Consider the following 56,815-nt stretch of genomic DNA (forward strand, 5'->3'; position numbering starts at 1 on the left):
CCGGAGTTCGCCCCACCTGCGGGAACATCGCCGTCAGGGTGTGCGCTCGGCGTCGCCGGTCTCCTCCGCCGGGCTCTCTGCCGACTCTCCCACGGGGCGGTCCGGGTCGGCCTCGATGTGCCGCTCGACCTGCGCCGACGTGAGACCGACACCGCCCAGGTCGATGTCGTCGCGCGCCTGGAGGCGCCCGGTTTCGGCGTCGAAGTACAGAACCGACGCCTGGTACGGGATCGGACGGTCGGATCCGTGATCAAGGCCACGCAGTCCCGCGCCGCCGGTGGACCCCTGCACCAGGAACCTGGTGCCCTGGTCGGTCAGCTCGGTGGAGCGCAGGTGCTCGCCACCCGTCAGGACCAGGGGCACCACCCCGTCGAACGCCTCCGCCTGCGTGCGCGTGTGCATCAGGACCACGTCCACGTCCTCCCGGGAGCGGACCACCTCCTCGGCCTCCTCCTCGCCCTGGGCGGCCACCTCGGAGGCGCTCGGGTTGAGGCGGGTCGCGTCGGGGGTGTATCTGGGGTCCCCCGATCCGTAGAAGGTCAGGCCGCCCACCTCTCGGACGTCGCCGTCCAGCACCACGGCGTTCTCCTGCGCCGCCACCGCGCGCTGCGTGCCCATGGAGTCGTGCCGGCCGCGCACCCACACGTAGGGGACGTCCAGCTCGCCGATCTCGTCGGCGAACACGTCCTCGGCCGCGCTGCCGCGGTCGGTGAGGTCTCCCGAGTCCACCACCATGTCGGCCCCGTACTGGTCCTTGAGCGTGCGGATGATGCTCCACGACGCCGGGTTCAGCTGGATGTCGGACACGTGCAGCACACGGATCACCGACTCGTCCTCCTCGTAGACGGGGAGGGTGGAGGTGGCCTCGTAGATCATCGCGACGTTGCCGACCAGGCCCGCCAGCTGCTCCTGGTACTGGCTGAACCGGCCCACCACCTCCTCGGCGCTGCCCACCACCTGCGGTGCGCCCGCGATCAGGCCCGTGTACCGGGGCTCGGCGATGGCGCTGGGGTTGAAGGTGTTGGCGGCGACGGCGCCGGAGGCCGCGAGCACGCCCAGCGAGACGAGCGCGCTGGCCAGGGCCCGCCACACGTTCCGGAAGAGCAGCAGCCCCGTCACGGCCGCCCCGAGGGCCGCGACGAGCGCCGCGCGCACCAGCAGGTCGATCACCCCGGCCCTCAGGTCGGAACCGATACCCGCGGCCATGCGGTTGATGGCGTCGGGATCGGTGAAGACCTTCTCGGCGGCGGACAGCCGGATGTCGGTGATGGTCGCCTCGAGCTTGAGGGGGGCGTTGTGGGTGTCGAACGCCAACTGCCCCAGCGGGGCGACGTTGACGACCGTCTCACCGTGCCACTGGGGGCTCAGCCCCAGGGTGACGTCCGCGGGGCCGATGGGGGTGACCACCTGCCCGCCCAGCGCCAGGCCCAGCCAGCCTCCGACCAGGCCCGCCACGACGACGCATCCCCACCTCCACGCGCGTCCCGCGCGCAGCCGGTCGAAGGTGCCGCGGAGCCGACGGAGGGCCCCACGAAAGTCGTACCCGCGGATCGCTTCCCAAGACAACACACCCCCATCATGCCGCCGCGGGAGGCCGTTCCCAATGTTTCCTCCCCTCCAGAGTGTTATGTCTCTTCCGGCCGGCCTCGGTCAGGCAGCACAATGGCGGGTGTGGTGGAACTGACGCGCAGGGACTTCGAGGAACTGGTCGCCGACGCACTGGACCAGATCCCGCCCGAGCTGGCGGGGCTCATGGACAACGTGGTGATCACCGTCGAGGAGGAGTCCCCGGAGGGGCTGCTCGGCCTGTACGAGGGCATCCCGCTGACCGAGCGCGGGGACGCCTACTTCGGGGTTCTGCCCGACCAGATCTTCATCTACCGGCGCAACATCTGCGCCTTCTGCGAGACCCCCGAACAGGTGGTCGAGGAGGTCCTGGTCACCGTGGTGCACGAGATCGCGCACCACTTCGGGATCGACGACACCAGGCTGACCGAACTCGGCTGGGGCTGACCCGCCGTGCCCGCCCCGCCCTCCTCCCCTCCGCGGCCCCGCGCGGGGCGGCCTCCCGCGAGGAGCACTCCGACGAAGGGGGACTTTGCACGACCCTCCGTGAAAACAGGAGGACTATTCGCACATACCTGGCATTCCTGACCCCCGCCCGGACTCCCGTGCGGATATCCCCACCTGGGAGAGCGATCCGTTCATGACCTGCGGAGAGTACGGCCGAATCCGCCCTGGCATTCCTTACTCACAGCAACGAATCAGACACGAATTTCCGGAAAAGGCTTGCGATGAGCCCCACCTTCCGGAACTGTTGGTTATTGGGACACGACACAGCGTGATTACAACCCTGTAACAGTAAGGGAGTGCCGGGTGGCCAATCCGCGCCTCGACAACACACCTGACAACGGAGACCACGAGTCTTCGAGCGCCCCCAACAGCGACGACTGGCGGAGCAGCTACCGCGACGTCATGGCGATCCGCGAGTTCCGGTCCGTCTGGCTCGCCCACGCACTGTCGATGATCGGCACGAACCTGCTGAACATCGCCACCAGCGTCCTCGTCTTCCAGGTGACCGGATCGGCGCTCGCCGCGGGCGTCACCCTGGCCCTGACCTTCCTGCCCCCGATCATCAGCCCCCTGATCGCGGGACTCGCCGACCTCTTCCCCCGCCGACGCGTCATGATCGCCTGCGACATCACGCGGGCGGCCGTCATCGTGCTCATCGGCATCCCCGGCATGCCGATCTGGGCCATCTGGATACTGCTGTTCTGCTCCGTGGTGCCGTCGATCCCCTTCGCGGCGGCCCGGGCCGCGATGATGGCCGAGATCGTCCAGGGCGAGCGCTACGTGGCGAGCACCGCCATCATCCAGCTGACCTCGCAGGTCGGCATGCTCGCCGGCCTGGTCGCCGGCGGCGTGATCGTCTCCTACGTGGGCCCCAACGTCACCGTGATGTCGACCGGCATCCTCTTCGTGCTGTCCGCCGTCGTCGTACTGCTGGGCGTCAAGGCCCGCCCCTCGCCCCGCGCGGAGAAGGAGGACCGTCCCGGGTTCCTGGCCATGACCCGCGACGGGGCCAAGCTCGTCTTCGCCGACCCGCGCCTGCGCACCCTGGCGCTGCTCGCCTGGCTCGCCGGGCTGTACGGCATCCCCTACGGCCTGGCCAACCCCATGGCCGAGGAGAGCGGCGCGGGCCCGGCCGCCGCCGGGTTCATCATGGCGGGCTCCTCGATCGGAGCCTTCGTCGGCGGGCTCGTCCTGACACGGATCATCCCGCCGCCCACCCGTATGCGCCTGCTCGGCCCGCTGGCGGTGTTCACCTGCGTACCCCTGCTGCTGTGGCTGGCCGACCCGCCGCTGTGGCTGATGGTGACGGCCCTGGCGCTCTGCGGCGTCGCGGGCTCCTACCAGTTCGTGGCCAACGCGGCGTTCGTGCTGTGCGTGCCCCAGGAGGGCCGCGGTCTGGCCTTCGGCCTGGTCGCGGCGGGGCTCCAGGCCGCACAGGGCGTGGGCATCCTGGTCGCCGGGTTCTTCGCCGAGCACTTCGGTACCGGCGTCGTCATCGCGTCGGCCGGCGCCCTCGGCGTCGTCTGCGCGACGCTGCTGGCGATCCCGTGGTCGCGGATGGCCGGGCAGACCATCGAGCGGATGAACGCGACCGGGAGCGCTCCCTAGGGCGTCGTGCGGCGGGCTCCGACCCGGCCGGAGACGCCCTAGCGCTCCTTGCCGCACTCCGCGGGGGTGTCGCGGGTCTCCTCGACCTCGCGCTCCTCCCGCGGGGCACGCAGCTCACGGCGTTTCCAGCCCGGGTGTGCTCTGAGGGTCCACATCAGTTCTCGCTCGGCTTTCCCTGGAAGTTGCGGATGATCTGCTCCAGCAAGGAGCGCTTCTCGTTCTCGGCCGGCATGACCAGCCAGGCCAGGATGTAGACGAAGACGCCGCTGAACCCGAGGACCGTCAGGACCACGAAGACCAGGCGGACGATGTTGGAGTCGACGTTGAGGAACTCGGCGATCCCGCCGCACACACCGGCCAGGTAACGGTCGGAACCACTGCGGCGGAAGCGCTTGTTCTGGTAGTTCTCGTTCATGTCTCCACCCTGCCCCCTCCCCACGACGATTCCCATCGGGGAGAGCCCTGGGCCTCCCCTGACATCCCCCCGAGCCCCCTGGAGGGGCCCGGGTACGGGGGCGCCGGAGCGCCCCTCGGGGATGGGACGGAGGAGGGGCCGACGGCGTTCCCGAGGCGTGGAGCACACCCTGCGGGGGCACGCGGCCTCCCCCGTCCTGCCGGGGCCGTGCGGTGGAGGGCGGAGCGGTGGCGCGGTGTGCCGACGCGGTGGAGACCGTGCGCCTACGCGGAGCTCCTGGTGTCCCTCCCGTCCTGGGGACCGGGCCGCGCGCCCTCTCCGCCTTCCTGCTCCGCGCCGCCGATGGTGGTGGCCAGCGGCTTCTCCGTGATGAACCAGGAGAGCGCGAACCCGACCAGCGCGATCGGGACCACGTAGAGGAAGATCGGGGGCAGGGCGCCGGCGAAGGCGTCCACGATGAACTCGCGCACCGGGGCGGGCAGGTCCTGCAGCATCTGCGGGGTCATGGAGCTGATTCCGGCCTCACCGCCCTCGAACTCCAGGCCGCCGCCCGGCATGTCGGCCACACGCTCGTTGAGGCGGGACACGAAGATCGATCCGAACACGGCGATGCCGAAGGACGCACCGATCTGGCGGAAGTAGTTGTTCGCCGAGGTGGCGGCACCGAGGTCGCGGCGGGGAGCCGTGTTCTGCACGATCAGCACCAGGTTCTGCATCACCATGCCCACCCCCAGGCCCATGACCAGCATCGCCGAGCCGTTGTAGAGGTAGGGCGTGTCGACGCCCATCCGGGAGAGCAGGACCAGGCCCACCACGATGATGGCGGTACCGATGATGGGCCAGTGCTTGTAGCGTCCGGTGGCGGAGATGAGGCGACCGGTCACGATGGTGCTGATGAGCATGCCGAGCACCATAGGGAGCATGAGCAGCCCGGACTCGGTGGCGGTGGCGCCCTTGACCATCTGCAGGAACGTGGGCAGGTAGGAGACCGTGGAGAACATCGCGATACCCACGGTGATGCCGACCAGGGCGGTGAGGACGAAGTCGCGGTCGCGGAAGAGGCGCAGCGGGATGATCGGCTCGGCCGCGCGCCGCTCCACCAGCACGAACAGGAGCGCCGCCACGACCGCTCCGACTCCCAGGCCGAGGATCTGCGGGCTCACCCAGTCGTAGGTGTGGCCGCCCCAGCTGGTCACCAGCACCAGGCACACGCTCGTGGCCGCCAGGAGCAGGGTGCCCGTGTAGTCCAGCTTCGGCCTGGGCCCCTCGGGCCTGGGCAGGCGGATCATGGTCGCCGCGGCGACCAGGGCCACCGCGCCCAGGGGCAGGTTGATGTAGAAGATCCAGCGCCAGTCCAGGTGGTCGGTGAAGAAGCCGCCGAGCAGCGGGCCGGCGATCGAGGAGACCCCGAACACGGCGCCCATGATGCCCATGTACTTGCCGCGCTCCCGTGGGGAGACGACGTCGGCGATGATCGCCTGGGCGCTGATCATCAGACCGCCGCCTCCGATGCCCTGCAGGGCGCGGAAGAGGATGAGCTGGGTCATGTCCTGGGCGAGTCCCGACAGCACGGAACCGAGCAGGAAGACCACGATCGCGAACAGGTACACGTGGCGGCGGCCGAAGATGTCGCCCGCCTTGCCGTAGATCGGCATGCCGACGGTGGCGGCGAGCATGTACGCGGTGACGACCCAGGACAGGTGCTCGAGGCCGTTGAGCTCACCGACGATGGTGGGCAGGGCCGTGGCGACGATGGTCTGGTCCAGGGAGGCCAGCAGCATCGTCAGGATGATCGCTAAGAAGATCCAGCGCAGCCTGGTGCGGCCGGGGGTGGTGGGCATGGGACTCCGTTCGCCTGCTAGGAGGCCCCGAGGGGCCGGAGTGCCCCGGTCAGCTGGTGGGCGCGGACGGCCCGTAGGCCTCGCCCAGGTGGCGGAAGGCCGCGCGGATCTTGGCGCGGACGTCCGCGGTCTCCTCGCTCTCAGAGAAGTGGAGGCCCTTCATGGTGTGGCGCATCACCGACATGGCCGACGCGGCGACCAGGAGGGGCCGGTCGTCCTCGGGTGAGGCGCCGGTCCGCTCGGCGATGGCCGCGGCGAGCTCCATTTCCACGTTGTGGAAGCGGGCGAGCATGCCGCGCACGAGCTGGGGCTCGCGTTCCATGAGCTTCTTGCGCAGGCGCATGTCGGCGCGCTGCGTGGCGAGGTCGTCGGTACTGACCAGGAACGTGATCAGCACGGTGATGAGGTCCTCGACGAAGTCGCCGGTGGGGCCGCCGCTGACGAACTCCCGCCGCACCTCCTCGTCGGGGGTCCCCGGAACGTCGCCGAGGAGGGCGTCCTCCTTGGTGGCGAAGTAGTTGAAGAAGGTCCGGGTGGAGACGTCGGCCTCGGCCGCGATCTCCTCCACCGTCACGTTCTCCAGACCGCGCTCCAGGATGAGGCTCACGGCCGCGTCCCGGAGGGCGCGGCGCGTGGCCTGCTTCTTGCGTTCGCGCAGCCCCAAATGGTCCTCCCCCGTGCACGACCAATTGTTGCAGACCATGCAAACTTTCTCAACAGGTATTTTTGCAGACGAAGGCCGCCCGCACCCGGGCGGGCGGCGCGGCCCCGCCGGCGCGGGGCCGCGGCACGTGCCTACCGGCCCACGAAGCGCTCCGGGCGAACGTAGACGATGACGCGCTCCTCCTTGGGGTCGTCCCAGGGGTAGGGCTTCCCGAGGTACTTCTGGGACATCTCGTTGATGAAGGCCTTGTCCGTGTCCTCCTCCACACGGTCACACACGCCGCGGACCTCCACGTACATGTAGGGGTCGTCGGGGTCGACGGCCGACACCGCGACCCGGCCGTCGCGCCTGAGGTTGTGCAGCTTCTGCCGGGTCGTGGTCTGGCTGAACCGGAGGAACTCGCCGTCCCAGTCGATCCACACGGGGCTGGACTGGGGCGCACCGTCCGGGCCCAGGGTCGCCACGTGCCCGAACGCGGGTTTGCGAAGGACCGCCTGCTGCTTCTCGGAGAACGCCATGATGCTCCTTGTCGTCGTTGGCTCAGGGGCACTCCGAGTACACCAACACGCCCCGCCCCAGGCGCGGCGACGCGCCCGGAAAGGGTCCGCGCCCGCAGCCCGTGGGGCCGCGCCGCCGTGCCCGTCGGCCTCCGCCCGGCGGCGGCCCGGATCCTCCGCGCACAAGCGTGTTCACTGCTCCACAGCCGTTGTGGCGCTGCGGTAGAGTTGTCCCCGGTGAGGCTCCGGCAGTGCCCGGAACCACACGGGGCCTTAGCTCAACTGGCAGAGCAGCGGACTTTTAATCCGCGGGTTCAGGGTTCGATCCCCTGGGGCCCTACCACACGAGACCCCAGTCCAGGGCGTGTCCATCACCGCCCCCGGCCTGGGGTTTTCTTATGCTTTGGAACTCGAAGGAGTCCCATACACGCTCCCCTCCGCACGGAGACCGGGAGCGAAGGGGCCGGCCACGAAACGAACCACTCCCTGATCGACCCCGCGGTCCCCGGCGACGGAACCGACGGTCTCGGTTCGGCGCCGACCCGCGTACGGCCCGGCGCCTACTCGGCCAGGCGGGCGCGGCGGTCCGGTTCCGGGGGGCCAGGGCATATCCGGTCACCGCCGGCCGTGGGCCGGATTTCGTGCGCGACGGGCAGAGGGCTGTGATGACCGGGACGACGGTGGCGCAGCCGCGGCTGCCGGCCGGTGCCCGACCGGCGCGACGCTCCCCAGCGTGGCTGTACGGCCCCGGGGCTCCCCGGAAGCGAGCCCCCGGCCAACCCCGGTGCCGGATCAGTGCAGCAGCGGTCAGGCCGCGTCGCGGAAGGTGCGGACGGCGGTGGACCAGGCGCCGCGGGACCCGGCCCACTCGTGGCGGAACCGCTGTCCGTCCGTGAGGGGCGGCGGTTCGTCCAGCGGGTAGGTAGGGGCCGTGAGCGGGCGCACCGAGACGGACAGGTCGGACCGCGACCGCGCTCATGGACCCGGGATCGGGCGGCGGTCCGCTCCTCTCCTGTCGGCCGGCAGACGGCACGCCCGGCCCGACCCCTCACCGACCCCGTAGGAGGCACCCCGTGAGCACCACCTCGGTCACCACCACAGTGCAGCTCTCCATCAGCCAGCCCGACGCCGACGACGTCAAGGCCTTCTGGCGGAAGGACAACCCCGAACTCCTGGCCCTGGCCCTAGTCGACGTGGCCCCCGGGGTGACCCTGCACCTGCACGACGACGTCCGTGACCGCCCCTACCTGGACAAGCTGATCGCGACCCTGTCCGAGGTGCGCGACCACATGTCCGAGCGGTCCCGGGACCAAGGCGCCTGAACCCGACCGGGCAGGGTCACGGCGGGGCCGGCGTGGTGGGGCTCCGCACCCGTCCGCGGTCCGGCTCCGCGCGGGCCCGGCGGGTCCGCGTCGGGCCCGGACCGGGTGTCCGCCGCGGCCGGAGCGGGTCCCGGCACGTACCCTGACCGCCCGCGTTCCGCTCCTCGATGACATGCCGATCCGGAGTTCTCAGTAAGCTTCGTGGACCGTCCCCTTTCCCGAGCGCGCCTCGCCGTGCCCGTGACAGTCGTCGCCCCGTTGGCGACCGAAGCAGCCTGGAGCAGACTCTGCCGTGTCCATCTTCGAAGCAATCATCCTTGGCCTGGTCCAGGGACTGACCGAGTTCCTCCCGATCTCCTCCAGCGGGCACCTGCGCGTGGTGTCGGCGCTCTTCGGCTGGCCCGACCCCGGCGCCGCGTTCACCGCCGTCAGCCAGATCGGCACCGAACTGGCCGTACTGATCTACTTCCGGGAGCGGATCTGGGCGATCCTGTCGACGTGGACCCGGTCGCTGTTCAAGCGCGAACTGCGAAGCGACGTCAACGCGCGCATGGGCTGGTACGTCATCCTCGGATCGATCCCCATCGTGGTCCTCGGCCTGCTCCTGGAGGAGCAGATCGACAGCGTCTTCCGTGACCTGCGCCTGGTCGCGCTGAACCTCATCGTCTTCGGTGTGATCCTCGGCGTGGTGGACAAGTACGCACGCAAGCACCGGGACCTGGAGGACCTCAACGTCCCCCGCGGCCTGACCTTCGGGCTCTTCCAGGCGCTCGCCCTGATCCCGGGCGTCTCGCGCTCGGGCGGCACCCTCACGGGCGGGATGCTGCTCGGCTTCAAGCGCAAGGAGGCGGCCGAGTACGCCTTCCTGCTGGCACTGCCCGCGGTCTTCGGCGCGGGCGTGTACAAGCTGACCGACATCGGCGGCAACGAGTACGCCGGGTGGGGCGCCACCATCGTGGGGACGGTCATCGCGGGCGTCGTCGGCTTCGTGGTGATCGCCTGGCTGATGCGCTTCATCTCCACGCACAGCTTCATGCCGTTCGTCTACTACCGCGTCGGCCTGGGCATCCTCATCCTGGCCCTGGTGAGCTGGGGCACGCTCGACCCGCAGGGCGGCGCGGAGTCGCAGCCCGCCGAGAGCGAGATCGTCAGCGAGGACCGGGGGCCCCAGGGGGAGCAGGAGCCCGAGCCCGCCGCCGACCCGTCCCCGGAGCCCTCGGCCCAGCCCTCCGAGGAGCCCTCCGAGGAGCCCTCCGAGGAGCCCTCCCCGACCGTCGACCCGGTGACCGGCTGGGAGATCGACCCCGAGGTGGGGCTTCCGCGCAACCCCGACACCGGCCTGTACCACGACCCGGACCTGGGGATGGACGTGGACTACAACCCCTCGACCGGCATGGCCACCAACCCCGTGACCGGGGAGACCTACGACCCCAGGGCCGCCGGGTAGCGCCGGCCGGACAGACCCGTGCGGGGCCCGGCCGGGAGTACGGCCGGGCCCCGCGACGCGTTCAGCCGCCGAGGTTCCTCACCGCGGTGTCCAACCGCCGCGCGAGGGTCTCGGCCTCCTCCTGCGTCGGTTCCCCGCCCTTGTCCGGCACGAGGTCACCGCGTTCGGCCACGCGCAGCGCGCCCTCGTAGCCCGGATCGTCGAGTTCGGCCGCGTCGACGACCTCGGCCCGGCCCCGATGGACGATCAGCACCGGGTCGCCGTCCTGCGTACTCAGCAGCCGAGCCACATGCTCGGCACGGACGATCTCCACCACTGCCTCCTGGTCGCTGGTTCGCCAACACCTGCTCCCCCTCTGCCCGGGTACGGCGACCAGGAACATCCCGGGACGCGTGCGGGCCCCTTCCGCTCCCCGCCCCGGGACCGACCACCATCCCGACCGGGGAAGACGGAATTCACGGACCCGATATCCCCACCAGGTGAACAACGGGTGACCTCAAGGTCCGGGTCCTGGGTGAACACCGCCTGAACTGGCGCTACTCCAAAACGGGAAGAGGGCGAATTCCGGGGCCGCCTTCTCCGCCCTTTCCCATTACCAGCGAGTAACCTCGGGACCCTCCGACCGGGGCCGCAGGAGACACCGGGAGGGCCCGCCACACCGGTCCTCTGTCACGTGAACCGGCGGATGTGAGCCACAACACGAATGTTTCGGAAAAACCCAGGTCGGAGTGCCCAGGAACCCCGCCCCACAGGTGCGCGCAGATAACCACGGTACTTGTGTGATCTGTGTGCATTAAAGTTTCCTTGTTATGGGGCATTCAGCGAGAAGCCCGTCGCCGGAGGACATAACACGACCGGCTCGGCAGGGCAATACGGAACTCACCAGGGCACTCTCCGCATACCTGGGAATCAAGCTCACTCCCCGTGAGTTCACGCTCGCGGACGGAACACGGATCGGGGTCGACTGCGCCGACGGAAGCCGGCCGACCGTCCTGGCCCAGTTCTCCCCCCTGCACGGACCGGTCAAGTCGGCGCAGCGCAACAAGGTCATCGCGGACGCCTTCAAGCTCGTCTGGCTGCGCGACCGCCACTTCCCGGACGCACGCGTCCTCCTGGTGCTGGGCGAGCCCCTCGCCAAGCTCTTCGGGCGCGGCGCCTGGCTGCCCGCGGCGTTCGCCACCCACCGGATCACGGTCGTCATCGCCGATGACGAACACAGAATCCGCACCCTCGATATCAGTATGTGATCAACGCTTCATAACGTGTTAATAAGCAATCTCTAACATTCGACGCGTCAACGATCCCCGCGGGCCGTCGACATGCTTCTTCCGCCCGCTCTCCATCGAAGGTCCCCGGCTCCCCATGCCCGGAGACAGCTGTCTGGAGGGTGTCCCATGGGTTCTCCCCATGCGGTCGTGCTCACCGGCGTTCCCGGCCCGCGTACCGGAACGGCCCCCCGCGTCCCCGCCGCGTCCCCGGCCGGGCCGCGCCGTGCGTTCCGCTCCGGTCCCGTGCCGCCCGGCCTCCTGCTCAGCCGATGACGCCCCACCCCGGTGACCTGCGCGCTCCTTTTCACTCCTCCAGCACCTATTCACCACGAAGACACGGTGTGCGATCATCCGATCGCACTTTCCAAGGAGCAGGTATGGCATCCCCACACCCCGGCCGTCCGGAAACGACCGGAGCCCGCATGGTCCCGAACGCCCCCGCGCACGTCCGCGTGCCCCGGCTCGCAGGCATGGACGCCGCGTGAGCGACGACCGGATCGAGGTACGCGGCCTCACCAAGACCTACGAGGGCGGTGACCCCCGCCGCCCCGCACTCGACCGCATCGACCTGGACATCCCCCGCCGCCGCTTCGTGAGCCTCATCGGCCCCAGCGGCTGCGGCAAGTCCACCCTCCTGCGGGTGATCGCCGGCCTGGAGGACCACGACACCGGCAGCGTCACCGTCTTCGGCTCCACGCCCGTGCGCATGTGCGAGGCCAAGGCGGTGGGCCTGGTCCCCCAGACCCCCGCCCTGTTGCCGTGGCTGAACGTGCGGCGCAACGTGGCCCTTCCCTCCAGGGTCAACCGCCGGGCGGGGCGGGGCAGCGAGGACCCCGACCACCTGCTGCGCATGGTCGGCCTGGAGGACGCCGCCCGCAGGTACCCCCACGAGCTGTCCGGCGGGATGAAGCAGCGCGTCGCCATCGCCCGGGCCTTCGGTCTGCGGCCCGACCTGCTTTTGATGGACGAGCCCTTCTCCGCACTGGACGAGTTCACCCGCGAGGCGCTCCAGCTCCAGCTCCTGGGCCTGTGGGAGCGGATGTCCACGACGGTCGTGTTCGTCACCCACTCGGTGCGCGAGGCGGTCACCCTCTCCGACGAGATCGTCGTGATGTCGGCCCGGCCCGGCCGTGTGCACGAGGTACTGCCCGTCGGCCTTCCCCGTCCCCGTGACGGGGCCGTGGTGACCGGGCCGCGCATGCACGCCCTGGAGGACCGGGTCCGCGCTTCCCTGCAGTCCGCGTGGGAGGCCGGGGCCACCCCAGAGGACCTCGTCCACCAGTGAGAGGAGGAGAGACCATGGCCACCAGTACACCCGTGCGCTCCCGCTCCGGCGGTGAGGCGCCCGCGCGCCGCCGCGGCGCGCGCACCCGCGGCTCCGCCCTGAGACCGGGCGTGTGGCTGCCCACCGCCGTGGCGGTGGTGCTCGTCGGCATCGCCTGGTCGGCGACCGCCGCGGACCAGCCCTACCTCCTGCCGCCGCTGGCGGAGGTCGGAGCGATCCTCGTCGAGGATCCCCTCCTGTTCCTGGCCAACGCCTGGTCCACCCTCAGCATCGCCCTGCTGGGCGTGGCCTGCGGCGCGGGCACGGCGTTCGTCCTCGCCCTGCTGATGTCGGAGGTCCCGGTACTGCGGCGCGCGATCATGCCGCTGGCGGTGGTCCTGAACGTGACCCCCGTCGTCGCGCTCGCCCCCGCCCTGGTCGTGGCCTTCGGTTTCGGTATGACCCCCAAGGTCATCGTCACCGCGATCATCACGTTCTTCCCCGTGCTCATCAACGTGACCACCGGCCTGCGGTCGGTGTCCGTCCCCGTCCTGCACGTCTTCTCGACCCTGCACGCCTCCCGCATGGAGGTGCTGTTCCGGCTGCGTGTCCCCAGCAGCCTCCCCTACACCCTCGCCGCGCTGCGGGTGGTGTTCCCCCTGTCCATCGTGGGCGCCGTGGTCGCCGAGTTCGTCGCGGCCGGGTCCTCAAGCGGGCTCGGCACGATGATCCGCAACTCGGCCGCGACCGCCCGGTTGGAGTACGTCTACGCGGCCGTCGCCTGCCTGGCCGTCATGGGCGTGCTGATGCTCGCACTCATCACCATCCTCGAACGCAGGCTGCTGTTCTGGCACGAGTCCCAGCAGCGAACCACCTCCTAAGGAACCCCATGAGCACCCCACCCTCGCATCCCCACGCCCGACGCATACGCCCCGTCCTGGCGACCGCCGCGGCGTCGGCCCTCCTCCTCACCGCGGCATGCGCCGGAGGGGAGGCCGCCGAAGACGCTCCCGAGGTCGCCGCCGTGATCGACGAGGAGCGCTGCGAGACCAACCAGGCGGCCGGGACGATCACCTACATCACCGGCTACCAGTACCAGGCCTCCGTCAGCATCCTGGAGGCCGTCGCGGCCGACGCCCTGGGCTACTTCGAGGCCGTGTGCCTGGACGTGGAGATCCAGCCCGGCAGCGGCGACACCATCGGCAACTCGCAGCTGGTGTCCGCGGGCACCGCCCACTTCACGTCCCTGGGCAACGAGGCCGAGGTCCTGCAGGCCAACGACGCCGGGCACAACGTCGTCGGCGTCGCCACCTACGGGCACGTCCCCATCGCCAGCCTCCTGACCGGTACCGACATCAAGGAGCTCAAGGACCTGGAGGGCACCACCCTGGGCCACAAGGGCATGCTGCCCGCTCCGCTGGAGGCCATGCTGGTCGCCGACGGCGTCAACCTCGACGACATCGAGATCGTGGAGGTGGGCTACGACCCCAGCGTGCTGCCCCGCGACCAGGTGCAGGCGCTGACCGCGTTCCGCTCCAACGAGCCGTTCCTGCTCGCGGACATGGACGAGGACTACAACGAGTGGCTTCCCGAGGACTACGGGATCGTGGGCTCGTTCGGCGTGATGGCCACCAACCCGGAGTGGGCCGACGAGAACCCGACGGTGGTCGAGGACTACCTGCGGGCGCTCTCCCAGGCCTTCACGTACTGCCAGGACAACGGCGAGGAGTGCGTCGGGTACGCCGCCGAACTGGCCGAGGCCGGGTACGACGTCGACCACAACCTGCGGATCTGGAACGCCGAGAGCGAACTGGTCAACGCCTCCACCCCCGACGACTCCACGGTCGGCTACATCGACCTGAGCCTGACCGAGGCCGAGGGCCGGACGCTCGTCGACAACGGCCAGCTGGACAAGCTGCCCGACGTGGAGCCCCTGTTCGACCCCCGCTACCTGGAGGCCGTCCACGTCGCCACCGAGGTGTCCTGGCCCGGCCAGTAGGCACCGGAGGGGCACACACGAGGACCGCGCCCCCGGAGCCGCGCACGAAGCGCGCAGCGCGGGACGCACGAGCCTGCGCGGCACGGGGGCGCACCACGCGCACAGCGCACGAGAGCAACGAACCGAGGAGCCAAGGATGGCAGCACCAGGCGGGCCTCCGGCCGCCGACACCGAGTACGGCATCTTCCTGCCCATCGGCAACGGGGGGTGGATCGTCTCGGAGACCGCACCGCACCCGGAGGCGACCTACGAGTACAACAAGAAGGCCGCGGTCCTCGCCGACGCCTACGGACTCGACTTCGTCATGTCCATGGGCAAGTGGCGCGGCTACGACGGTGCGACCGACCACTGGGGGCGGACCCTGGAGTCGATGACGATGATGTCGGGGCTCGCCGAGGCCACCGAGCACGTCAAGGTGTGGGCGACCGTCCACACGAACCTGTTCAACCCGGCCATCGCCGCCAAGATGTACACCACGCTCCAGGACATCAGCGGCGGCCGTGCCGGGATGAACATCGTCGTGGGCGCCTACGCGGACGAGTTCGCGCAGATGGGCCTGTGGCGGGAGGACCTCGGGCACGCCGACCGGTACCGGTACACCGAGGAGTGGACCACCCTCCTCAAGAGGCTGTGGACCGAGGACTCGGTGACCCACGACGGCGAGTTCTTCCGGCTCGACGACTGCCGCTCCCGCCCGCACCCCTCCCCGGCGCCGGCCCTGATCAGCGCGGGCCGCTCCGACACCGGCCTGGACTTCCAGGCCCGTCACTGCGACGGCTCGTTCCTGACCGCGCAGGACCTGCCCGGCCTGCGCGACGCCAGCCGCGACGTCAAGGAGCGCGCCGCCAAGCGGGACCGGAGCATCAAGACGTACTCGATGCTCACCGTGATCATGGCCGACACCGACGCCGCCGCCGAGGAGCGGAGGCTGACGTACGGGCGCGGCGCGGACGTCGACGCGATCGTCAACCTCAAGCTGTCCTGGGGCCTGCCCCTGGACAAGGCCCTGTCGCTGACCTCCGAGAGGCCCGAGGACGAGGCGTTCCAGACGCCGTTCGTCACCGGATCGCCCGAGACGGTGGCCGGGCGGATCCGCGAGATCGTGGAGTACGCCGAGCTCGACGGCCTGATGCTGATCTTCCCCGACTACCACGCGGACATGGTGGAGTTCGGGGAGAAGGTCCTGCCCCTGCTGCGCCCGGACCGGGGAGCGGAGGCGGGGCGGAGCTGACGGGCCGCCCCACAGGGCCGTCCGGCCGCACGCGGCGGTGATCCGCCCGCGGGACTGACGGCCCTGTGTTCTTTCCGTGCCTTCCGTGTCCTGTGTGTCCCAGCGGTTCCACGGCGGCGGGCCCGCCGAGGCCACGGGACGGCGGGTCCCGCGGCCTTCCCCGAGGCGGCGGGCCCGACGGTTGGGCTCGTCCCGATCGGGTAGCAGCCTCCGTGTCCTGGCAGGTCAGGCCGCTCGCCACCGCTTACCGGCGCGGAGCGGCCCGGCCCCCGCACGAGACGGAAGGGACCGAGATGAGCGTCAAGCATGGGATCGAGGGGCTGCAGGCAATCCTGGGCGAGGTGGACTTTCCCGCGGGCAAGGACCGGATCGTGGAGCACGCCCGGAACGCGGACGCCGACGAGGAGCTGCTCAGCGCCCTGCGGGCGATTCCGCCCGCCGACTACAACCAGCCCGAGGAGGTACTGCGCTCGGTGCCCCTGCCCCGGTCCGACACGGACTCCCATCCCGAGTCCGCCCGCGCGCAGCACCGCCGGGAGCACGGCAAGCCCGGTATGGCCGAGTCGATGAAGGAGACCAGGCCGGTCAACCCCATCGAGGAGGAACTGGGCGAGAACCGCAAGGCCTGACCCGCGCACCGCGGGACCGCCCCGGATCCGGTACGGCCGGGTACACCGGGGCGGTGGGCCCGGGGTGGTCCATACGCTCACGGACCATGCGCGTGATCTCCTGTTCCTCCAGCTGCTGGCAGCGCCGCAGCATGTCGATGGGAACCAGGGCCGCGTTCTCTCTGCCTCGCCTGGTGATCATCGTGCCTCCCCTGGTCCCCGTCACCTTCCGAAGGCCCACCGGAGCTGGCGACCGTCCTGGACTCCGGCGGCCTGACCCCAGGGGATCCCGCCACCGACCTGGCCGTGGCCTGGCTGCTGTTCGACGCCCCCGGCCGCGCCGCCTTCCCTGCCCGGCTGGCGGAGCTCTCCCCTGCTGACTCCGACACCTGGGACCGCGCCCGCGCCTGGGCCCTCCTCTTCGGGAGCCTGCTGTACGCCTCCGGCGACGCACCCCTGACGTCGGTCGGCGCGCACGCACTCGAACAGGTGCTCGCCTGATGCAGAGCCGCACACCCGTTCTGAGGACGCACAATAGTGTTCTGGCAGGAGAACCGACCCCGGGGTGCAACGTGGACGAGAACGGCCTGACCGTCAGGGCCCTGATGGAGGCGCTCGACAAGGCCGTCCACGGACTCGCCGCCGCGCCCCGGGGACTGGACGACGTGGTCGGCTCCGTGGTCGTGGCACGCGACGGCGTACCGGTGCCGGAGGGTGCCCTCGTCGTGGTTCCGCCGGAGGGCGCCGAGAACCTGCTCGCACGCCCCGAACCGCTCGGAGCGAGCGCCGTGGCCGCCGGGAACGGGGACGCCGACCGGCTGCGCCGCCTCGGGCTGCCCGTGCTCACCGTGGTCCCCGCCATCGGTCCGGACGAGTTCGCCGCCTCGCCCGGTCGGCCCTGGAGGCCGCCGCCACCGAGTCCCGGCACGGTGACCTGTTCTCCCTGGCCCAGACCGTCGCGACCCTGACCGGCGGCATCGTCAGCGTCGAGGACACGGCCGGCCAGGTCCTGGCCTACTCCGCCTCCGAGGAGGGCGCCGACGAACTGCGCCGCCAGACCATCCTCGGCGGGGGCTGTCCGGAGTCGTTCCTGGCGCACCTGCGCGACTGGGGGGTCAACGAGCGGATCCGGGCCGGTGAGGTGGTCGAGGTCGCCGAACGCCCCGATTTGGGCGCCGCCGCCTCGTGGTGGGTGTGCGGGCGGGCGACCGCGCGCTCGGCACCATATGGGTACAGGCGGGCGACCGTCCGCTGGCGGACACCAGCCCGCAGGTACTGCGCGGCGCGGCGCGACTGGCCGCCGTGCACGTCATGCGCGCCCACAGCGAGGCACGCAGCACCGGCCGGGACACCGAGGAACTGGCCGTGGGACTGCTCACCGGCGCCTTCGACACCGACGCCCTGGCCCGCCACCTGGGGGCCGACCCCGGTCGCGGTGGTCGCGCTCACGCTGGGGAAGGGCGAGGCGCACCCGCACTGGCGGCTGGACCACGCGGCGGAGATCACGTCGGTGTACGCGGCGGCCTACCGCCGGGAGGCCCTGGTCATCCCCGCCTGCGGCCTGCTGTACGTGCTGCTCCCCGCGGCCTCGGGGCAGGCCCCGACCACGTGGACCGGGGATCTGGTGTCGGTCCTGCGGGAGAACCTGGGCACGCCGGTCCAGGCCGCCGTGGCGGGCGTGGCGCCGAGGATGCGCGCGGTGCCGTCGTTGAAGAAGACCGCCAGCCGCGCCCTGGAAGTGATCGCCGACCGTCCCGAGCAGCCGGTGACCACGTTCGAGGAGGTCCGCTCCTCCGTGGTGCTGCGCGAGCTGCTCGACACCCTCGCCGAGCACCCGCGGCTTCGGGACGACCGGCTCGACGCCCTGGACGGCGAGCAGCGCCGGTCGCTGTCCGTCTACCTGGACGCCTTCGGTGACGTCTCCGCGGCCGCGGAACGCCTGCACGTCCACCCCAACACGCTGCGGCACCGGATCCGGCGGATCCGCTCGCTCACCGGACTGGACCTGGACGACGCGGACCAGCGGCTCCTCGCGGCGCTCACCCTGCGATCCTGGCCGCGGGCACCGCCGGAAGACGGCGCGCGCAGCGGCCACGACGGCGGTCCCGGCCCCGTTCACGGTCGCGGCCCTGGTGCCGGTGCCGGTCAAGGTACGGCTCCCACGAGGTCTCCGTACGGTCACGGCGTTCCCGCCCGGGCTTCTCCGGGCGACGGAATTGTCCGAAGCGACACCGCGGCGCCGCCCATGTCATCCGATCCGACAACGGTGGCGCGCGCCACGCCGATCTAGGCTCCCGCCATGCTCGCGGGTCCCCTCCCCTGGTCCGCGAGGTCCCGACCCCCGACCCAGGAGCCCCGCACATGAGTGTGGACACCACCCGGGAACGGCCGCCGAGGGCCAAGATCCTCGCCGCCAGCCTGACCGGAAGCACGATCGAGTGGTTCGACTTCTTCCTCTACGGCACCGCCGCGGCCCTCGTCTTCGACGAGCTGTTCTTCCCGTCGGAGGACCCGTTCGTCTCCCTGATGCTGTCGTACCTGACCTTCTCGCTGACGTTCTTCATCCGTCCGCTGGGCGGCGTGCTCTTCTCCCACATCGGCGACCGGATAGGCCGCAAGAAAACGCTGGTCATCACGCTGTCCCTCATGGGCGGCGCCACCATGCTCATCGGCCTGCTGCCCACCTACGAGAGCGTCGGGATCCTCGCACCGATCCTGCTCGTGGTGCTGCGGATCGTCCAGGGCATGGGCATCGGAGGCGAATGGGGCGGCGCACTGCTGCTCGCCTACGAGTACGCCCCGAGGAACCGGCGCGGACTCTTCGGCAGCGTGCCGCAGATGGGCATCACCTCGGGCATGCTGTTGGCCAGCCTGGCGCTGACCCTGATGTCGCTGCTGCCCGACGAACAGTTCGAGACGTGGGGCTGGCGCGTACCGTTCGTCGCCAGCGTCCTGCTGGTGCTCCTGGGCCTGTGGATCCGCTCCGGGATCGACGAGACCCCCTCGTTCCGCAAGGCCAGGGAGGAGGGCGGGGTCGCCAGGCTGCCGGTGGTGGAGACCTTCCGGTTCCACTGGCGGGCGGTGCTGGTCACCGTCGGCGCCAAGGTCGCGGAGACCGCCCCGTTCTACATCTTCGGTACCTTCGTGGTCGGCTACGCGACGGGGACGCTGTCCTTCGACGACACCACCGCGCTCAACGCCGTCACCGCGGGGGCGATCGTGGCCACCGTGTGCATCCCGCTGTCCGGACGCCTGTCGGACACCTTCGGCAGGCAGAGGGTGTACCTGGTCGGCGCGGTACTGCTGGCCCTGTTCACCGTGCCCTACTTCCTCATGCTGGACACCGGCGTCCCGCTGGTGCTCGTGCTGGCCACCGTGCTCGGCCTGGGCGTCTTCTGGCCCCCGGTCACCGCGACCATCGGCACCCTGTGCTCGGAGATCTTCTCCACCCGGGTCCGCTACACGGGCGTGACACTCGGCTACCAGATCGGTGCAGCCGCCGCGGGCGGCACCGCGCCGCTGATCGCCACCTGGCTGCTGTCCCGGTTCGACGACTCGTGGATGCCGATCGCGGCCTACATGGCTCTCACTGCGGTCGTCTCCATCGTCGCCGTGTCACTGGCCCACCGCGCCTCCAACGCCGAGGAGCGGCACCTGGCGGGTACCGAGGAGGGCGGGGAGAGGGCCGGGGCCTGACCCCCTCGGGCGGCGCGGGCCGTCACCGCCGAGGCGGTCCGGGAGGGACGGCCGGGGCCGCCCCTCCCGGACCGCCCGGGTCAGTCCACCGAGCGCAGCAGTTCGGCGACCCGCTCGGGCTGCTCGATCAGGGCGAGGTGGCCCGCGCCCTCCATGACGGCCACGTCCGCGTCCAGGAAGCGGCGGGCCGGGCCGTGCAGGCGCGCGGGCGAGTAGAACACGTCGTGGGAGCCGGTGGCCACGATGACCGGGGTGTCCTCCCAGGGGCGCAGGTACTCCAGCGGCAGCGGCCCCGGGGCCAGGCTGGTCCGGCAGTGGCGGCCGACCAGCGTCATCCATCCGGCGTAGGGGTGGGTGCCCGCGGTGACGTATCCGGGTCCGCTCATGAAGTTGAGCAGGCGGGTGCTCTTGTCCTCGCGCGGACCGATCATCCACGGCAGGGCGACCCGCATCAGCTCCGGGCTCTTGGCCGCCGTGGTCAGGCCCGCCGGGCCGACCAGCACCAGGGCGCGGACCAGCGGCGAGGGCTTCGCGGCCAGGGCGACGGCGGCGCCGAGCGAGTGGGCGAGCACGGTGACGGGCCGCTCGGTGAGCTGCGGGAGCACCTCGTCGAACCAGGAGCCGTAGGCCGAGGCCCGGTCGCTCCTGGGGCGGACGCCGGCGCTGAGGCCGGGTTGCCCGGGCAGGTCGACCAGGACGACCTCGCGGTCCCGGGCGATGACGCGGGCGGTGTCCACCGAGGTCGCCGAGTTGAAGTTGGTCCCGCTCAGGACGAGTACCGGCGTGGCGTCCCCGCCGGGGGCCCGGAAGGCGCGGGTGGCGCCGAGGGCGGTGTCGGCCTCGGGGAGCGCGGTGAGCTCCGGCCAGTCGTCGAGACGTCGCTCACACCAGGCACGGATCTCTCCGGCACCGGTCCGGGAGCGGTAGACGCGCACCCCTTGCGGGTTCGAATCGGGCATGGGCCACCTGTTTTTCGGGGTAGGCGACAGCGACCGCCGACCAGTCTTCCCGGCACACCTGCGCAAGACTGTACTCACCGGTTCCCCGGGCGCGCCATCAGGACCGGACACATAGCCCCTGGACTGGACATTTACCGCACCTTCGGCGAGCATGGGCGAGGCGCGCTGGCGCCTAGGTGTGCCGGGAAGACTGGTCGGCGAGTCCTTCAGTCGTATTCCCGAAAGGTGCCTATGAGCATCGACCCGATCGAGCACGCCCAAAACCCGGGAGTGCTCTCCCGCTTCGCCGACTCGCTCCGCAGCGACAGCGTCGGCGGTTTCCTGCTGATCGGCGCCGCGGCCATCGCGCTCGTATGGATCAACTCCCCGTTCGGTGAGGTCTACGAGCACCTGCGCTCGATCACCTTCGGGCCGGAGTTCCTGCACCTGGACCTGACCCTGGAGACGTGGGCGGCCGACGGCCTCCTCGCCGTCTTCTTCTTCGTCGTCGGCAACGAGCTCAAACAGGAGTTCGTCCACGGCGAGCTGCGCAACCCCAGACGTGCCATGCTGCCGATCGTCGCCGCCATCTGCGGCATGATCGTGCCCGCCGTGATCTACGCCGCGATCAACATCACCTCTCCCCAGACCGTCCAGGGCTGGGGTATCCCGATGGCGACCGACATCGCCTTCGCCCTCGCCATCCTCGCGGTGATCGGCCGCGGGCTGCCCGTGGCACTGCGGACCTTCCTCCTGACGCTGGCGATCGTGGACGACCTCGGCGCGGTCATCGTCATCGCGGTGTTCTACACCTCGGGCATCAACTTCGTGGCGCTGCTGGCCGCCGCCGCCGGCCTGGTGGTGTTCTGGTACCTGCAGCGGGGCAGGGGGCTGGCCGCAAAGCTCAACGCGTCGGTGGTCCCCAACTGGCTGGTCTACGTGCCCCTGGCCGCGGTGATCTGGTTCCTGGTCCACGAGAGCGGCGTGCACGCCACCATCGCGGGCGTGGCGATGGGCCTGCTGATGCGCACCGACAAGCTGCCCGGGGAGGCGCACGACCCCAGCCACGGTGTGGAGCAGCTGCTGCGCCCCTGGTCCGCGGGGCTGGCCCTGCCGATCTTCGCCTTCTTCTCCGCCGGCGTGGTCTTCGACGGCTTCGGCGAGGTCGCCACCGACTCGGCGGCCCTGGGCATCATCGCCGGCCTGATCCTCGGCAAGGTGCTCGGCATCGCGGGTGGCTCGTGGCTGACCACCAAGCTGACCAGCGCCGAGCTCAACCCCAGCCTGAGCTGGATCGACATCGTCGGCATGTCGCAGCTGGCCGGTATCGGCTTCACCGTCTCGCTGCTGATCAGCGAGCTGTCGTTCCTGGGCGCTCCGGAGCACCTGGCGCACGCCAAGACGGGCGTGCTGGTCGCCTCCCTGATCGCCACCCTCCTGGCCACGGGCATCCTGGGCTTCCGGGCCAGGCACTACCGGAAGCTGGGCCGCCCGGTCGACCCCACGGACCTTCCCGCCGAGTAGGCGGACGCGGGCAAGGACGCGACGGCACGGGCCCGCCGCTCCCGGCGAGGACCACCGGGGGCGGCGGGCCCGTCGGCGTTCAGCTCCTCCCCGAGGCGAGGTGGGCGAGCCAGCCGCCGTGGTGGCTGATGTCCTCGGCGTCCTCGGCCGCCGCCGGGTCGCAGGCGAAGCCGACCACCGTGCGGCCGTCCGCCAGGGTGAGGGCTCCCAGCGACATGGGTGCGGGCAGGGCGGCCAGGAAGGCGCCGAGTCCCGCCGGGGAGATCCGCCAGACCTCGCAGCGCAGGGAGGTGCCCCGCCCGGTCGTCCGGAGCACGCCGGGCCTGGGCGGCACCGCCGCGGACCGGTCGTCGGGGGCGCCGGTCCCGGGCAGGGCGACCATGCGGTAGTCGGCGCTGGTGAGCGCCTCCTCGACGAACCGTGCGCCCAGGTCGGTGAGCTGGTGGTTGAGCGGCTGACCGCGCAGGTGCGCGCCGAACACCGCCAGCTCCACGCCCGGCGCGGGGTAGGCCTCCCCCGGCTCCTCCCCGAGCAGGCCCGCCGCCAGATCGACGGCCACCTGGTCCTCGAACGCGCGGGTGAGGACGCTGACCCCGAAGGGACGTCCGTCGACGGTGCCGACGGGCACCGCCACCGCGGCCATGTCCAGCAGGTTCACGAAGTTCGTGTACGTGCCCAGGCGCGAGTTGGCCTCCACCGGGTCGGCCGCCACCTCCTCCAGGGTGGGGTGGCCGACCGTGGTCGGCAGGAGGAGGGCGTCGAACCCGTGCAGGATCCGGCGGGCGGCGGCCCTGTGGGAGGCCAGCCTGTGCTGGTCAGTGGCGAGCCGGTGGGCGGGGATCCCCTCCGCCTCCAGGATGATCGCGGAGACGGTGGGGTCGGACCCCTCGGGGCGGTCGGCCAGGAACTCCCCCACGGCGGCGTAGCGCTCGGCCACGAGCGCACCGTCGTAGAGCAGACGCGCCGCCTCCAACAGGGGGGACACGTCGACCTCCGCCGTCCGCGCCCCGAGGGCGCGCAGCGCGTCGACGGCCTCCCGGAAGGCCGCCCGCTCCCCGTCCGCGAGCGGCGCCAGCGCCTCGTCCTGGGGCACCGCCACACGGCTCCCGGGCCGGGCGGCGAGCCGCACGTCGGCGGGCCAGTCGCGGCTGGACGGGTCTTCGGGCTCGGGGCCGGTCATCACGGCCAGGGCGGCGCGGCCGGAGGCCAGGTCCCGGGAGAACACGGTGACGCAGTCGTAGGGGCGGGCGGCGGGGACCACACCGGAGGACGGGACCAGGCCGAGCGTCGGTTTGAGTCCGACGAGGCCGTTCAGGGCGGCGGGCACCCGGCCGGAGCCGGCGGTGTCGGTGCCCAGGGCGATGTCGGCCATCCCCAGGGCCACGGCCACGGCCGAGCCCGAGCTGGACCCGCCGGAGATCCGCTCCGGGTCGCGGGCGCCCCGGACCGCGCCGTGGGGGCTGCGGGTGCCGACCAGCCCGGTGGCGAACTGGTCGAGATTGGTCTTGCCGAGCACCAGGGCGCCCGCGTCCACCAGCCTGCGCACGCACGGCGCGCTCTCGGCGGGGGTGAACGCGTACCCGGGGTGGGCCGCCGTGGTGGGCAGGCCCGCCACGTCGATGTTGTCCTTGACCGCCACGAGCGTTCCCGCCAGCGGCAGGTCCTCCCCTGAGGCGAGCCGGTCCTCCAGCGCCCCGGCCTCCGCGGCCAGCTCCCGTTCGGGGCGCAGGGTGATCCAGACCTCGGGCCGGTCGGCCTCGGCGATCCGGCGGTAGGCGGAGCGGACGCGGTCGGTGGGAGCGGGCATCAGACGGACCCTCCTTGTGCGATGACGGCCATGGCGCTCCCCGGTTCGAGGTGCTGGCCCGGTGTGACGAGGATGTCCGAGACCCTTCCCGCTCCGGGGGCGCGGACGACGACCTCCAGCTTCATGGCCTCCAGGCGCACGAGGGGCTGCCCCTCCTCCACCATGTCGCCGGGAGCCGCGTCCACCTTCCAGACGGAGGCGGACAGGGGCGCCTCGACGAGGCGTGCGCCGGGCGGCAGGTCGGGCGCGGCCGCGGCGACGGGCACGGGTTCGGGTCTGTCCTCGAACTCCCCCGAGGCCTCCCAGGCCCGCCGCTCGGCCTCGAAGGCCGCGGACCGGCGGCGCTCGAACTCCCCGATGGAGTCGGCGTTCTCGGCGAGGAAGCGCTCGTGGTCGGCCAGGACGAACTCCCCGTCCGCGACGGCGAGTTCGTGGCGTCCGGCCAGCAGGTCGGCGCGGATGTCCAGGAGTTCCTCGTGGCCCACGGGGTACCAGCTGATCCGGTCGAAGAACCGCAGCAGCCACGGGGTGCCGGATTCGAACGGGCCGTACTGGCGCAGCCCGGACCAGATGGGGACCGTGCGTCCGATGAGCTGGTAGCCGCCGGGGCTCTCCATGCCGTACACGCACAGGTAGGCGCCGCCGATGCCGACCCCGGCCTCGGGGGTCCAGGTGCGCGCGGGGCTGTACTTGGTGGTGACCAGGCGGTGGCGCGGATCGAGCGGGGTGGCCGCCGGGGCGCCCAGGTACACGTCTCCCAGGCCCAGGACCAGGTAGGAGGCGTCGAAGACGGTGTCGCGGACCTGGTCGACCGAGTCGAGGCCGTTGATCCGGCGGATGAACTCGATGTTGTCGGGGTTCCAGGGCGCGTCGTCGCGCACGCCGGTCCGGTAGCGGGCGATGGCCTCGTGGATGGACGGGTCGTCGTAGGACATGGGCAGGTGCAGGGTACGGCTGGGAACCCGCAGCCGCGAGGTGGGCGGCAGTTGCCCCTCGATCTCCCGGAGCAGGCCCAGGAGGGTGCGCAGCGGCAGTACCCGGGGGTCGGTGTGCAGGTGCAGGGAGCGGACGCCGGGGGTGGAGTCGACGATGCCGGGTGGCGCGGCCCGGTCGAGGGCGGCCATGAGGGCGTGGACGCGCATGCGCAGGCCCAGGTCCAGGGCCATGGGCCCGTACTCGACGAGGAGGTTGTCGTGGCCGCTGCGCCGGTAGGTGACCTCCGGTGTGCCCTTGCCTGCCGGGACGCGGGCGAGGACGCCGTCGTCACCGTCCGCTCCGCTGCCGCGCAGGAGCGCGGCGGCCGCGGGGGCGGTGTGGATCCTCTCGGCCGCGGCCTCGGTCACGGGGTGGAAGCGCACGGTGTCGCCGGGGCGCAGTTGGCCGACCTTCCACCGGGAGCCGCTGACCACGGTGACGGGGCAGACGAACCCGCCCAGGCTGGGGCCGTCGGGGCCGAGGAGGACGGGTGTGTCGCCGGAGAGGTTGACGGCGCCGACGGAGTAGGCGGTGTCGTGGACGTTGGAGGGGTGGAGCCCGGCCTGGCCTCCGTCGGGGCGCGCCCAGGACTGCTTGGGGCCGGACAGGCGGACCCCGTTGCGCGCGGACTGGGGGTGGACCCTCCATGCGGTGGCGTAGAAGGCGGCGAGCCCCTCCCTGGTGAGGAACTCCGGTGCGGCGTGCGGCCCCTCGGACACCTCGACGTCCCAGTGGGAGCCCGTGCCGTCCGCGGGGCGCCCCGCGGCGGATCCCTCCGGAGAGGCGTTCTCCGGAGAGGGGCCCTCCCCCGGCGAGACGGGGAACACGGGCCGCTCGGCCTCGGGGACGGGCCGGGCCCCGGGCGCACCGGCGGGTTCGGGCAGGGCGCGGAGCACGTCCCCCGGGCGCAGGGCCCGGCCGCTGTGGCCGCCGTACCCCCCGGCGGTGAACGTGGCCGCGCTGCCCAGGTACTCGGGGACGTCCAGCCCGCCCCGGACCAGTACGTAGGTGCGCATGCCGGGCCCCCGGCAGGCCCCGACGTCGAGCAGGGCGCCCGCGGGGACCCGCACCGGCTCCCACCGGGCGACCGGAACGCCGTCCACGGTGACCTCGGCGGGTGCGCCGGTCACGCACACGGTGGTGTCGGCGGAGAAGCGCAGGGCGGGGCCCTCCATGGTGCACTCCAGCCCGGGGGCGCCCTCGGGGTTGCCCAGGGCCCGGTTGCCCAGGCGCAGGGAGAGGTCGTCCATGGCGCCCGACGGAGGGACGCCGACCTGCCAGTAGCCGGTGCGGCCGGGGAAGTCCTGGACGGTGGTGAGGGTCCCCGCCCGCTCCACCTCGATACGCGGCTCCCGGTCGCCGACCCCGGCGCAGGTGGCAGTGGTGTGTCCGAGGGAGCGGACGTCCTCGTGGCGGGCCAGGGCCCGCAGCAGGCCCAGGTTGGTCTGGAGCCCGTCGATCCGGACACCGGCCAGCGCGTCGGCGAGCCGCTCCAGGGCGTCGTCCCGGTCCTCGCCGCGCACGACGACCTTGGCGAGCATGGGGTCGTAGTCGCTGGTGACGCGCTGCCCGGCCTCCACCCAGCCGTCCACGCGCACCCCGGCGGGGAACTCGACCCGTGTGAGCAGGCCGGAGCTGGGCCGGAAGCCGTGGGCCGGGTCCTCCGCGTACACGCGGGCCTCGACCGCGTGGCCGATGGGGGCCGGTCCCTCCGGGGGGATCCCGGCGAGGACGTCCTCACCGCGGGCCAGGCGGAGCATCCAGGCGACCAGGTCCACCCCGGTGACCTCCTCGGTCACCGGGTGCTCGACCTGGAGGCGGGTGTTGACCTCCAGGAAGGACGCCTCACCGCGTTCGACGTCGTAGACGAACTCGACCGTTCCGGCGCTGCGGTAGGACACCCCGGCGCAGAGCTCGCGCGCGGCGCGGTGGAGTTCGGTCCGCAGCTCCTCGGGCAGGCCGGGGGCGGGCGCCTCCTCGACGACCTTCTGGTTGCGGCGCTGCAGGGAGCAGTCGCGGTCCCCGAGGGTGACCACCCCGCCGTGCCCGTCACCGAACACCTGCACCTCGATGTGCCTGGCCCGGGAGACGAAGCGCTCCACGAACACGCCGCCACCGCCGAAGTGGGTCTCGGCCGTCCGGCTGACCTGGTCGAAGGCGGCGCGCAGGGACTCCTCGTCGGAGCAGGGACGCAGGCCGATGCCGCCTCCGCCCGCGGTGGACTTGAGGATGACGGGGTAGCCGATGCCCTCGGCGGCGGCGACCGCCTCCTCCGCGTCGGCGAGGACGTCGCTGCCCGCGACCATGGGCAGTCCGGCGGCGGCCGCGGCCTTGCGCGCGGCGTGCTTGTCGCCGAACTCCTCCAGGTGGCGGGGCTCGGGGCCGACGAACACCAGGCCCGCGCTCTGGACGGCGTCGGCGAACGCGGCGCTCTCTGACAGGAAGCCGTACCCCGGGTGGACCGCTCCCGCCCCGGAGGCCGCGGCGGCGGCCAGGACGCGTTCGGTGTCCAGGTAGCTCTCGGCGGCGGGGGCGGGCCCCAGCCGGACGGCCTCGTCGGCGAGGCGGGTGTGGAGCGCGCCCGCGTCGGCGTCGGAGTAGACCGCGACGGTGCGCAGGCCGAGTGCGCGGGCGGATCGGATGACGCGGCAGGCGATCTCGCCGCGGTTGGCGACGAGCACGGAGTCGAACACGCTGGCTCTCCTTGGTCCGGGGGCTTGTGGCTGCGGTGCGGGGGAGGACGTCAGGGGGTGCGCGCGTGCAGCGCCATCTGGGTCAGGGCCCCCCGGGCGCGTTCCAGGACGACCTCCATGGAGGCGCCGACGTGCTCGTGCATGGCGCGGTGGGCGGCCTTCAGCTCGCCCGCGAGGAGGTGCTCGACGATCCCGATGTGCTCGTCGACGGTGGAGGCGATCCGGTCCTCGGTGAGGAAGTCGTACATGCGCAACCTGCGGATGCGCCGGTTGACGGAGACCAGGGACTCGGTCAGCGCCCGGTTCCCGGAGGCCCGGGACAGCGCGGCGTGGTACTCCTCGTCGAGGAGGACGAAGGAGGGGTCCGGCGGAGGCGGGTCGGCGCGTAGGGCCCGCCAGCGCTCCAGCTCGGCGGTGAGGACCGCGGGGTCGTGCCGGAGGCCGGGGTCCTCCAGGGCACGCGCGATGCCGCGCAGTTCGAGGGTGACCCGGAGTTCGTAGAGGTCGCGGAGTCCGGCGAGGTCGGGGACGGTGGCGTAGAAGCCGTTCTCACGCCGTTCGACCAGTCCGTCGGAGTGCAGGCGCGCCAGCGCCTCGCGTACCGGGGTGCGGGAGACGCCGAAGCGCTCGGCGAGCCGGACCTCGCCCAGCCGGGTGTGGGGGCCGGTCCTGCCGTTCAGGACCTCCTCGCTGATCAGGGCGTAGACCCTGTCGCGGCGCGAGGTCGCCGTCTTCTCCGTCGGCGGGTCGGGACGTGTATACATCCGTGTGTCCATGGGGACCGACGCTAGGAAGGGTGTGTTTCGGCGGCCCGCTTCCGGGATGAAGCGTGGGTTTCTCCGTGTTTCGACGTGTTTCACACCTGTTCGCGCCCTGGATCCGGGCACGACGCGACGGGCGCCGCGGCCCGGAACGGACGGAGGGGTCCGTCCGCCACCGGTGCCGCGGCGCCCGCGGTAACCGTCCGCCCTGCGCGGGCGGCGGCGTCAGAGGCCGATGCCCAGCGCCCAGCTCATGAGTCCGTACATCGCGCCGAGGATGAGGGCGATCGCGACGAGGTTCAGCCAGAGGCCGCCGCGCATCATCTGGCCGATCCGCACGTGGCCGGTGCCGAAGACGATCGCGTTCGGCGGGGTGGCCACCGGCAGCATGAAGGCCATGCTGGCGGCGAGGACGGCCGGAATGACGAGGACCATCACGTCGACGTCCATGCCGACCGCCACACCGCCCAGGATCGGCAGGAAGGTGGCGGCGGTGGCGGTGTTGCTGGTGAGCTCGGTCAGGCCGAGGACCAGGGCGGCGACCGCGAGGATGACGACCCAGAGGGGGACCCCCGCCAGGGCGGAGACCTGTCCGCCGATCCAGGTGCTCAGCCCGGAGGCGGTGAACTGCGAGGAGATGGCCAGGCCGCCGCCGAAGAGCAGCAGGACGCCCCACGGGAGCTGGACGGCGGTCTCCCAGTCCAGCAGGCGGGTCCCGCGGTCGGCGGGGATGAGGAACAGCGCGATCGCGGCGGTCATCGCGATGACCGCGTCGCCGAAGCTGCCCAGCCACGGGGCGGCGGAGGCGACGGCCTCGACGTCGGCCAGGACCGGGACGAAGATCCAGGAGAGCGCGGCGGAGGCGAAGACGGCGAGCACCATCTTCTCGGCGCGCGACATCGGGCCCATCTCGGCGAGTTCGCCGCGGATCAGGTCCTGCGCTCCCTCGACCTTGCGGGTCTCGGGGCGGAAGACGCGGACCAGGACGAACCAGGCGATGAACAGGAAGACCGCGGCCAGGGGGACGCCGGCCGCCATCCACTGGCCGAAGCCGATGTGGATGTCGTGGTTGTCGGCCAGGTAGGCGACCATCAGCACGTTGGGAGGGGTGCCGATGAGGGTGGCGACCGAGCCGATGGAGGCGGAGTAGGCGATACCGAGCATGAGCGCGGTGGCGAAGTTCGCGTCCGTCCTCCCGTCGCGGAACTGGGTGATGAGCGCGACGACCGAGAGGCCGACGGGCAGCATCATCACGGCGGTGGCGGTGTTCGAGACCCACATGGAGATGAACGCGGTCGCGATCATGAAGCCGCCGACGAGGCCGGCGGTGTTGGACCCGACCTTGGAGACGATGGTCAGCGCGATCCGCTTGTGGAGGTTCCACCTCTGCATCGCCAGGGCGAGCATGAAGCCGCCCATGAACAGGAAGATGGTGTCCGAGCCGTAGGACGGGGCGACGTCGTCCACGGACGTGCCCTGCACCATGACCGGGAAGAGCACCAGGGGCAGCAGCGAGGTGGCCGGGATCGGGATGGCCTCGGTGGCCCACCAGATGGCGATGAACGCGGTGATGCCCGCGACGGCGCGGCCGTTGGCCGCCAGGACCGGGTCGCCCTCCTCCCCCTCACCGAGGGGCAGGGGCATGTCCGGCATGAGGAAGTAGATCAGCAGACCGACCAGCGGACCGGCGACCAGTCCGATGACGCGGGAGCGGGGAAAGCTGTTCGCGGGCTTGCCGTCCTGTGTGGGCGACATGGTGTCCGGCGTGTCGACACCCTTCGGGGACGCCATGGATTCCTCCTGTTGCGGGCGACTGGGGGCGGGGTTCGCCCACCGGGGGAATCCTGCGTCTCACTGGGTTTTCCTGCTGGTTTCCCCCGGGTTACTCCGACTTGATACAGCGATGGTGGTGATCCCCCCCGGACGTGTCCAACACCTCACCCGAAACTTGAGGTTCCTCTGACATTGGGACACGGTGGGTCGGTGAGCTGGGACACAGGGTGATCCGCGGCGTCCGGGCGCCCGGGCACCGCTCCACACTGCCTAAGCTGCACATATGCATCCGAGGGGGCCGAACCGGCGTACCGCCCTGCGGGGCGTCGCGGGCGCCCTCGCCGTGGCCGCGGTGAGCGGTTGCACATGGCGGGAGCCCCCGTCACCGCCGCCGGCGTTCGTGGTGGCCACGGGCCCGCCCGGAGCCGTGTACCGGGAGATCGGTGCGGAGATCGCGCGCCTGCTGGACGAGCGGCTGCCCGGGACGCGGGTGGAGACCGTCGAGACCGGCGCCTCGCACGACAACCTGCGCCTCGTCGGTGCGGGCGAGGCCCAGCTCGGCCTGGCCAACCTCGACTCGGTCATGGCGGACGGGGTGGCCGGCGCCGACCGCCTCCGCGCGATCGGCCGCCTCTACGACAGCTTCGTGCACCTCGTGGTCCTGGACGGGTCGCCCGTGCGCCGTCTGGACGACCTGGAGGGGCGCAGGGTCTCGGTGGGCGCGGACAACTCCGGCACCGAGTTCACCGCGGACCAGATCCTCGTGGAGACCGGGGTGGAGCTGGAGGCGGTGCGCATGGACCAGGCGGCCTCCGCCCGGGCCCTGGGGCGCGGGGAGATCGACGCGATGTTCTCCCTGACCGGGCTGCCCACCCCGGCCATCGCCGACCTGGCCGAGCGTCACGTGATACGCCTGATCGACCTCTCCGACGCGGCGGCCGCCATGGCCGACGCCCGCCCCGAGGCGTACTTCCCCGCCAGTGTCCCGGCGACCACCTACGAGGGCGTGCCCGCCTGCCCCACCATGTCCGTGCCGAACCTGCTGTTGTGCTCGGCCGACCTGCCGGAGGACCTCGCCCACCTGGTCACCGGCACCGTGTACACGGGCGCCAGGCGGATCGCGGCCTCCCGCCCGGAGGCGGCCCAGATCAACGTGCGCACCGGCATCTCCACCGGTGTGGTCCCCCTGCACCGCGGCGCCGCGCGCTGGTACCGGGAGAACAAGCCCGCGTAGGCTCCTCGCCGGGGAGTCCCGCGGCGCCCGCGCCGACCGCCCCCTCCCGGGGATCCGTCGCCCCGGAGGACCTCTCGGGGCCCCGGGAGGGTCGGTCGGGACTCTAGGAGGACCGCTCGGAGCCCCGCGGCGGCGCGGGTGGCAGGGCGATCACCGCGCCGAAACCGGGGCGCCCGTCTCCGGGCAGGCCCTCGCCCAGCGTCAGCTCCCCTCCGGCCTCGCGGACCAGGTCGGCGACGATCGCCAGCCCCATCCCGGTCCCCTCCGTGTTCTGGTGCCGGGGCGAGCGCCAGAAGCGGTTCAGGGCGGCACCGCGCTCCTCCTCCGTCAGCCCGCCGCCGTCGTCGAGCACGCTGATCCGTACCGGGTCGCCCTCCCGTGCGCGCACCTCCACCCGGGTCCCCCCTGACAGGCGCAGGGCGTTGCTCACCAGTTCGTCGAGGATGCTGCCCAGGCCTCCGGCCGGCGCCTGCACCCGCACTCCCTCGGGGACGTCGGCGGACACGGAGACCCCCCGGGCCGCGCCCAGGGCGCGCCAGCGCTCCGTCCGCGTGTCCAGCAGTTCGGCGACCTCCACGGACTCGGTACCCGTCACACTCTCCAGGCGGGTCGCGGCCAGCAGGGAGTTGAGCATCCGGTGCATGGCCGTGGTCTCGTCCACGGCCACGGCGTGCGCCTCCCTGGCCTCCTCCGTGGTGAGGTGGGGCGCGAGGTTCTCCACCGCCAGGCGAAGGCTCGCCAGGGGGTTGCGCAGCTGGTGGGAGGCCTCGGAGACGAAGGAGCGCTGGCGGTCCAGGGACCTGCGCACCACGTCGACCATCGTGTTGAAGGACTCGGTGAGGCGGCGCAGCTCCGGCGGGCCGCGCTCGGCGTCCACCCGCACGTCCAGGTCCCCCGAGGCGACCGCGGTGGTGGCCGCGTCCAGCCCGCCGATGGGGCGCAGGACCCACCGCGACAGCGGCAGCGAGGCCGCCACCAGCAGGCCCAGGGGCACCAGGCTGAACAGCGCGAGCCAGCCCCACGAACCGAGGATGTCGGTGCCGAGGCGGTCGGTGGGGGCGACGAGGACGACCGCGCCGACCACCTCGCTGTCCCGGCCGATGGGCTCGGCGACCACCAGGGGCTCGGGCGCCCAGGGCCAGACGGTGGTGGGCGGGGCGGGGCGCTCTCCGGCCAGGGCGATGGTGACGGTGTCCGGGGAGCCCAGGTCCGCGAGGACCTCACGCAGGCGCACGGTGCTTCCGGACCCGGCCACGGTCCCGCCGTCGGGTGCGACCACCGCCACGGGGATGCCGTAGAGCTCCTCGTAGCGGGACATCTCCTGCACGAGGGCGTCCCGGCGGTCGGTCTCCAGGGCGGTGCGGGCCAGCGACGCGAAACGGCCCGCGTCCCCCAGCCGGTCGACGTAGACCTCCTGGGTCCGCTGCTGGGCGATGACGGTGCCCAGCGGGATGACGGCCGCGGCGACCAGGACGAACGCGGCGGGCAGCAGGATGGCGAGCAGTCTGCGGAGCAAGGCTCAGGACCCGTCCAGGACGTAGCCGACACCGCGCACGGTCCGGATGCGCACGGCGTGGCCGAGTTTGGCCCGCAGGGAGCCGATGTGGGTGTCCAGGGTCCGGGAGGAGGCCTCCCATGCGGCGCCCCACACCTGGTCGAGGATCTGGTCGCGGGCCACGACCGACGGGGACCGGGAGGCGAGGAGTGCGAGCAGGTCGAACTCCTTGCGGGTCAGTTGGAGTTCGGCGTCGCCGACCCTGGCCGCGCGGGATCCGGGGTCGACGGTGAGCGCGCCGACCCTGAGCCGGGGCTCCTCCTCGACCGCCTCGGCCCGCGCGGCACGGGTTCGGCGCAGGACCGCGTCGATGCGTGCGAGGAGTTCGGCGACGCCGAAGGGCTTGACGACGTAGTCGTCGGCCCCGGCGCGCAGGCCGCGCACCCGGTCGCGCTCCTCGCCGCGTGCGGTGACGGCGATGATGGCGGTCTGCGGGCGGTCGCGGAGCCTGCGCAGCAGGTCGATGCCGTCGGCGTCGGGGAGGCCGAGGTCGAGGAGGACGACGTCGGCGGGCGGGGCGCTGAGGGCGCGCTCGGCGGTGGCGACCCGCTGGACGTCGAAGGAGGCCGACCGCAGGGCGGTCACCAGACCACGGGCGACCCGGTCGTCGTCCTCGACCACGAGAATGCGCATGACCTGCATGGTAGGCAGTGTTCGCCCCGTTCACGGCACTCCGCCGGGCGGAGGCCGACGGCGGCGCCCGTTCGGCGGCGGGCGGCGGCGGGCCGGGCCAACGCGTGAGGGCTGGTCCGCGCGAACACGTGGGAGCCGGGCGGGAGGCGTCCCCCCGTTCGGCGTGCGGGACCGAATGCTCTCGTGCGCCGACCCCGTCCGCCTTTCACGGAATCGGCAGGGACCGCGCGAATCCGGGGCGTACGCGGCGTTCCTCCGTCCGTTCCGTCGTCCGTTCTGCGAAAAGGAGCAGGCAGGGCAGGAAAGGTCGCCGGCACCCGGTGGCCCGTGAAAAGCCACCCGGGCCGCCCGTTTCCGGCGACGGGCGGCCGGGTGCCGGGTCAGGAGGCCGGTACGGGTTCAGAGGCCCGTCGGCGGGGCCGACCCCACGGCATGAGGCGGTCCAGGGAGTAGCGGCCGCCGGCGAAACCGAGGGCCAGGGCGGTGGCGCCGAGGACCAGGAGGAACTCGAAGCCGCCGACCAGCGGGTCGCCGAGGTGGGCGAAGTAGTAGGCGTTGGCCATCATGAAGGCCAGGAGGAGGCCGGCCAGGGGCAGGGCGAAGCCGACGATGAGCGCCAGCCCGGCGCCCACCTCGATGAAGACCCCGAGGAGGGCGGAGAACTGCGGGAAGGGGATTCCCAGGGCGGCGAAGCCCTGGGCGGTGCCGTCGAGGTCGGTCGCCTTCGGCCAGCCGTGGGAGACGAAGACGACGCCGACCACCACCCTCGCGAGCAGTGCGGTGACGTCGCCGGCTCCGGATAGGAATGATCTCTCTGTCATGGGGATTCCTGTTCTGTGAGCGGGTACCAGAAAAGGGCCGTGCTCCCGCCGATAACGGGGACGACGGCCTTTTTCCGGAAGGACAAATGGTAATACGAATCCACCTGTGCACCTAGGGTGCGAAATAGGAATATTTCCTACGCGCAGCATTTCTCCTGGTGGGGGCGGATAACAGAACGTGGTTCAGTCCTGGCTCCCCGTACCCGTCGGCCCCGCGTACCGCGACTCCTCCTCCCCCGGGTCGAGTACGCCGAGCATGGACTCCGCGATCCCTCGCAGCTGGCCCACCTGGTCGTCGGTGAGCGCGTCGAAGAGCACGCGCCGGACCTCGTGCACGTGCCCCGGCTCCGCCGAGCGCAGCGTCTCCATCCCGCGCGGCGTGAGCCCGGCGATGGTGGTGCGCCTGTCCCCCGGACGCTTGAAGCGGCGGATCAGCCCGCCCTCCTCCAGGCGCGCGGCCGCGTGCGAGAGGCGGCTGGGCGAGGACCGCAGCAGCCTGGCCAGCCCGGTCATCGTCAGTTCGCGCCCCGGCGCCTCGGAGAGCGCCACGAGGACCTGGTAGTAGGCGTGGGGAAGGCCGGAGTCACGCCTGAGCTGCCGGTCCAGCGCACCCTCCAGCAGGTGTACGGCGGTCAGGAAGGTCCGCCAGGTCTGCTGCTCGCCCTCGTCGAGCCACCTCGTGTCGGCCATCGTGCCCACCCCCAGTAATAATTTGAGCCTTCAACTGTGTTCTGGGAAGGAACCGTACCCCATCGTCACCGGAGAACGCCCATGGCCCAGCGTCCGACACGCATGCCGACCCTGTACCTCAGCCATGGGGCGCCACCGCTCGCGGACGACGCGGAGTGGACCCGGCAGCTGGCCGGCTGGGCCGGTGGCATCGCCCGCCCGAGTGCGGTCCTCGTCGTCTCGGCGCACCGGGAGGACGCCCCGCTCACCGTCGGGGCCACGGCGGACGGGGTTCCCCCGACCTACGGCTTCCGGGGGTTTTCCGCAGCGCTACCACGGGGTCGCCTACCCCGCCCCGGGGGCGCCCGCGCTCGCGGGGCGTGTTCGCGAACTCGTCACCGGTCCGGGCGGGACGCTGTACCAGGACCCCTCCCGCGGCCTCGGCCGCGGCGCCTACGTTCCCCTCAAGGAGATGTACCCCGAGGCGGACGTCCCCGTCCTCCAGGTCTCCATGCCGACGCTCGACCCGGTCCGGCTCCCGGAGCTGGGGCGCCGCCTCGTCCCGCTCCGTGACGAGGGGGTCCTCATCATCGGCGGCGGGTTCACCACGCACAACCTGCGCGAGATGTCCCGGCGGGCCCACGGGGAGGCGCCCTCCTGGTCCGTGGAGTTCGACGACTGGGTGAACGAGTCCGTGGCGGACCACGACGTGGACGCGCTCCTGGACTTCGGGCGCAAGGCCCCGGCCGCCGCGATCGCGCATCCGCGCAGCGACCACTTCGCACCGCTGTTCGTGGCCCTGGGCGCCGGCCTGGACGGGCACGAGCGCTCGCTGTCCACGGTGGACGGGTTCTGGCAAGGGCTGGCCAAGCGGTCCTTCCAGTTCGGCTGAGGCCGTTCGTCACCGCCGTCTGGGACACTTCCCGCCATGACGGACACACGCGACCCCGCGGACGCGCGCACGGTGGAGGAACTGATCGCTTCGACGGGACGGGCGAAGTACCTGTGCTTCTGGGGCCACCGGCCGCCCGCGGACGGGGGCGTGTCGGCGAGCTGCCTCTCCCAGTGGTGGCCCGCCGCCTTCACCGTGGACGGAACCGGCTACCCCACCGCGGAGCACTACATGATGGCCGCCAAGGCGCGCCTGTTCGGCGACGCCGAGGCCGAGGAGCGGATCCTCGCCGCGGGCCACCCCCGGGACGCCAAGGTGATCGGCCGCCAGGTGCGCGGCTTCGACCAGGGGGCCTGGGAGGAGGCCCGGTTCGGGATCGTGGTCGACGCCGGTGTCGCCAAGTTCGGCCAGAACGCGGACCTGCGGGAGTTCCTGCTGGGCACCGGCGGGCGGGTGCTGGTGGAGGCCAGCCCGCGCGACCGGGTGTGGGGCGTCGGGTTGGGCCCCAGGAACGACGACGCGCGGGTGCCGGAGCGCTGGCGGGGCCTCAACCTGCTGGGCTTCGCGCTGATGGAGGCCCGGGCACGCCTCGCCTCGGCCGCCTCCTGAACCCTTCCGGACCTCAGACCTCGTCGCCCGCGCAGACGCCGATCCCGGCGCCCTCGCGCGTGCGCACGCCCGGCAGCCATCCGGTGGCGCCGCCCCCGGTGGTCACCCGGTACAGGGTGCTGGAGCTCATCCCGCTCTCGTCCGTGACGGTGACGCCGTTCGTGACCAGGCACGTCGCCTGGAGGACGTCGCCGTGCCAGACCTGGCCGGCCCGGTTGCCCGGGTCCGCGTAGGCGGTGTACGGGTCGTGGACGATCCTCAGACCGCACTCCGGCGCGCGCGAGGCCTGGCAGGGCCCTCCGCGTTGAAGACGGTCAGCGGCACCGTCCGCGGCTCCGGGGGCGCCTCGGGCTCGGGCTGCTCGTCCTGGGGCTCCTCCGCTTCCCCGGGCCCCTCGGAAGGCACCTCGGACGTCTCCTCCGAAGGCTCCTCGCCGGGTTCCTCGGACGGCTCCTCCTGGGAGACCGGCCCGGGAACGCGGCGCTCCTCCTCCGTGGGCTCCTCCTCGACGGGTTCCCGCTGCTCCTCCCCGGACGAGAGCCACGAGGCCATGGGCAGGTGCTCCCAGTTCCGGCCGAGGGCCGCCCCGCCCACGATGAGCCCCGCCAGGAGGACCAGGGCCCCGAGGGCGGCCCCGGTGCGGGCCAGGAACCGCCCCGCGCCCGCTCTCCCGCCCTCGGCGGGGATCTCGTACTCGCGCTCGGCGCCCGTCCGCACACCGTGCCAGTCGCGGTCCAGCACGCCGGCGGTGGCCGCGGCGGCGGCCCCGGCATCGCGGATCGGCGCGATGGCCCGTCCCGGGGAGGCGGCCTGGACCACGCCGTGCACCAGTTCCAGCGCGGTGGGCCGGTCCACCGCCTCCTTGCCCAGCGCACGCAGGGCCAGGTCCGCCAGGGGGCCCGAGAAGCCGTCGGTGTCCGGCGGGGTGTTCAGCACCCGGTGCGCCACCGCGGCGGCGTCCCCCGTCCCGAACGGCGGGCGGCCCGTCGCCGCGTACGCCACCAGCGCGCCCCACGCGAACACGTCGTCGGCGGTGGAGACCGGCTCGCCGCGGTAGTGCTCAGGGCTGATCCATCCCGGCGACCCGCTGAGCATCCCGGTGCGGGTGATGGCCGTCTGGTCGATCGCCCGCGCCACCCCGAAGTCCAGGACGCGCGGCCCCTCCGGTGACAGGACGATGTTCGAGGGCTTGAGGTCGCGGTGCGCGATCCCCTCCTCGTGGATCTGGGCCAGCGCCTCGGCCACCCCCACCGCCAGGCCGCGCAGCAGGTCCCCGTCCAGCGGTCCGTGCTTGCGCAGGTGTTCGCCCAGCGTCATGCCTCGCACGAGCGGGGTCGCCAGCCAGGGGCGGGCGCCTCGGTGCCGGCCTCCAGCAGCGGCACGGCGCAGGCGCCGCCCACACGGCCCAGCAGGTCCACCTCGCGCGCGAAACGCGCGCGGAAGTCGGCGGCCGACGCGTACTCCGGGTGGATCACCTTGACGGCCACCAGCCGGCCGTCCTCGTCCCGCGCCGCGTACACGAGGCCCATCCCGCCCGCTCCCAACCGTTTGAGCAGCCGGTAGGGGCCGATCCTGGCCGGGTCGTCCGGCCCCAGGTCGGTGACGGTCGTGGGCAGGACGACGGTGAAGGGGGCTGTGGGCACTTGAGGGGAGCCTCGCTCATTCGGGGCGGGGCGACGGGGAGTGCACTCAGGAGCGAAGGTGCCTCCACGAGGATAGTGGAGCCCCGCCCGCCCGGGTTCCCGGGCGGCTCCCCGGCTGCGCTGCCGGGGACGTCGGCGGTGGTCAGCGTCCCATGTACGCGCCCCCGTTGACCTGGACGACCTGGCCGGTGACGTGGCGTGCCCCGGGCGAGGCCAGCCAGGCGATCGCGTCGGCGACGTCCTCGGGACGGCCTGCCCGACCGGTGACGGTCTGGCCGACGAGGCGCTCGTGGCGTTCGTCGGTCATGGCGCCGCCGAAGAACCCGGTGCCGGCGACGTAGCCGGGCGCCACGACGTTCACCGTGCACCCGCTCGGCCCCAACTCTCCCGCGAGGGAGAAGGTCCAGCCGTGCAGGGCGGCCTTGACCGCGGAGTAGGCGCCGCCGCCACCGCGCAGCGCGGCGATGGAACTGACGTTGACGATCCGGTCCTCCCGTCCCCGGAAGCGGGGTCGCAGAGCCTGGGTGAGCAGGACGGCGGTGAGCACGTTCGCCGACCAGGCGTCGGACCAGCCCTCCGCCGTCGCGGCGAGGCCGGAGCCGGACACGGGACGCAGTCCCCCGGCGTTGTTGACGAGCACGTCCACGCCGCCCAGGCGCTCGGCCAGGTCGGGGACCGCGGTGTCCACGGCCTCGGGGTCGGTCAGATCGACGGCCGCGTGGTGGGCCGCGCCGGGTCCGTGCTCGGCGCGGATCTCCTCCGCGACCGTGGCCAGGACCTCTGCGCGTCGGCCCACCAAGCCGACGCGGTGTCCCTGTGCGGCCAGGGTCAGGGCGGTGGCCCGGCCGATACCGGTGCCGCCTCCGGAGATGACGGCGGTGCGGGGTGTGGTCGTCAAGGCGGCTCGCTCTCTCACATGTGTCGGGGCCACGAGCACACTGCGCCGGAGCGGGTTCCGACCGCAAGGGGTTTTTCATTATCGCCCTACTGCTACCGAACTGGGCGTGATGTTGCTATAGCAAGGCCTTTTTCCGAATCGGAATCCGTACTCACCCTCGGATCATCCGAATTTCATCTGCCGTGCCTCTGTTCGCGGTCGTTCCCGATCCGAACAGGAGTAGAGTCCGATAACACAGACAGCACGGTGCCCCGGCACCCGCACCTGTTTCCCCGGAGCGCTCCGGGTCTCGGCACTCTCGCCGCCACCCTGCGGGCACTCTCGCGGCGCGACCACGTACGTCCCGCCGCGCGCCCCGGGAAACCGATCCCCGTACGCACCCGCCGGTGCCACGCGCGTTCCGGGAAACGCACCGTCCTTTCCGACCAGGACGAACCACACTTCCAGGGACTTCCCATGGCCTATTACCGCATCCAGTTGCGCGACGGATCCTCCCACACCCTGCAGGCGGTGCGCATGCGCACCGACGCGCGCAGCCTCTATCTGGAGGAGCGCACCGCCGGGACGTGGACCGAGGTGTTCGCGAACCCGCTCACGGAGGTGGAGCGCGTCCAGCGCCGCTTCACCGAGAACGACGGCACCTGGACCTGGCTGAACGAGCACCTGCCCGCTCCGATCGGCGGCGTCCGGGCCTGGTGAGGCCCGTGCCGGACGGGGCCGCCCGGCACGGGCCCCGCGGCTACCAGGGCAGGACGCCGTAGCTCTCCGGGTCCGGCTCGGAGGCCAGGTGGCCCCACAGCACCCCGTCCGGCCCGTCGTCGGGCAGGGTCGCCAGGTGCAGGCTCACCCGCGCGCCCTGTTCGGGGGTGCGGGTACCCGTGTTGCCGTTGAGGTCGGTCTCGCAGTATCCCGGGTTGGCGGCGTTGACCTTGATCCCTCCGGGCGCGAGTGCCTTCGCGTACAGGGCGGTCACCATGTTCACCGCCGCCTTCGAGGCGGGGTACCCGGTGTTGCCGCCCATCGAGAAGAACGGGCTGGCCGGGTCGGTCATCGTCCCGATCGACCCGACCTCGCTGGACACGTTCACCACCCGGGCCGACTCCGAGCGGCGCAGCAGGCCCAGGAACGCGTCGGTGACCGTCACCAGGCCCACCACGTTCACCTCCAGCATCCGCAGGAGCTGAACGGGGTCGGTCTCGCCGATGCCGCCCCAGGCCAGGGCCACACCCGCGTTGTTGACCAGCACGTCCAGCCGCCCGAAGTCCGCCTCCACCCGTGCCGCGGCGGCCCGGACGCCCTCGGCGTCGGCGACGTCCAGCGTCAGCGCTCGGGCGTCGATCCCCTCCTCGCGCAGGGCCTTCTCGGCCTCCGCGCCGCGCGCGGCGTCCCGGGACCCGACCAGCACCGTCATCCCCTCCAGACCCAGCAGCCGCGCGGTCTGGAATCCGATTCCCTTGTTCGCCCCGGTCACGAGGGCGATCCTGTCCTTCTGTGTCTTCACCATGTCCCCCATCGTGGAGACGGGCCGGCCGGCGAGGAAGGAACGGTCGAGACTGGTATCGGCGGTACCACTGTCAGGAGCGCGTTCCTGGGGCACCCTGGGAGGAGGCACCGATCCGAGGAGGCACCCCATGGTGGACCGCGGTGAACTCGCGGCGTTTCTACGCGACCGGCGCGCCAGGATCGGCCCCGGCGACGTCGGGCTTCCCGACACCGGACGCCGCCGCACCCCCGGCCTGCGCCGCCAGGAGGTGGCCCAGCTCGCCGGCATGTCGGTGGAGTACTACGTGCGGCTGGAACAGGCACGCGGTCCCAACCCGTCACGGCAGGTGCTGTCCGCGCTCGCGCGCGCCCTGATGCTGGACACGGACGAGCGCACCTACCTCTTCCACCTGGCGGGGGCAGAGCCGCCCGTCACCCGGCGCCCCACCCGCGAGGTGACCACGGCGGTACGGCACCTGGTGGACGGCCTGGCCACCACCCCCGCCTACGTGCTGGACGCCAAGTACGACGTCCTGGCGTGGAACCGGATGGCCACCCACTTCATCGGGGACATGGCGGCGCTGCCGGCGGACCGGCGCAACATCATCGAGTGGATGTTCTCCCTGCCGGACGACGACCCGCACTGGGACGATCCCAACGCCGACTGCTTCACCCAGTACTCCGTGGCGGACCTGCGCGCCGCCTACGCCCGCTACCCCGGCGACCCGGGCATCGCCCGGCTGGTCACCACCCTGCTGGGCACCTCCCCGAGGTTCAGGCGGATGTGGGAGTCGCGCGACGTACGCAACAGGCGCGGGTTCACCAAGAGGGTGGAGCACGAACACGTGGGGCTCCTGGTGTTCGAATGCCAGGTGCTGTACGTGCCCGACACCGACCAGCGGGTGATGGTGTACGTCCCCGAGCCCGGGACGCCCACGGAGCGGGCTCTGGAGCGCCTGGCCGCGGACCTCCCCGCACCCGCGCCCCGGCAGGGACCGCCGCTGTCCGGGCCGTCCGGGCCGGGGTCCCGCGGCCCGGACGGCCCGGTCGAGGTCCCGCCGCCCGCCGTGGAGCACGACGGGCGCTGACGTGGTCCTGTCGGTGTGGTCCGCGCGCCTCTCCCCTCCTCGGAGCGGGGAACAGGAGGGAGGCCGGGGTGGCGGGACCCCCGAAGGGCTCGGTCGGAGGTCCCGCCGACGCGGGTCAGCCCTTGACGGCGCCCGCGGTCATGCCTCCGCGCCAGTAGCGCTGGAGGACGACGATGGCGATGATCAGCGGGATGACCGACAGCATAGAACCCGTCACCACACGCATGTACATCTCGATGTCGCGGCCCTGGTAGGACTGCCAGGTCACCAGGCCCAGGGTGATCGGGTACAGCCCCTCGTCGGCGAGCATCACCAGCGGCAGGAAGTAGTTGTTCCAGATGCCGACCATCTGGAACAGGAACACCGTCACCAGCGCGGGAGCCATCATGCGCAGCCCGAGCGTGAAGAAGACGCGCCCCTCGCCCGCGCCCTCCAACCGGGCCGACTCGATGACGGAGTCGGGCACCGAGGCGTCGGCGTAGATCCGGCACAGGTAGAGGCCGAACGGGGAGATGAGGCTGGGCAGCAGGACCGCCCAGTAGGTGTTGGCCAGGCCGATCTGGCTGAACAGCAGGTACAGCGGCAGGGCGGTGGCCGCCGCGGGAACGAGCACACCGCCCAGGACCAGGCCGAAGACCAGTTCGCGGCCCCGGAAGTCGTACTTGGCCAGGGCGTATCCGGCTGCGGCCGCCAGCAGGGTGGCCAGCAGGGCCCCGAGCACCGAGTACAGGAGGCTGTTGAGGGTCCAGCGCCAGAAGATGCCGCCGTTGTAGGTGAGGACCTCGGAGATGTTCGTGAACAGGACGAACTCCTCGCCCAACCCGAAGCCGAACGAGTCGAACAGGTCCGAGGTGGTCTTGGTCGCGGCCACGAACACCCAGTACACCGGCACCAGGAAGTAGACGGCGGCGACGGCGAGGATCGCGGTGACCAGGATCCGGGACCTGGTGGAGGCGCCGGTGGCGCCCCCGGGGCGGCGCCGCGCGGGCGCCGCGTCGCCCTTCTTGACGTCGGTCGTGGTCATCGCTGCCGGTCCTTCCTGTTGACCAACCAGAGGAACCCGAACGAGAGCACGAACGCGGTCAGGGCCACGAGGACCGACTGCGCCGCCGCCACGTTGTAGTCGTTGTCGGTGAACGCGGATCTGTACGCCGCCATGTTCGGCGTGTACGCGGAGTCGATGTTCACCGTGAACGCCGCCAGGATCTGCGGCTCGGCGAACAGCTGGAGGGTGCCGATGATCGAGAAGACGGTGGTCAGCACCAGGGCGGGGCGGATCAGCGGCAGCTGGATGTGCCAGGCGGTCTGGAGCGGTCCGGCCCCGTCGATGCGCGCCGACTCGTACAGCTCGCTCGGGATCGTCTTGAGCTGCGCGATGAGGATCAGCATGTTGTAGCCGATGAACAGCCACGTGATGATGTTGGCGATGGACCACAGCACGCTGTTCGGGCCGAGCAGGTCCGGCTCCAGGCCCACCAGCCCGGCCACGTCCAGGATCGGGGACAGGCCCGGGACGTACAGGAAGCCCCACAGCAGCGAGGCCACCACGCCGGGGACGCCGTAGGGCATGAAGTACAGGGCGCGGAAGAATCCGGGCCACGTCGCCGAGGCCGACTCCAGGAGCAGGGCCAGTACCAGGGCCAGGCCGAGCATGACCGGGACCTGGACGACGCCGAAGAGCAGCACGCGGCCGACGGAGTCGACGAACGCCTCCTGGCCCAGGGCCCGGGCGTAGTTGTCGAACCCGGTGAAGACGGTCTCCCGGCCCTCCTCGCCGAACAGACCGTACCGGCGGATCTGGATGAAGCTCTGGTAGAGCGCGTACAGGATCGGCAGGAAGAAGCACAGGGTGAACAGCGCGAGGAACGGCCCGACGAACCCCCAGGGGATGAGGGCCCTGGTCCGGAACCGTCGGCGGGGCGGAGCGGCGGCGGCCGTGCGCGGCCTGCCGGGGGAGTCCGCTCCGGGCGCGGTACGCGTGGCGGTGGTCATGACGCGCTCCTCACCGACAGGCCCTTGTCGCGGATGTCGTTGACGGTGTTCTCCTGCGCGACGGCCAGGGCGTCCACGAAGGAGGTGCCCTCGGCGACGGCGGAGCGGAACGCGTCGCCGATGTGGTCCTTGGTGCTGGACAGGGTCGGCCCCCACTCCCAGTCGGTGGGGATGTGCTCGGTGGCCTCGGCGATGATGCTCGTGTAGTTCTGCTCCGAGAAGTAGGGGTCGGGCCCCTGGTTGCGGACCGAGTTCTCGTTGAGCTCCTCCGAGGCCGCCCAGCCGATGCCGCACTCGGTGATCATGGCGTCCACCGCGCGCTGGTCGGTGCTGAGCCAGTTGGCGAACAGCACCGCCTCGTGGGGGTGGGGCGCACCGCTGAGCACGGCCGAGGCCGAGCCTCCCCAGGTGCCCTCCCTGCGCTGTCCCCCGTCCCACTGGGGCATGCCGGAGACCTTCCACCGGCCGGGGTTGTCGGGGTCGTTGCCCCTGATGATGGCGTCGCCCCAGCTGCCGACCGTCCAGGTGCCGATGGTGCCCTGCTGGAGCCCCTGGAACCAGCCGGTGGACCACACGGCGTGGGTGAGGTTGAGGACGCCCTCGCGGACCAGCCCCTCCCAGAACTCGGCCACCCGTACCGAGGCGTCGTCGACGAAGTTGACCGACCACTCCCCGCCCTCGGTGCTGAACCACCGCGCCCCGGCCTGCATGCACATGCCCGCGAGCCAGTCGGCGTCGCCGACGGGGAAGGACTCGATGAGGGCGCCGTCCCCGGCCGCCGCGACGCGGCGTGCGGCCTCCGCGTACTCCTCCCAGGTGGCGGGGGCGCCGTCGAGTCCCCACTCCTCGTACTTGTCGGCCCGGTAGAAGTACATGAGCGGGCCGGAGTCCACGGGGATGCCGTAGTGGCCGCCGACGTAGGAGGCCTGGAGCCACTGCCACTCGTCGTAGCGGTCGGCGTACTCCAGCGCGCCGTACCGGCCGAGGTCCTCCAGCCCGTTCTCCAGCAGGAAGGAGGGGATCTGGAAGAACTCCACCTGCGCCAGGTCGGGCTGGTTGCCCGCGACCAGCGAGTTGAACATCTTCGCGTACCCGCCGTCGAGCCCACCGGGGATGGTCACCGCCCTGACCTGGATGTCGGGGTGCTCGGCGTTCCAGATGTCGGCCACCGCCTGGAGGCCCGGCCACCAGGTCCAGTACGTGAGCGTGATGTTCTCGTCGGGGTCCTTGGGCGGGACGAGCGGCCGGTCTCCGGCCGGGCCGACGGTGGCGGCGCACCCGCCGAGTGCCGCGGCGGAGCCGAGCGCCGACGCCGTCAGGCCCGCGCGGAGCAGGCCGCGGCGGGACATACCGCCCGGTCGGGGGATGGGAACTTTCATGCTGTCTCCTCGGGAGGGCCTTCTGTGGGGGGTTGGTCCGGGCGCCCCGGGGCCTTGGGGCACCGCTGTGCCTCAGGGCCCCGGGCCCGATTCTCGGGCACCCGGCGGACGGCTAGCGCACGTCGAGGGAGAGGTGGTGCGCGATGGCGCGGCTGGAGGAGCCGACCGCGAGGCGGTAGGCCCCCTCCGGGGTGCGCCACGCGTGGGTGGCGGGGTCCCAGACCGCGAAGGCCCGCGGCGGGACGTCGAGGTGGACGGTGGTCCGCGACCCGGGCTCGGCCCGCACCGGGGCGAACGCGGCCAGGGCCCGGACCGGGCGCGTGGTGCCCGCCTCGTCGGCGGGGGGCTCCACGTAGACCTGCACCACGTGGCGCCCCGGTCGGGCGCCGGTGTTGGCGAGCGTCGCGGTGACGCGGACGGGGCCGTCGAGCAGGCCGCCGTCGAGTTCGGGGAGGGGGCCGTCGAGGAGGGCCCCGGTGATCTCCCAGTCGGTGTAGCCGAGCCCGAACCCGAAGGGGCGGTGGGGCTCGCGCCCGTCGCGGTCGTAGGCGCGGTAGCCGACGAACACGCCCTCGTCGTAGGTGAGGACCCCGTCGTCGGGACGGGTGTCCATGACGGGGACGTCGGCGTGGTCGCGGGGCAGGGTCCAGGGCAGGCGGCCGGTGGGCTCGGACCGCCCGGTGAGGGTGTCGGCGAGGGCGTGGCCGTACTCGTGGCCGCCGAACCAGGACCACAGGACGGCGGGGACCTCGTCGAGCCAGGGCAGGAGCACGGGGGCTCCGGCGTTGACCACGACGGCGGTGCGCGGGTTGGCCGCGGCGACGCGGCGGACGAGCTCGTCCTGGCGTCCGGGCAGGGAGAGGGTGGGACGGTCGTAGCCCTCGGACTCGACCTCGTCGTTGGTGCCGACCACCACGATCGCGACGTCGGCGTCCTCGGCGGCCCGGACCGCCTCGGCGATCTCCTCCTCCGCGGAGGGTCCGGGCGGCAGGTGGCGGAGCTGGGCGATGACGCCGCGGCCGAAGCCGCCGAAGTCGGCGACCTCCAGGTCGATCTCGACGCGGACCGTGCGGGGAGCGTCGACCTCGACACCGGTGCGGGGCCCGTCGGGGTGGCTGTGCCGCGACTCCAGGATCTCGGCGTCGGAGGCGGTCCGGCCGCCCTCGGCCAGGACCTCGCCGTCGACGCGGACGGTGTGGCGGCCGACCACGCCGACCTCGACCTGGTGGAGGCCGGGTTCGGTGAGGCGGAGCTCGGCGGTGACGACGGCCCTGACCGCGCGGGGGTCGTCGACGTCGACGTGGAAGGCGGTGCCGTCGAGCTCGGGGGTGCCGACGGGGTCTCCGGAGGCGTCGAACAGGGTCATGTCCACAAAGGTGAGGGCCTCGCGCGAGGCCACGGGCAGGAGCCGCCGGGGGTCGCCGCCGCGCACGACGGTGAGCTCCACGCCGTCGGGCAGGGCCTCGCGGAGCCCCTCGGCCGGACTGACCAGGTACTTGGAGTTGACGTGCGCGCTGCCGCCGCCCTGGGTGTAGGCGTCCACCGCGTTCGGGCCGATGAGCGCGATCCGGCGCACGCCGTCGACGCCGACGGGCAGCAGACCGCCCTCGTTGCGGAGCAGGACGTGGCCCCGCGAGCCGATCTCGCGCAGGACGACGCGCTCGTCCTCGCCCTCGACGGCGGGCGAGGTGTCGCGGTCGAGCTTGCCGACCCGGGCGGCCAGGCGCAGGAGGCGGACGACCTTGTCGTCGACGGCGGACTCGGGGACCTCTCCGGAGCGGACGGCCCGCAGGAGGGCGTCGCCCTCGGCCCAGGGGCCACGCGGACCGGGCATGACCAGGTCGAGCCCGGCGTTGGCGGAGGGCGCGGTGCTGCGTGCGGCGGTCCAGTCGCTGACCACCACGCCGTCGAAGCCGAGCTCCTCCTTGAGCAGCCCGGTGAGCAGCCGGTGGTGGTCGGTCATGCTGTTGGACTCCACCCCGTCGTCCACGCCGTTGTAGGCGGCCATGACGGTCCACGCCCCGGCCTCCAGGGCGGCCTCGAAGGGCGGGAGGTAGACCTCGCGCAGGGTGCGCTCGTCGATGCGGGCGCGGTAGCTGGTGCGCTCGCGCTCGGTCTCGTTGCCGACGAAGTGCTTGGGGCAGGCCCCCACGCCCTCCCCCTGGACGGCGCGCACGAAGGCCGCGCCGAGTTCGCCGGTGAGGACCGGGTCCTCGGAGAAGCACTCGAAGTGGCGCCCGCCGACGGGTGAGCGGTGGAGGTTCAGGACCGGGGCGAGGACGACGTCGACGTCCTTGCGGCGGGCCTCGGCGGCGAAGAAGCGGCCGGTGCGCTCCATCAGCCCTGGGTCCCAGGCCGCGGCGACCGCGGTGGGGCTGGGGGTACTGGCCGAGTGCTCCTGCTGGGTGGCCTCGGTGCCGCGCACTCCGGCGGGGCCGTCGGAGACGGTGATCGGCAGCAGCCCGGCCTCCGGACTCTCGTGCAGGACCCACCCAGTGCGGCCGGTCAGCAGGCGCACCTTGTCCTCCAGTGAGAGGCGGGTGACACGGGTGTGAAGGTCTGAAGTCATGAGCCCCTGGTCCTGTGACGTACGTCTCTTGGACCGGAACCATACTTACTTAATATTCATTAAGCAAGAGAGGGTGGGGAATCTCGATACCGTAGAGGTGGGTCCCGACCCCAGCCACGGACCCGGAGCGTCCCCGCAGGGGCGCAGGAAGCGGAGAGCAGGAATGAGCGAGACGACCCCAGCACCGGACACACATCCCTCACCCGGTGCGGAGGAGGCCCCGGCGCCGCGCAGGCGGGTGAACCGGCGTGAGCAGATCCTGCGCACGGCCGCCGACGTGTTCGCCGCGCAGGGCTTCCACAACACCTCGCTGGCCGACATCGCGGCGATGCTCGACATCACCCCGGCGGGGGTCCTGCACCACTTCGGCTCCAAGACCGACCTGCTCACCGCGGTCCTGGAGCTGCGCGACGACATCGACCCGGCGCCGGAAGGGAGCCGGATGCTGGACCACCTGGTGGCCACCGCCGAGCGCAACGCGGCCCGCCCGGGGACCACCCAGCTGTACGCGGTGCTGTCGGCGGAGAGCGCCACGGACGAGCACCCCGCGCAGGAGTGGTTCCGGGACCGTTACAAGGTGCTGCGCCGGGAGATCGGCGACGCCGTCCTGGACCGGCTCGGACCGGAGTACCGGGAGGCCGCCGGCGCTCCGGGGCCGAACGGGCGCACCCCGGCGCAGGACGCGGCGGCCGCGGTCATCGCCGTGATGGACGGACTGCAGGTGCAGTGGCTCCTGGACCCCGAGGCCGTCGACATGGCCGCGGTGACCGAGCTGGTGATAGACGCCGTCGTCGCCCGGCTGTCCCGGAGAAGCTGACCGGGCGGGCGGGAACGCGAAGAGGGGCGTCGGGAACCGTGCGGTTCCCGACGCCCCTTCGGCGTTCGGAAGGCGGTTACTGCTCGCCGTGGACGGAACCGGGGGTGCCGGATCCGTCGGTGGCCTGCGGCTCGCCGGTCGCGCTCTCGGCCAGCCACTCGTCCCAGGACTTCTGCCAAAAGCCCCAGCCGTTGTTCCACTCGAACTCGCGGTCGGTGCCGGTGGTGTCCAGCACGTCGCCCATGAGGGTGTTCTCGAAGAACCACCGGGCGTCGTCCATGCGCAGGTTGGTGCAGCCGTTGGAGGTGTTGGCGATGCCGATGTTCCCGTTGTAGGAGGCCTCGTGCACGAACTCGCCGCTGTTGGAGGTGCGGACCGCGTACTGCACGTCCACGTTGTAGGAGTTCGGGGAGTCCTCGGGGATGCCCACGGTGGTGGAGTCCATGGTGATGTGCTCGTAGCGCTCCATCAGCACGTGGATGCCGCTGCTGGTGGTGTCGAAGCGGCGGTTGGCCTTGCCGTTGCTCACCTCGATGGTGCGCTCGTGCTCGCCGTCGACGGTGATGACCATCTCGTGATCGGGCACGTGCATGGTCGCGATCAGCTCACGGCCGACCTCGAAGTCGATCTGGTAGTTCTTCACCCCGTAGACGCCCTCGGAGGCCTCGACGCCCGCGAGGCGCAGGTCGACGGTGACGGCCTGGTAGGGGTCCCAGTACTCCTTGGGGCGGAACACCGCGGTCTGGTCGTTGGTCCAGTTCCAGGCGCCCTCGATGCCCTGCTCGGAGACGACCTCCATGGAGTTCTCGACCTGTGCCTTGTTGGTGACCGGCAGGTCGAAGTTGATGACGACCGGCATGCCCACGCCGACGGTGTCGCCCGAGACGGGGTAGTTGGACGCCAGCTCCAGGCGCTGGCCGGGAACGGCGGCCAGGGTGGTGAACTCGTGGACGAGCTCGGCCTTCTCGCCGGCGTCGTTCTCGGCGGTGGCGGTGACCACGACCTCCGAGCCGGGGCGCAGGTTCCAGTCGCTGACCCACTCGGTGCCGTCCCCGTTGAGGGTGCCGGTCATGTCGTAGAGGCCCGGGGCCTCCTCCTCGCCCTCCGCGGACGCCTCGTCGACGACGGTCTGGTCCACCTGGACGTCGGTGATGACGCCGTTCTCCGCGGTGACCCGGATGGGGGAGTTCGGAGCGACCTCTCCGGCACCGTCCTCGGGGGTGATCACCAGTTCCGCGGCCTCGGCGTCGGCGGGCTCGGAGCTTCCGCTCTGCGTCTCGGCCTCACCGGACGTGCAGGCCGTCGCGGCCAGCGCCAGCGCGACCAGTCCGATACCGAACCGGCGCATCACCACCGGAGGTGTCTTGCCCGTCACGTCTGGTACCTCCATGTCATGCTTTCGAACGCCGTGTACTGCCAGTAAGACGCGCGGGCGTTCAAAAGGTTCTGAAATCTCACGCATCGGTATAGATCGGTTATCACCAGCGAGGGAACGCCCAGGGGGTATGCGGCAGTTTCCTTCGGGTATGAGATTACGGCCATCCATAACTTGCACCGCACCCCGGGGACCCCCTTGCCGTAGAATCTGGTGCGAACGCTCAGGTTTATTCGGGGAGGGTGCCATGTCATGGCTCTGGCTGGTCGGAGCGATCATCTCCGAGGTGGTCGGCACCACCTCGCTCAAACTCTCGGAGGGTTTCACCCGCCTGGTCCCCTCGGTCTTCGTCGTACTCGGGTACGTCGGGGCCTTCCTCATGCTCAGCCAGTCCCTCACCCGGGGCATGGAACTCGGAGTGGCCTACGGCGTGTGGGCGGCCGTGGGCATCGCGCTGGTCGCCGTGATCGGCACCATGCTCTTCGGCGAGTCGCTCACCTGGGTCCAGGTGGGCGGGATCGCCATGATCATCGCCGGGGTGATGGCCCTGGAGATGGGCGGGCGGCATTGAACGGCACCGATCCGGAGATGATCGCCGACGGCCGCAGGCGCAAGGGCGAGCGGCGGCGCCGACTGCTGCTGGACGCCGTCATGCGCGTGGTCGAGCGCGACGGCGTGGCCGCGGTCAGCCAGCGGCGCGTCGCCGCCGAGGCCGGCGTCGCGCCCAGCGCGGTCACCTACTACTACGCGGCCGTCGACGACCTGCTCGTGGACGCCCTCACCCGGGTCAACGACACCTACGTGGCCGCTCTGGCGACCCTGCCCGACGACGCGGACGCGGCCCTGCGCGCCCTCGCCGGAATGATCGCGGTGGGACCCGAGCGAGCCCACGTGATGGCCGAGTGCGAACTGTTCCTGCTCGCCGCGCGGCGCCCGGCCCTGCGCCCCCAGATCGAGCGGTGGAACCGGGCCGTGGACGCCTTCCTCGCGCCCCACGTGCCCGATCCGGACGACCGCGCGGGCGTGTGCGCCGCCGTCGACGGCCTGTTCGTGCGTGCCTGCACCGAACCGGGACTGACGGTCGAGGAGGTGTACCGGACGCTCAGTCGGCTGGTGTCGCGTAACGGCCGGGCGGCACTCCGATGACGGCGGTGAACTCCCTGGTCAGGTGGGACTGGTCGCTGAAGCCCAACTCGACGGCCAGACGCCCCCAGTCGGGCGGCGCGCCCCTCCTGGCCCGTTCCGCGGCCTCGTAGAGCCGGTAGCGGCGGATGACCGTCTTGGGGCCCAGGCCGACGTGGTCGGCGAAGCGGCGCTGGAGGAGGCGCACCCCGACCCCCTCACGCTCGGCGAGCCCGGACACGCTGACCGCCGAGAGGTCGGCGGCCACCCGCTCGACGATGTCCCGGGTGTCCTCAGCCGGATGGCGCCGCACGGGCAGCAGCCCGGTCAGGACACGATCCAGCTCGGCCATGAGCGCCAGGGGATCACCCAGCCGCACCACCGGGTCGAACACCTCCGGGGCGGGAAGCTCCGCGTCCACGATCCCGCTCATCGCCCGGCCGAGGAGGGGCCGAAAACCCGCGGGCCGGAACATCGCGCCCAGCGCCCAGCCCTCGCCCTCCAGCACGCGCGAGGTCACCTCGGTGGTGGGCCCGTGCACCGTCGCGGTACCGCCGGTGAGGACCAGGTTCACCACGGGGTGGGCCAGGACCCGCTGGGTGTACGGCTCGCAACCAGTCAGGTCCCATGAGGCGAGCCAGTAGCGGTCCACGAAGCGGGCGACACGCTCCGAGGGCGCGTAGCGGTCCAGCCGGAACCGGGTCAGCCCGGCCTCCGGGTCGAGGATGCCGCGCGCGTCCCTCTCCACTCCCGCAGAGTACGGTTCCACGGCCCCAGAGTAGTACCGCGCATGCCCCCGAGGGCCGGCGAAGCCGAAGGCGGTGCCCGGCCCCGAGGCTTGCGGCGGACCTCCGCCGGGCGCCGGTGGAGCCCGCGGTGGTGATCCGCCCCAGGGGACGGGGGCAGGGCCTCCTGCACGTCCCTGGTGCGGTGGCCGCGAAGGTGCGCCGGACCGGTCCCGCCCAGCGTGATCCTGTACCTCGAGCGAGTTCGGGCGCCCGAACTCGCTCGAGGTACAGGATCAACGGGCGTGGAGCCCCCTGCTCCACACCCGCGACGTTGACGGCCGGTCCATCGGCCACGCGCCCGTAGAGCCGGCCGGACCGACGCGCGACCACAGCTCGTTCGTCCGTGCCCGGGTGGGGAAGGTCGGGTCTTCGGGGCAGGGACTTCCTCCCGCCCGCCTGTGGGCTCAACGGGCACCCGTACGGTCTGTCGCGTTTGTTCAAGACGGGGCCTCGTGTGCGCACGAATAATGACGGGACACCGCGAACGACCCGAGGGGACACCGATCATGAGCGACATCTCCGCACGCTACGCCCGCCTGTCCGAGGACTTCGCCGCGACGGTGGCGGCCGTCCCCGCCGACCGCTGGTCGGCCGAGTCCCCCTGCGATGGGTGGAACGCCCGTGACGTGGTCCGCCACGTGGTGGACACCCAGGGCATGTTCCTCGGGCTGGTCGGCCGCGAACCGGGAGACATCCCGTCCGTGGACGAGGCCCCCCGCGCCGCCTGGGACGCCGCCCGCGCGGTGGTCCAGGCCGACCTGGACGACCCCGACCGCGCGAACACGGAGTTCGACGGGTTCTTCGGCCGCACCACGTTCGCCGAGGCCGTGGACCGCTTCCTCAACTTCGACCTGGTCGTGCACCGCTGGGACCTGGCCCGCGCCACCGGCCAGGGCGAGCGCCTGGACCCCGAGGACGTCACGTGGGCACACGGCGCCACCGCCGCCTTCGGGCCGCACATGCGCGCCGAGGGCGTCTGCGGGCCGGAGCTCACCCCGCCCGACGGCTCCGACGCCCAGACCCGCTTCCTCGCCTTCGTGGGCCGCCGCTCCTGGTGACTCCCTTCCCGGGACGGCGTCTCACCTTCGGATCCTCCCCGGACACCGTCCCACCTCCGCCCTCCGCCCCTCCCCCAAGACGGTGCCTCACCTTCGGCCCCTCCCCCTCCCCCGGTCACCGTCCTGGGAGATGCCCACCAGCAGCCGCAGGACCAGCAGCCCCGCCACCGCGAGCAGCAGCCAGGCGGAGGCGTTGAGCACCTGCGCACGCGCGGACATGTCCTGCCATCCCGTCTGCGGGCTCTCCGTGACGTTGAACAGTCCCACCGACATCAGCCCCGTGGCCACCGCCAGGACGGTGAGGATGGCCCGGTGCGCGAGCACTCTGACCAGGTGACGGTCCTCCGGGTGCGCGAACGGCCTCACCCGGACGGTGAACCTGCCCTTGTGCAGCTGGTCGGTGATCCGGTCGAGTCTGCGCGGCAGGCGGCGCAGCGTGGGCAGCATCGCCACCACCTCTCCCATCGCCAGGTCCTGCAGGCTCTCCCCGCTGAAGCGCTCCGACATACGCGCCTCGGCGAACCGCCTGGCCTCGGTGACCGTGTCGAACCCGGGTGACAGGTACACCAGCGTGCCCTCCAGGGTGGCCAGAGCCCGAAAGACCGCGGCCAGCTCGCCGGGCAGGGTGAGGCCGAACCGGGTGACGATGAGCAGCAGCTCGGTGAACATCCGCATGCTGGCGGCCATCCCCTGGTGCATGTAACGCGCCATGAACTGTCCCAGGGCGCGCCGCAACCGCTCCTCGTCCACGTCCGAGGGATCGGTGACCACGTCCAGCAGGGTGTCGGTGAGCAGCACCGCGTCCGTGCGGTCCAGGGCGAGCAGCATCAGCTGGAGGGACTCACGGGTCTGTCCGTCCAGGCGGCCCACCGACCCGTAGTCGAGCAGGCCCACTCCGCCGTCGTCGAGCAGCAGGATGTTGCCGGGGTGGGGGTCGGCGTGGAAGATCCCGCTGAGCATCACCTGTTCGAGCAGGCAGACCAACAGGGTGGTGGCCAGCTCGTGCCCGTCGGTGTCGGCCAGGCCGGCCTCTGCCCCGCCGACGGGGACGCCGTGCAGCCTCTCCATGACGAGCACGCACCTGGAGGTGTAGGCCTCGTACACCCTGGGGACCCGCACCGGCGAGTCGTGCGCGGCCTCGGCGACGGCGGCGATGTTGGCCGCCTCCACCTCGAAGTCCAGCTCCTCCCGGAGGGCCTCGGCGAACCCGTCCGCCAGGTCCACCACGCCGATCGCCGGGCCCCAGTCCGTGGAGGTGTCGAAGCGCAGCGCCAACCGCCGGATGATGTCGAGGTCGCGGTGCACGACCGGGCCGATCCCGGGTCTTTGGACCTTGACCACGACCTCCTCGTCTCCGTGCAGCCGTGCGGTGTGCGCCTGGGCGATGGACGCGGCGGCGAGGGGCTCGGCGGAGAAGTCCTCGAACACCTCGTCCAGCGGGCGGCCCAGTTCGCGCTCCACGACCCGGCGGATCTCGGCCGCGGGCACCGGTGCCACCTCGCTGTGCAGCCGCCCCAACTCCTCCACGAACGCCGGGGGCAGCAGGTCGCGCCGGGTGGCGAGCACCTGCCCGAGCTTGACGAACACCACCCCCGCCTCCTCCATGGAGCGGGCCAGCGACCGGGCCAGGCGGCGCTGGCCGGAGGTGTCCCCGCCGTCGTCCCTGCGACCGGTGACGTAACCCCACAACCCGTGCCTGGCGAGGATCCACGTGATCTGGCGGTACCGGCGCATCCGTCCGAACCAGTCCAGCACCGACCGGACCGCCTGGACCGGCCGCATCCGGGCACTCCGGGGGAAGGCGAGTTCCAGGGCGACGAAGACCAGCATCGCGGTGGCGGCCGTGAGCAGCAGCAGGAGCGAGAGGAAGCCCTGGGGCAGCGGCTCGCTCCCGGGCGCGGACTCCGCGAACCGCTGGAGGGAGCCGTAGTACAGGAGCGGGGCGGCGGGCCCGCCCAGCACCATGCCGAGGGCCCCGGCGAGCGCCAGCCGCGGGACGCTGAACGGGACGTCCATCATCCGGCTGGCCAGTACGCCCAGACCGAACAGCAGCCCGAGCAACACGAGCAGGGACAGGATCTGGGAGATTCCCTCGCCGATGTAGGACACGACCGGGCGCTCTCTTTCCGGGGGCCTCCGCACGGGCGGAGGAGGCGATCAGGGGGTACGGCGCGATCGGTGCAAAAGGGGGCGGCGCCGCCGTCTCCACGATGCCACCCCCGGAGCCCGTGAGGCGGAGCGGATCCGGTTTGTGGAAAACCCGGAAGGGCCACGGAGAGCGTCCCCGTGGCCCTTGCACCCGAAGGGTGGATCAGCGGTCCGGCGGCCCGGACCCGCGGCACGTACACACGCCGGCGCCCCCGCAGGTCAGCACGTCAGCAGGCCAGCTCCCAGGAGCACTCCATCTCCCCCGTGCCCTCCACGCGGGCACTCTGCGGACGGACGCCGGCCGCGGACCCGTGGCCCACGTACTCGGCCAGCCGGACGCTGATCGCGTCCTGCACGCCCCTGGGCGCCGGTCCGCTGTGGCCGTTGTTGACGATGCTGAACACCAGCTCGCCGCCGTCCGCCCCGGGCACGTACCCCGACAGGGCGCTCACCCCGGTCATGGTCCCGGTCTTGGCCGCCACGACGCCCGCGGCGGCGGTGCCTCCCATCCGGTACCTCAGGGTGCCGCCCACGAACGGGTCGCTCTCACCGGCCACCGGCAGGGACTCCCTCCAGGCCCCGTACCAGGAGGCCCCGCGCGAGCGCGTGAGCAGGTCCACGACCGTGTCGGCGGTGACCAGGTTGCCCCGGGACAGGCCGGAGCCGTCGTTGAGGACGAGGTCGGAGGTGTCCACGCCCAGCCCGGTCAGGGCGCTCTCCACACCGGCGAGCCCGGCGTCCCAGCTGCCCTCGTCCGCGACCTCCCTGCCGATGCTCTTGACGAGCATCTCCGCGTGCCCGTTGTTGCTGAACTTCATGAACGGGACGAGGATCTCTCCCAGTGTGGGGGACTCATGGTCGGCCAGGACCCTGGCGCCGGACCGCCCCTCGGGCGCGTCGCCGGACTCCACTCCGCCCACGACCCTGACCCCGTGCCGCTCCAGCGCCCGCTCGAAGAGGTGGCCGGCCAGCCCGGCGGGTTCGTGCACCGTGCGCAGGACGGACACGGGGGCGCCGTCCGCCGGCATCGTGCCGCTCACCGTGATGGTGTTGGTGCCCAGCACGCGGTCGACGGACAGGGTGCCACCGCTGCCCGGCGCGCCCGTGCGTGCCCGGTTGTCCAGCTCGGCGTACCCCTCGGCCGCGCCGAGGTCGACCTCGGGGGGCTTTCCCGCCTTCCCCGGTGAGACCACGACCTCCGTCACACCGGTGTCGTGGCGTTCTCCGTGGGCGACCGTGAGGGCGGAGATCTGCGCCGAGTAGGCGTACGGCTCGTCCTCGGGCCACCAGTCGTCCACGAGGCGATCGGAGTCGAACCAGGTGTCGTCGGCGTACACGCCTCCCCGCACGACCCTGACCCCGGAGGCCGCCACGTCCGCGGCCAGCCCGTCCAGGTCGTCCTCGGACAGGGTCGGGTCGCCGCCGCCGACCAGGTACAGGTTCTCCACGGACCGCCGGTGGCCGGGGCCCGCCTCGGCCATCACCTCGGTGGAGAAGGTGTGGTCGGCGCCCAGCACCTCCAGGGCGGCCGCGGCGGTGAACAGCTTCATGTTGGACGCGGGCAGCAGCTGCTCCGCGCCGTCGCGCGAGTAGAGCACCTCGCCGCTGTCGGGGTCGGTGACGACCACACCGGACACCG

The 56,815-nt window shown here is 72.0% G+C and carries 52 protein-coding genes and 1 tRNA gene (1 of these 53 cut by a window edge); 25 read left to right on the top strand and 28 right to left on the bottom strand.

The genetic code is table 11. The features are described from left to right. Positions 1-33: 33 nt before the first annotated feature. Positions 34-1,566: a metallophosphoesterase gene (locus A6A08_RS02100; RefSeq protein WP_073700764.1), complete on the bottom strand. Its 1,533-nt coding sequence runs from the start codon at positions 1,564-1,566 to the stop codon at positions 34-36. A 96-nt stretch (positions 1,567-1,662) separates the two neighbouring features. On the opposite strand from A6A08_RS02100, the gene A6A08_RS02105 reads away from it, so the two are divergent. After that, positions 1,663-2,013: a metallopeptidase family protein gene (locus A6A08_RS02105; protein WP_073700765.1), complete on the top strand. Its 351-nt coding sequence runs from the start codon at positions 1,663-1,665 to the stop codon at positions 2,011-2,013. A 363-nt stretch (positions 2,014-2,376) separates the two neighbouring features. Continuing rightward, entirely contained in the window at positions 2,377-3,681 is a 1,305-nt protein-coding gene (locus A6A08_RS02110) for an MFS transporter (RefSeq protein ID WP_073700766.1), read from the top strand. Between the two features lie 154 nt (positions 3,682-3,835). Here the strand turns inward: A6A08_RS02110 and A6A08_RS02115 are convergent, their stop codons facing one another. From A6A08_RS02115 to A6A08_RS02130, 4 genes are all read right to left on the bottom strand, one after another. Continuing rightward, positions 3,836-4,096, bottom strand: coding sequence for a PspC domain-containing protein (locus A6A08_RS02115; protein ID WP_073700767.1), 261 nt, complete (start codon positions 4,094-4,096; stop codon positions 3,836-3,838). 263 nt (positions 4,097-4,359) lie between these two features. After that, entirely contained in the window at positions 4,360-5,937 is a 1,578-nt protein-coding gene (locus A6A08_RS02120; protein ID WP_073700768.1) for an MDR family MFS transporter, read from the bottom strand. Positions 5,938-5,986: 49 nt separating this feature from the next. After that, the gene (locus A6A08_RS02125) at positions 5,987-6,601 is read right to left on the bottom strand and encodes a TetR/AcrR family transcriptional regulator (protein WP_073700769.1); all 615 of its coding nucleotides are present in this window, start codon (positions 6,599-6,601) and stop codon (positions 5,987-5,989) included. A gap of 131 nt (positions 6,602-6,732) precedes the next feature. Continuing rightward, on the bottom strand, positions 6,733-7,119 hold the full coding sequence (locus A6A08_RS02130) for a PPOX class F420-dependent oxidoreductase (protein ID WP_073700770.1): 387 nt from the start codon (positions 7,117-7,119) through the stop codon (positions 6,733-6,735). Positions 7,120-7,365: 246 nt separating this feature from the next. On the opposite strand from A6A08_RS02130, the gene A6A08_RS02135 reads away from it, so the two are divergent. The 3 genes from A6A08_RS02135 to A6A08_RS02145 all read left to right on the top strand — a co-directional run bounded on the left by A6A08_RS02135 (position 7,366) and on the right by A6A08_RS02145 (position 9,867). Next, positions 7,366-7,441, top strand: a tRNA-Lys gene (locus A6A08_RS02135). A 730-nt stretch (positions 7,442-8,171) separates the two neighbouring features. After that, on the top strand, positions 8,172-8,420 hold the full coding sequence (locus A6A08_RS02140; protein ID WP_073700771.1) for a hypothetical protein: 249 nt from the start codon (positions 8,172-8,174) through the stop codon (positions 8,418-8,420). 292 nt (positions 8,421-8,712) lie between these two features. Then, a complete protein-coding gene (locus A6A08_RS02145; protein ID WP_073700772.1) occupies positions 8,713-9,867 on the top strand; it encodes an undecaprenyl-diphosphate phosphatase in 1,155 nt (384 codons plus the stop codon). 61 nt (positions 9,868-9,928) lie between these two features. Here A6A08_RS02145 and A6A08_RS02150 read toward each other — a convergent pair whose 3' ends face one another. Beyond that, entirely contained in the window at positions 9,929-10,180 is a 252-nt protein-coding gene (locus A6A08_RS02150) for a hypothetical protein (RefSeq protein ID WP_073700773.1), read from the bottom strand. Between the two features lie 496 nt (positions 10,181-10,676). Here A6A08_RS02150 and A6A08_RS02155 point away from each other — a divergent pair, with 496 nt between their 5' ends. The 8 genes from A6A08_RS02155 (at position 10,677) to A6A08_RS28480 (ending at position 17,205) form a co-directional block, all read left to right on the top strand. Next, complete coding sequence (locus A6A08_RS02155; RefSeq protein ID WP_073700774.1) at positions 10,677-11,114, top strand: hypothetical protein; 438 nt, start codon at positions 10,677-10,679, stop codon at positions 11,112-11,114. Between the two features lie 502 nt (positions 11,115-11,616). Next, on the top strand, positions 11,617-12,420 hold the full coding sequence (locus A6A08_RS02160) for an ABC transporter ATP-binding protein (RefSeq protein ID WP_073700775.1): 804 nt from the start codon (positions 11,617-11,619) through the stop codon (positions 12,418-12,420). 14 nt (positions 12,421-12,434) lie between these two features. Next, positions 12,435-13,280 carry an ABC transporter permease gene (locus tag A6A08_RS02165; protein ID WP_073700776.1) on the top strand — a complete coding sequence of 282 codons (846 nt, stop codon included), beginning with the start codon at positions 12,435-12,437 and terminating at the stop codon, positions 13,278-13,280. Between the two features lie 8 nt (positions 13,281-13,288). Continuing rightward, entirely contained in the window at positions 13,289-14,398 is a 1,110-nt protein-coding gene (locus A6A08_RS02170) for an ABC transporter substrate-binding protein (RefSeq protein WP_073700777.1), read from the top strand. Positions 14,399-14,534: 136 nt separating this feature from the next. Further along, entirely contained in the window at positions 14,535-15,629 is a 1,095-nt protein-coding gene (locus A6A08_RS02175) for an LLM class flavin-dependent oxidoreductase (protein WP_073700778.1), read from the top strand. A gap of 293 nt (positions 15,630-15,922) precedes the next feature. Continuing rightward, on the top strand, positions 15,923-16,258 hold the full coding sequence (locus tag A6A08_RS02180) for a DUF2795 domain-containing protein (RefSeq protein ID WP_073700779.1): 336 nt from the start codon (positions 15,923-15,925) through the stop codon (positions 16,256-16,258). A 285-nt stretch (positions 16,259-16,543) separates the two neighbouring features. After that, complete coding sequence (locus A6A08_RS02190; RefSeq protein WP_073700781.1) at positions 16,544-16,738, top strand: hypothetical protein; 195 nt, start codon at positions 16,544-16,546, stop codon at positions 16,736-16,738. Between the two features lie 71 nt (positions 16,739-16,809). After that, positions 16,810-17,205 carry a hypothetical protein gene (locus tag A6A08_RS28480; RefSeq protein WP_242422056.1) on the top strand — a complete coding sequence of 132 codons (396 nt, stop codon included), beginning with the start codon at positions 16,810-16,812 and terminating at the stop codon, positions 17,203-17,205. Between the two features lie 46 nt (positions 17,206-17,251). Here A6A08_RS28480 and A6A08_RS28485 read toward each other — a convergent pair whose 3' ends face one another. Continuing rightward, positions 17,252-17,686: a hypothetical protein gene (locus A6A08_RS28485; protein ID WP_242422057.1), complete on the bottom strand. Its 435-nt coding sequence runs from the start codon at positions 17,684-17,686 to the stop codon at positions 17,252-17,254. On the opposite strand from A6A08_RS28485, the gene A6A08_RS28490 reads away from it, so the two are divergent. Both A6A08_RS28490 and A6A08_RS02200 read left to right on the top strand, forming a co-directional pair. Further along, on the top strand, positions 17,673-18,527 hold the full coding sequence (locus tag A6A08_RS28490; protein WP_242422058.1) for a CdaR family transcriptional regulator: 855 nt from the start codon (positions 17,673-17,675) through the stop codon (positions 18,525-18,527). The genes A6A08_RS28485 and A6A08_RS28490 overlap by 14 nt on opposite strands. 71 nt (positions 18,528-18,598) lie before the next feature. Further along, on the top strand, positions 18,599-19,933 hold the full coding sequence (locus tag A6A08_RS02200) for an MFS transporter (protein ID WP_073700782.1): 1,335 nt from the start codon (positions 18,599-18,601) through the stop codon (positions 19,931-19,933). Between the two features lie 80 nt (positions 19,934-20,013). Here A6A08_RS02200 and A6A08_RS02205 read toward each other — a convergent pair whose 3' ends face one another. Then, positions 20,014-20,892 (bottom strand): alpha/beta fold hydrolase, encoded by an 879-nt coding sequence (locus tag A6A08_RS02205; RefSeq protein WP_073700783.1) that lies wholly within the window; start codon positions 20,890-20,892, stop codon positions 20,014-20,016. 231 nt (positions 20,893-21,123) lie between these two features. Between A6A08_RS02205 and nhaA the strand changes: the two genes are divergently transcribed. Continuing rightward, positions 21,124-22,395, top strand: a complete 1,272-nt coding sequence (nhaA, locus tag A6A08_RS02210; RefSeq protein WP_073700784.1) for a Na+/H+ antiporter NhaA — start codon at positions 21,124-21,126, stop codon at positions 22,393-22,395. A 79-nt stretch (positions 22,396-22,474) separates the two neighbouring features. On the opposite strand, the gene atzF is transcribed toward nhaA, so the two are convergent. From atzF to A6A08_RS02230, 4 genes are all read right to left on the bottom strand, one after another. Continuing rightward, positions 22,475-24,202: an allophanate hydrolase gene (atzF, locus tag A6A08_RS02215; protein WP_073700785.1), complete on the bottom strand. Its 1,728-nt coding sequence runs from the start codon at positions 24,200-24,202 to the stop codon at positions 22,475-22,477. After that, on the bottom strand, positions 24,202-27,870 hold the full coding sequence (gene uca, locus A6A08_RS02220) for an urea carboxylase (protein WP_073700786.1): 3,669 nt from the start codon (positions 27,868-27,870) through the stop codon (positions 24,202-24,204). The genes atzF and uca overlap by 1 nt, the downstream gene beginning before the upstream one ends. Before the next feature lie 50 nt (positions 27,871-27,920). Further along, on the bottom strand, positions 27,921-28,634 hold the full coding sequence (locus A6A08_RS02225; protein WP_242422059.1) for a GntR family transcriptional regulator: 714 nt from the start codon (positions 28,632-28,634) through the stop codon (positions 27,921-27,923). 222 nt (positions 28,635-28,856) lie between these two features. After that, positions 28,857-30,422, bottom strand: a complete 1,566-nt coding sequence (locus tag A6A08_RS02230) for a DASS family sodium-coupled anion symporter (protein ID WP_073700788.1) — start codon at positions 30,420-30,422, stop codon at positions 28,857-28,859. Between the two features lie 265 nt (positions 30,423-30,687). Here A6A08_RS02230 and A6A08_RS02235 point away from each other — a divergent pair, with 265 nt between their 5' ends. Beyond that, the gene (locus A6A08_RS02235; RefSeq protein ID WP_073700789.1) at positions 30,688-31,638 is read left to right on the top strand and encodes a TAXI family TRAP transporter solute-binding subunit; all 951 of its coding nucleotides are present in this window, start codon (positions 30,688-30,690) and stop codon (positions 31,636-31,638) included. 103 nt (positions 31,639-31,741) lie between these two features. Here A6A08_RS02235 and A6A08_RS02240 read toward each other — a convergent pair whose 3' ends face one another. From A6A08_RS02240 to A6A08_RS02255, 4 genes are all read right to left on the bottom strand, one after another. After that, positions 31,742-33,154, bottom strand: a complete 1,413-nt coding sequence (locus tag A6A08_RS02240) for a HAMP domain-containing sensor histidine kinase (RefSeq protein ID WP_073700790.1) — start codon at positions 33,152-33,154, stop codon at positions 31,742-31,744. A 3-nt stretch (positions 33,155-33,157) separates the two neighbouring features. After that, positions 33,158-33,835, bottom strand: a complete 678-nt coding sequence (locus A6A08_RS02245) for a response regulator transcription factor (protein WP_073700791.1) — start codon at positions 33,833-33,835, stop codon at positions 33,158-33,160. Between the two features lie 371 nt (positions 33,836-34,206). After that, positions 34,207-34,647, bottom strand: coding sequence for a DoxX family protein (locus A6A08_RS02250; RefSeq protein ID WP_073700792.1), 441 nt, complete (start codon positions 34,645-34,647; stop codon positions 34,207-34,209). Between the two features lie 183 nt (positions 34,648-34,830). After that, positions 34,831-35,337 (bottom strand): MarR family winged helix-turn-helix transcriptional regulator, encoded by a 507-nt coding sequence (locus A6A08_RS02255; RefSeq protein ID WP_073700793.1) that lies wholly within the window; start codon positions 35,335-35,337, stop codon positions 34,831-34,833. Positions 35,338-35,461: 124 nt separating this feature from the next. On the opposite strand from A6A08_RS02255, the gene A6A08_RS02260 reads away from it, so the two are divergent. Then, positions 35,462-36,208, top strand: a complete 747-nt coding sequence (locus A6A08_RS02260) for a dioxygenase (RefSeq protein ID WP_242422060.1) — start codon at positions 35,462-35,464, stop codon at positions 36,206-36,208. 36 nt (positions 36,209-36,244) lie between these two features. Next, positions 36,245-36,817 carry an NADAR family protein gene (locus A6A08_RS02265; RefSeq protein ID WP_073700794.1) on the top strand — a complete coding sequence of 191 codons (573 nt, stop codon included), beginning with the start codon at positions 36,245-36,247 and terminating at the stop codon, positions 36,815-36,817. A gap of 258 nt (positions 36,818-37,075) precedes the next feature. Here A6A08_RS02265 and A6A08_RS26870 read toward each other — a convergent pair whose 3' ends face one another. The 3 genes from A6A08_RS26870 to A6A08_RS02280 all read right to left on the bottom strand — a co-directional run bounded on the left by A6A08_RS26870 (position 37,076) and on the right by A6A08_RS02280 (position 39,358). After that, on the bottom strand, positions 37,076-38,134 hold the full coding sequence (locus tag A6A08_RS26870) for a serine/threonine-protein kinase (RefSeq protein WP_338013110.1): 1,059 nt from the start codon (positions 38,132-38,134) through the stop codon (positions 37,076-37,078). Continuing rightward, on the bottom strand, positions 38,131-38,460 hold the full coding sequence (locus A6A08_RS29200) for a hypothetical protein (RefSeq protein WP_073700795.1): 330 nt from the start codon (positions 38,458-38,460) through the stop codon (positions 38,131-38,133). The genes A6A08_RS26870 and A6A08_RS29200 overlap by 4 nt, the downstream gene beginning before the upstream one ends. Before the next feature lie 142 nt (positions 38,461-38,602). After that, entirely contained in the window at positions 38,603-39,358 is a 756-nt protein-coding gene (locus tag A6A08_RS02280; RefSeq protein WP_073700796.1) for an SDR family NAD(P)-dependent oxidoreductase, read from the bottom strand. Positions 39,359-39,814: 456 nt separating this feature from the next. Here A6A08_RS02280 and A6A08_RS02285 point away from each other — a divergent pair, with 456 nt between their 5' ends. Then, positions 39,815-40,057, top strand: coding sequence for a hypothetical protein (locus A6A08_RS02285; RefSeq protein WP_073700797.1), 243 nt, complete (start codon positions 39,815-39,817; stop codon positions 40,055-40,057). Between the two features lie 40 nt (positions 40,058-40,097). On the opposite strand, the gene A6A08_RS02290 is transcribed toward A6A08_RS02285, so the two are convergent. Further along, on the bottom strand, positions 40,098-40,862 hold the full coding sequence (locus tag A6A08_RS02290) for an SDR family NAD(P)-dependent oxidoreductase (RefSeq protein WP_073700798.1): 765 nt from the start codon (positions 40,860-40,862) through the stop codon (positions 40,098-40,100). A gap of 127 nt (positions 40,863-40,989) precedes the next feature. Between A6A08_RS02290 and A6A08_RS02295 the strand changes: the two genes are divergently transcribed. Next, positions 40,990-41,928, top strand: coding sequence for a helix-turn-helix transcriptional regulator (locus tag A6A08_RS02295; RefSeq protein WP_083608726.1), 939 nt, complete (start codon positions 40,990-40,992; stop codon positions 41,926-41,928). Positions 41,929-42,043: 115 nt separating this feature from the next. Here A6A08_RS02295 and A6A08_RS02300 read toward each other — a convergent pair whose 3' ends face one another. The 4 genes from A6A08_RS02300 to A6A08_RS02315 all read right to left on the bottom strand — a co-directional run bounded on the left by A6A08_RS02300 (position 42,044) and on the right by A6A08_RS02315 (position 47,868). Further along, positions 42,044-42,952 (bottom strand): carbohydrate ABC transporter permease, encoded by a 909-nt coding sequence (locus A6A08_RS02300; protein ID WP_073700799.1) that lies wholly within the window; start codon positions 42,950-42,952, stop codon positions 42,044-42,046. Beyond that, a complete protein-coding gene (locus A6A08_RS02305) occupies positions 42,949-43,920 on the bottom strand; it encodes a carbohydrate ABC transporter permease (protein ID WP_073700800.1) in 972 nt (323 codons plus the stop codon). Before A6A08_RS02305 ends, A6A08_RS02300 begins: the two co-directional genes overlap by 4 nt. Then, the gene (locus tag A6A08_RS02310) at positions 43,917-45,299 is read right to left on the bottom strand and encodes an ABC transporter substrate-binding protein (protein ID WP_083608728.1); all 1,383 of its coding nucleotides are present in this window, start codon (positions 45,297-45,299) and stop codon (positions 43,917-43,919) included. The genes A6A08_RS02305 and A6A08_RS02310 overlap by 4 nt, the downstream gene beginning before the upstream one ends. A 112-nt stretch (positions 45,300-45,411) precedes the next feature. After that, a complete protein-coding gene (locus A6A08_RS02315) occupies positions 45,412-47,868 on the bottom strand; it encodes a glycoside hydrolase family 3 protein (protein WP_073700802.1) in 2,457 nt (818 codons plus the stop codon). 163 nt (positions 47,869-48,031) lie between these two features. Between A6A08_RS02315 and A6A08_RS02320 the strand changes: the two genes are divergently transcribed. Then, complete coding sequence (locus A6A08_RS02320) at positions 48,032-48,685, top strand: TetR/AcrR family transcriptional regulator (RefSeq protein WP_073700803.1); 654 nt, start codon at positions 48,032-48,034, stop codon at positions 48,683-48,685. A gap of 76 nt (positions 48,686-48,761) precedes the next feature. Here the strand turns inward: A6A08_RS02320 and A6A08_RS02325 are convergent, their stop codons facing one another. Continuing rightward, positions 48,762-50,060 (bottom strand): Ig-like domain-containing protein, encoded by a 1,299-nt coding sequence (locus A6A08_RS02325; RefSeq protein WP_073700804.1) that lies wholly within the window; start codon positions 50,058-50,060, stop codon positions 48,762-48,764. A 247-nt stretch (positions 50,061-50,307) separates the two neighbouring features. Between A6A08_RS02325 and A6A08_RS02330 the strand changes: the two genes are divergently transcribed. Further along, positions 50,308-50,631 (top strand): multidrug efflux SMR transporter, encoded by a 324-nt coding sequence (locus tag A6A08_RS02330; RefSeq protein WP_073700805.1) that lies wholly within the window; start codon positions 50,308-50,310, stop codon positions 50,629-50,631. Positions 50,632-50,648: 17 nt separating this feature from the next. Further along, positions 50,649-51,206 carry a TetR/AcrR family transcriptional regulator gene (locus tag A6A08_RS02335; protein WP_199866826.1) on the top strand — a complete coding sequence of 186 codons (558 nt, stop codon included), beginning with the start codon at positions 50,649-50,651 and terminating at the stop codon, positions 51,204-51,206. Here A6A08_RS02335 and A6A08_RS02340 read toward each other — a convergent pair. Further along, entirely contained in the window at positions 51,163-51,951 is a 789-nt protein-coding gene (locus A6A08_RS02340) for a helix-turn-helix transcriptional regulator (protein ID WP_242422061.1), read from the bottom strand. The genes A6A08_RS02335 and A6A08_RS02340 overlap by 44 nt on opposite strands. 525 nt (positions 51,952-52,476) lie before the next feature. On the opposite strand from A6A08_RS02340, the gene A6A08_RS02345 reads away from it, so the two are divergent. Then, positions 52,477-53,028: a TIGR03086 family metal-binding protein gene (locus A6A08_RS02345; RefSeq protein ID WP_073700807.1), complete on the top strand. Its 552-nt coding sequence runs from the start codon at positions 52,477-52,479 to the stop codon at positions 53,026-53,028. A gap of 87 nt (positions 53,029-53,115) precedes the next feature. Here A6A08_RS02345 and A6A08_RS02350 read toward each other — a convergent pair whose 3' ends face one another. After that, positions 53,116-55,137 (bottom strand): AarF/ABC1/UbiB kinase family protein, encoded by a 2,022-nt coding sequence (locus tag A6A08_RS02350; protein WP_073700808.1) that lies wholly within the window; start codon positions 55,135-55,137, stop codon positions 53,116-53,118. A gap of 266 nt (positions 55,138-55,403) precedes the next feature. Next, positions 55,404-56,815 carry the 3' portion of a D-alanyl-D-alanine carboxypeptidase/D-alanyl-D-alanine-endopeptidase gene (dacB, locus tag A6A08_RS02355; protein WP_073701066.1) on the bottom strand. 124 nt of this gene lie beyond the right edge of the window, so the window shows 1,412 of its 1,536 coding nt (coding positions 125-1,536); its start codon lies off the right edge, out of view — the gene reads right to left on this strand; its stop codon occupies positions 55,404-55,406.

Source organism: Nocardiopsis sp. TSRI0078, from assembly GCF_001905145.1.
Lineage (GTDB): Bacteria > Actinomycetota > Actinomycetes > Streptosporangiales > Streptosporangiaceae > Nocardiopsis.

Bases quoted from the DNA above. Each gene is read 5' to 3' on its own strand.
- A6A08_RS02105 (WP_073700765.1), top strand. From the start codon at position 1,663: ATGGCGGGTGTGGTGGAACTGACGCGCAGGGACTTCGAGGAACTGGTC.
- A6A08_RS02115 (WP_073700767.1), bottom strand. From the start codon at position 4,096: ATGAACGAGAACTACCAGAACAAGCGCTTCCGCCGCAGTGGTTCCGAC.
- A6A08_RS02120 (WP_073700768.1), bottom strand. From the start codon at position 5,937: ATGCCCACCACCCCCGGCCGCACCAGGCTGCGCTGGATCTTCTTAGCG.
- A6A08_RS02130 (WP_073700770.1), bottom strand. From the start codon at position 7,119: ATGGCGTTCTCCGAGAAGCAGCAGGCGGTCCTTCGCAAACCCGCGTTC.
- A6A08_RS02155 (WP_073700774.1), top strand. From the start codon at position 10,677: ATGGGGCATTCAGCGAGAAGCCCGTCGCCGGAGGACATAACACGACCG.
- A6A08_RS02165 (WP_073700776.1), top strand. From the start codon at position 12,435: ATGGCCACCAGTACACCCGTGCGCTCCCGCTCCGGCGGTGAGGCGCCC.
- A6A08_RS02170 (WP_073700777.1), top strand. From the start codon at position 13,289: ATGAGCACCCCACCCTCGCATCCCCACGCCCGACGCATACGCCCCGTC.
- A6A08_RS02175 (WP_073700778.1), top strand. From the start codon at position 14,535: ATGGCAGCACCAGGCGGGCCTCCGGCCGCCGACACCGAGTACGGCATC.
- A6A08_RS02180 (WP_073700779.1), top strand. From the start codon at position 15,923: ATGAGCGTCAAGCATGGGATCGAGGGGCTGCAGGCAATCCTGGGCGAG.
- A6A08_RS02200 (WP_073700782.1), top strand. From the start codon at position 18,599: ATGAGTGTGGACACCACCCGGGAACGGCCGCCGAGGGCCAAGATCCTC.
- A6A08_RS02205 (WP_073700783.1), bottom strand. From the start codon at position 20,892: ATGCCCGATTCGAACCCGCAAGGGGTGCGCGTCTACCGCTCCCGGACC.
- nhaA (WP_073700784.1), top strand. From the start codon at position 21,124: ATGAGCATCGACCCGATCGAGCACGCCCAAAACCCGGGAGTGCTCTCC.
- atzF (WP_073700785.1), bottom strand. From the start codon at position 24,202: ATGCCCGCTCCCACCGACCGCGTCCGCTCCGCCTACCGCCGGATCGCC.
- A6A08_RS02225 (WP_242422059.1), bottom strand. From the start codon at position 28,634: ATGTATACACGTCCCGACCCGCCGACGGAGAAGACGGCGACCTCGCGC.
- A6A08_RS02230 (WP_073700788.1), bottom strand. From the start codon at position 30,422: ATGGCGTCCCCGAAGGGTGTCGACACGCCGGACACCATGTCGCCCACA.
- A6A08_RS02235 (WP_073700789.1), top strand. From the start codon at position 30,688: ATGCATCCGAGGGGGCCGAACCGGCGTACCGCCCTGCGGGGCGTCGCG.
- A6A08_RS02245 (WP_073700791.1), bottom strand. From the start codon at position 33,835: ATGCAGGTCATGCGCATTCTCGTGGTCGAGGACGACGACCGGGTCGCC.
- A6A08_RS02250 (WP_073700792.1), bottom strand. From the start codon at position 34,647: ATGACAGAGAGATCATTCCTATCCGGAGCCGGCGACGTCACCGCACTG.
- A6A08_RS02255 (WP_073700793.1), bottom strand. From the start codon at position 35,337: ATGGCCGACACGAGGTGGCTCGACGAGGGCGAGCAGCAGACCTGGCGG.
- A6A08_RS02260 (WP_242422060.1), top strand. From the start codon at position 35,462: ATGGGGCGCCACCGCTCGCGGACGACGCGGAGTGGACCCGGCAGCTGG.
- A6A08_RS02265 (WP_073700794.1), top strand. From the start codon at position 36,245: ATGACGGACACACGCGACCCCGCGGACGCGCGCACGGTGGAGGAACTG.
- A6A08_RS26870 (WP_338013110.1), bottom strand. From the start codon at position 38,134: ATGACGCTGGGCGAACACCTGCGCAAGCACGGACCGCTGGACGGGGAC.
- A6A08_RS02285 (WP_073700797.1), top strand. From the start codon at position 39,815: ATGGCCTATTACCGCATCCAGTTGCGCGACGGATCCTCCCACACCCTG.
- A6A08_RS02290 (WP_073700798.1), bottom strand. From the start codon at position 40,862: ATGGTGAAGACACAGAAGGACAGGATCGCCCTCGTGACCGGGGCGAAC.
- A6A08_RS02295 (WP_083608726.1), top strand. From the start codon at position 40,990: ATGGTGGACCGCGGTGAACTCGCGGCGTTTCTACGCGACCGGCGCGCC.
- A6A08_RS02300 (WP_073700799.1), bottom strand. From the start codon at position 42,952: ATGACCACGACCGACGTCAAGAAGGGCGACGCGGCGCCCGCGCGGCGC.
- A6A08_RS02305 (WP_073700800.1), bottom strand. From the start codon at position 43,920: ATGACCACCGCCACGCGTACCGCGCCCGGAGCGGACTCCCCCGGCAGG.
- A6A08_RS02310 (WP_083608728.1), bottom strand. From the start codon at position 45,299: ATGAAAGTTCCCATCCCCCGACCGGGCGGTATGTCCCGCCGCGGCCTG.
- A6A08_RS02315 (WP_073700802.1), bottom strand. From the start codon at position 47,868: ATGACTTCAGACCTTCACACCCGTGTCACCCGCCTCTCACTGGAGGAC.
- A6A08_RS02320 (WP_073700803.1), top strand. From the start codon at position 48,032: ATGAGCGAGACGACCCCAGCACCGGACACACATCCCTCACCCGGTGCG.
- A6A08_RS02330 (WP_073700805.1), top strand. From the start codon at position 50,308: ATGTCATGGCTCTGGCTGGTCGGAGCGATCATCTCCGAGGTGGTCGGC.
- A6A08_RS02335 (WP_199866826.1), top strand. From the start codon at position 50,649: ATGATCGCCGACGGCCGCAGGCGCAAGGGCGAGCGGCGGCGCCGACTG.
- A6A08_RS02345 (WP_073700807.1), top strand. From the start codon at position 52,477: ATGAGCGACATCTCCGCACGCTACGCCCGCCTGTCCGAGGACTTCGCC.